Genomic DNA, 56,542 nt, shown 5'->3' with positions numbered 1-56,542 from the left:
CACCCGCGGCCCGCAAGGTCGGCAGGTGGTCCAGCCGCAGCCCGCCGCCCACCAGGATCTGCTGCTCGTACCCCGCCTCGCCCCGCGCCGACGCCGCTGCTTCCGCGAGCAGTGTCGGCATCCCCTCGTCCACTCCCGACGGCGATCCGGCGGTGAGGTAGGTGTCCAGACCCGGCAGGTCGGCCAGCTGCTTGCGCAGCGCGTCGCGGTCGCCCGCCCGGTCGATCGCCCGGTGGAACGTCCACCGGCAGCCGTCCAGCTCCGCGACCAGGCGCTCCACCGTCACCAGGTCAGGTGTCCCGTCCGCGTCGAGGAAGCCGAGGACGAACTCCTCCGCCCCTTCTGTACGCAACCCTCGCGCCACGTCCACCAGCGCGTCCGCCTCGGCCGGGGAACCCGCCGCGAAGCCGTCCGCCAGCCGCAGCATCACGCGCAGCGGGATGTCGACGGCGGCGCGGATTCGCGCGAAGGTCTCACGAGGCGGGGTCAGCCCGTCCGCTGCCATGTCGGTGACCAGCTCAAGACGGTCCGCACCTCCGCCCCGGGCCGCGATCGCGTCGTCCACGCCGAGAGCGATCACTTCCAGGACCGCACGCTTACTCATGGGACTCCATTCGTATGGATGGGCAGTGGCTGGTTGGGCAGTGGCCACGTGCATGGGCAGTGGCCGCTCGGCCACTTACAGGTCTAGTCCAATACCAGCGTACGGGGGCCCTCTCCCGCCGCACCTGGGCACGCCCCACTCCCGGCTCGTAATGAACGGAATACGCGGATCGCTCCTCACACTTGACGTGCGCGAAATACGCGAGATTGCGGACCTGTGAGTCATCTGGGTGTTCTGCGTCGTCTGCGTCATGTACGCAAAATTAGACGATCTCGCCGTCAGAGGTCGGACGTTGTCCACAGCCTCGGGCCTATTGTCGTACGCATGCCCGATCTCGATCTTCGACGCCGCTTCGCGACCGCCCTCCTCGCCCTCCGCGACAGCCCCGGCAGCGGCGGCACCGGCGCCGACCCCGGCAATCTCCCGGACCCGTACCGGTACGCCGACGACCTGCTCGCGCGCTGGGCCGAGCCGCAGCGGCGCTACCACACCGCCGGCCACCTGCTCGCGGTCCTGGATCACATCGACACGCTCGCCGACGACGCGGACGACCCCGACATCGTCCGGCTCGCCGCGTGGTTCCACGACGCCGTCTACCGCCCCGACCGCTCCGAGAACGAGGAACGCTCCGCGCGTCTGGCCGAACGCGCCCTGCCCGAAGCGGGATTGAGCCAGGAAGTGACCTACGAGGCCGCCCGGCTCGTACGCCTCACCACCACGCACGCCCCCGAGCCGGGTGACCGCAACGGCGCCGTCCTGTGCGACGCCGACCTGGCGATCCTCGCGTCGGCCCCCACCGCGTACGCCGAATACGCGGCAGCCGTGCGGGAGGAGTACGCCTTCGTCCCCGAGGACGCGTTCCGCGCGGGGCGTACGGCCGTGCTGGAGCGACTGCTCGCCCTGCCAAGCCTGTTCCACACTCCGTACGGCGAACTGGCATGGGAAGCAAGGGCCAGGCAGAATCTGGCGACCGAACTGCGGGGAATGTGACGGTCGACTCGGGTGTTGGAGCGTGACATGTCAGACTCCGCCGATCGGCACCCGCACGAGCCTGTCCGCACTCCCGCCACCACCCCGGTCACCGCCCCCGGCGCCGCACGCACCGGCATGCCGCTCGCCGTCTACATCCTCGGCCTCTCCGTCTTCGCCCTCGGCACCAGTGAGTTCATGCTCTCCGGGCTCCTTCCGCCCCTCGCCGAAGACATGGACGTATCCATACCCACCGCCGGACTCCTGATATCCGCCTTCGCGATCGGCATGGTGGTCGGCGCCCCGCTGCTCGCCGTGGCCACGCTGCGCCTCCCGCGCCGGGCCACGCTCATCGCCCTGATCTCGGTCTTCGGCCTCGGCCAGGTGGCCGGCGCACTCGCCCCGACGTACGAGGTGCTTTTCGCGTCCCGTGTCGTCAGCGCCCTCGCGTGCGCCGGATTCTGGGCGGTCGGCGCGGGCGTCGCCATCGCCATGGTCCCGCTGAACGCACGCGCCCGCGCCATGGCCGTGATGATCGGCGGGCTCTCCATAGCCAATGTGCTCGGCGTCCCGGCAGGTGCGTTCCTCGGCGAGAGCCTGGGGTGGCGCTCGGCGTTCTGGGCGGTCGGTGCCGCCTCCGCCGTCGCCCTCGCCGGCGTCGTGACGCTCATCCCGCACATCCCCGTCCCCGCCGAGAAACCACAGCTCAAGCGGGAGTTGTCCATCTACAAGGACGGGCAGGTCTGGCTCGCCATCGCGGTGACCGCGCTCGCGGGCGGCTCTGTCTTCTGCGCCTTCTCCTACATGGCCCCGCTGCTCACGGACGTGTCAGGTCTTGCCGACAGCTGGGTGCCGTGGGTCCTCGCGCTCTTCGGCGTCGGCGCGCTCGTCGGTACGGCGATCGGCGGCCGGTACGCGGACGCGCATCTCTTCGGCGTCCTGGTCAGCGGCATCACCGCCACGACCGTCCTGCTCGCCGTCCTGGCACTCACCGCCTCGAACGCGGTCGCCGCCATCGTCCTGACCTTCCTTCTCGGCGTCTCGGCCTTCTATACGGCCCCGGCGCTCAACGCCCGCATGTTCAACATCGCGGCCGCGGCCCCCACGCTCGCGGGCGCCACGGCGACCTCCGCGTTCAACGCGGGCAACACCACGGGACCTTGGCTCGGCGGTCTGGTGATCAGCGCGGGTCTCGGTTTCGCCGCGACCGCGTGGGCGGGCGCGGCCATGGCGGTGGTCGGGATCGCTCTCGCGCTGCTGTCCCTGCGCCACCACCGCAGGAGCGGTGGCGGCCGGCTGGTGGCCGGTTCGGCGCGGACGGATGTCGAGGTGGCCGGCACCGCTCAGGTCTGACCGCCGCACGGCCGGACTTCGCGTAACGGACCCCTGCGCAACGGACCGGGCGCAAGCGAAGTGTCGTTGCGTGACGGTCCGGCCGTCCCGGACCGCTTCCCGCATCACGCGGTCGGGCGGCCCTTGGGCCGCCGCAGCCCCGCCTCCGTGATCCTCCGTACGAGTTCCTTGGACCCGATCTCCAGCGCACCGGCCCGCACCGCGTCCTCGTAGCGGTGCGCGGGCACGTCGTAGTGATCCCGTTCGAAGGCGCGCGGCGGGCAGCCGATCGACTCGGCGAAGGTGTGGAGTTCGGCGAACGAGACGTCGCTGACCAGGTGCGACCACATATGCCCGTGGCCCGGCCAGGTAGGCGGATCGATGTAGACCGTCACACGTCCCCGCCCAGCGAGCCCACCGCGGCCACCACCACTCCCGCCTTCCCGCAGACCCAGTGCGGGTCGGGTCCCAATTCCGGCTCGACGTCGAGGGAGTGCGGCTCGGCTTCCACGCAGACCGGACAGATCGGCCAGCGCCCGTACAGCTCCAGCAGCGCGTCCTGCACGTCCTGCGCGACCAGGCCGCCGACGAAGGCGACCCCTTCGGGCCACTGCTCGACCCACCAGCGCCGGTGCGACACCGACTCCTCTACCAGCGAGACGACCTCCGCGCTGTCGACATCGCGCGCCGCGAGGTCCGCCAGGACCAGCGCGCGCGCCGCGTGCAGCGCCTTCTCCAGGGGATCCAGCGGGGCCACGGCCCCCTGCGTTCCGTTGTTCACACCGTCGTTCGCGCCGTCGTTCGCGCCGTCGTTCGCGCCGTTCGCCTCGTCCATGAGCCCATTGTCCCCCAGGGGGGTTGACGAACGGCCGATCCTGAAAATATCTTTCAAGCGTGACCTCAGAAGTGAAGGAAAGTTTCAGAGCCCCCGCCCCGCCCGCCCCCGCGGCCCTCGCGGCCAAGGTGCGGACGCTCGCGCCGTCCATGACCCGCTCCATGCAGCTGGTCGCGGAAGCGGTCGCGGGCGACCCGGCGGGCTGCGCCGCGCTCACGGTCACCGGTCTCGCCGAGCTCACGGGTACGAGCGAAGCGACCGTCGTACGTACCGCCCGCCTGCTCGGTTATCCCGGCTACCGCGACCTGCGCCTCGCGCTCGCCGGTCTCGCCGCCCAGCAGGAGTCGGGCCGCGCCCCGGCCGTGACCGCCGACATAGCGGTCGACGACCCCATCGCCGATGTCGTCGCCAAGCTGGCCTACGACGAGCAGCAGACGCTCTCCGACACCGCGGCCGCCCTCGACACCATCCAGCTCGGTGCCGTCGTCGCGGCGGCGGCGACCGCCCGCAGGATCGACATCTACGGCGTCGGCGCGTCCTCCCTCGTCGGCATGGACCTCGCCCAGAAGCTGCTGCGCATCGGCCTGATCGCGCACGCCCACACGGACCCCCACCTCGCCGTCACCAACGCCGTGCAGCTCCGCGCCGGCGACATGGCCATCGCGATCACCCACTCGGGATCGACCGGCGACGTCATAGAGCCGCTGCGCGTCGCCTTCGACCGGGGCGCGACGACCGTCGCGATCACCGGCCGCTCCGACGGCCCGGTATGCCAGTACGCCGACCACGTGCTGACCACGTCCACCGCCCGCGAGAGCGAGCTGCGTCCGGCCGCCATGTCCAGCCGCACCAGCCAGCTCCTCGTCGTGGACTGCCTGTTCATAGGAGTCGCGCAGCGTACGTACGAGACGGCCGCGCCGGCCCTCTCCGCGTCGTACGAAGCCCTGGCCCACCGGCACAGCCCCCGCAACTCCCGCTGATCCTCACGACCGCACAACACCACCCCCCTCATCGTCACCGGCACCCGCACGCCGTAGAAGAAAGAGCAACCTCTTCATGACCTCCACCCCCACAGACGCCGCGATGTCCGAGTACGGCGACCTCCGTGCGCAGCTCGACACCCTGACCACCGAGGCGTTCCGCCCGGAGCTGGCCGAGATCGACCAGCTGCCGACGCTTGAAATCGCCCAGATCATGAACGGTGAGGACCGCACTGTCCCCACCGCCGTGGCCGAGCAGCTCCCCCGTATCGCCGCCGCCATCGACGCCGTCGCCGAACGCGCCGCCAAGGGCGGCCGGCTGATCTACGTGGGCGCGGGCACGGCCGGGCGGCTCGGCGTGCTGGACGCCAGTGAGTGCCCGCCCACCTTCAACACGGACCCCGGCGAGGTCGTCGGCCTCATCGCCGGCGGGCCCGGCGCGCTGGTCACGTCCGTGGAAGGCGCGGAGGATTCCAGGGAACTGGCCGCGGCCGACCTCTCCGACCTGAAGCTGACGCCGAACGACACGGTCGTCGGAATCTCCGCCTCCGGCCGCACCCCGTACGCGATCGGCGCGGTCGAGCACGCCCGTAGCCTCGGCGCCCTCACGATCGGCCTCTCCTGCAACGCGGACAGCGCCCTCGCCGCTGCCGCCGAGCACGGCATCGAGGTCGTCGTGGGACCCGAGCTGCTGACGGGCTCGACGCGCCTCAAGGCCGGTACCGCGCAGAAGCTCGTCCTCAACATGATCTCGACGATCACCATGATCCGGCTCGGCAAGACCTACGGAAATCTCATGGTCGATGTCCGCGCCTCCAACGAGAAGCTGCGCGCGCGTTCCCGCCGGATCGTCTCGCTCGCCACCGGCGCGTCCGACGCCGAGATCGAGGCCGCCCTCACCGCCACCGACGGAGAAGTGAAGAACGCCATCCTCATCATCCTCGGCGCGGTGGACGGACCCACCGCCGCGACGCTCCTCGACGACTCACGCGGCCACCTGCGCGCCGCGCTCCAAGCCACTCGTACCACCTGACCTGTTCCTCGCACAGCAAGGCACAACGCACCATGGCATCCACAGGCACTGACAAGAATCGCGCCACAGCCGCCGCGATCCTCCCGCTGGTCGGCGGGGCCGGCAACGTCGCGTCGATCGCGCACTGCATGACCCGGCTCCGGCTGGGGCTGCACGACCGTTCCCTGGTCCAGGAGGAGGCGCTGAAGGCGCTTCCCGCGGTGCTGGGCGTGGTCGAGGACGAGACGTACCAGATCGTTCTCGGTCCGGGTACGGTCGCCCGCGTCACCCCGGAGTTCGAGGCACTGGTGGAGCAGGAGCGGCCCGAGGCCGCCACCGCACCGGCCGCGACCACATCAGGCGCCGCAGCGCCGGGACAGGGTGCGTCGGGCACCAGCGCCGAGGAACTGGCCGCACAGGGTGCGGCGATCCGCGCGGCGCAGAAGGCCAAGAACGCCACCCCGTTCAAGCTCTTCCTGCGCCGGATCGCGAACATCTTCGTCCCGCTGATCCCGGCCCTCATCGGCTGCGGCATCATCGCGGGGCTCAACGGCCTGCTCACCAACCTCCACTGGCTGCCGGCCCTGGTTCCCGCGCTCGCCGCGCTGGCCTCCGGTTTCATGTCGCTGATCGCCGTCTTCGTCGGCTACAACACGGCGAGGGAGTTCGGCGGTACTCCGATCCTGGGTGGCGCGGTCGCCGCGATCATCGTCTTCCCGGGTGTCGCGAACATCGACGCGTTCGGCCAGAAGCTCGCCCCCGGGCAGGGCGGTGTGCTGGGTGCCCTGGGCGCGGCGGTGCTCGCCGTGTATGTCGAGAAGTGGTGCCGCAGGTGGGTGCCCGAGGCCGTGGACGTGCTGGTCACCCCGACCCTGACCGTCCTCGTCTCGGGTCTGGTCACCATCTTCGGCCTGATGTTCGTGGCCGGTGAGGTCTCCACGGCCATCGGTGAATTCGCCAACTGGCTGCTGCGCAACGGCGGTGCGGGCGCGGGCTTCGTTCTCGGCGGACTGTTCCTGCCGCTGGTGATGCTCGGCCTGCACCAGGCGCTGATCCCCATCCACACGACGCTGATCGAACAGCAGGGTTACACGGTCCTCCTCCCGATCCTCGCCATGGCGGGCGCCGGCCAGGTGGGCGCGGCGATGGCGGTCTACTTCCGCCTCCCCCGCAACGCCTCGATCCGCCGGACGATCAAGTCGGCGCTTCCCGCCGGTTTCCTGGGGGTCGGCGAGCCGCTGATCTACGGCGTCTCGCTCCCGCTCGGCCGCCCGTTCATCACGGCCTGCATCGGCGGCGCGTTCGGCGGCGGCTTCGTCGGCCTCCTCAACCAGCTCGGCGCGGAGGTCGGTTCCACCGCGATCGGACCGTCGGGCTGGGCGCTGTTCCCGCTGCTGGACGGCGACAAGGGCCTCGGCGAGATGATCGCGATCTACGCGGGCGGACTGCTGGTCGGGTATGTCGCGGGCTTCGTCGCCACGTACTACTTCGGCTTCACCCGGACGATGCTGACGGACCTGAACGTGGACACCGAGTCGGCGACCGCGACCCCTGCGGCTCCGGCGCCGGCGGCCTCCGGGGCGGGCGGCGCGACGCCGGAGACCACGGCCCGGCCCGCTCCCGCCTCCACGGAAGCCTGACCCTTTCCGCACTGAGTGGTAGGCGCAACCTGCTTTGCGCCACAAAGCACTTGTGAACGGGGGAGAGACCGACGGGCAGGGCGCGTTGAGTGCGAGCGAATCGCTCGCACTCAACAACACCGGACTCCGAGACGTGCAGCGGCGGGTGCAGACCAGCCCGAGTGCTGTCGTTCGCGGTGTGGGGTGGCGCCTGGCTCGTCGGTTTCGGTGCCGCGTATCCGGCGCATGGCCAGGACCGGCTGGTCCCCGCCCGGCTGGGGGCGGCGGACCGGCTGGTCCCCGCCCGGCTGGGGGCGGCCGTACCGTCGCTGCTCCTCGCGTCGGCGTTCATCCGGTCCATCGTCCACGCGGTCAGAAGCGGCCGCGGAATCAGCTGGCCTTCGCACAGCGTCGCCACGATGTACGGCTGGAACTGGACGCTCGGCTTCCGCTGCCCGCCCGCCGCCAACACAGCACTCCTCCGGCACGGTCCGACGTCCGGCCAGGCGGCGCTGCTGCGGTACCGGGCAAGTCCCAGTACACGCTGGGTGTGTGGACCACGCTCTGCTCGGCCTTCGCGGGCGTACCCGGCAACTATCCGGTGCGGTCACTGGCCGGCGGCGGTTTCCTCGCACCGGCGGCCCACCACCGGCTCCGCGCCGGCCGGTCCGCTCGACTCGCCGGATCGGCCGCGTCCAGCGGGCCCACGGGGTCCACCGGATCCACCGCGTGATTCCTGAACTCGACCCTGTCATCCACGCCCAGGCCCGGCTGAGAGTCACCGTCGCTCTTGCCGCTCTGGCCGAAGACGATCTGATCGCCTTGCCCAGGCTCCAGGAACTGCTGGACATGACGGCCGGGAACCTCTCGACGCATCTGCGCACGCTCGAGGGCGCCGGATACGTCGAGATCACCAAGTCGTTCAAGCTCCGGAACCCCGTGACGCGCGTCGCTCTGACGCCCGGGGGCAGGTCCGCGTTGCGGACGTACAGAGCCGCCCCGCTCTCCATGCTCGCGCCCTGACGTTCCGCGCCCGCCTCGGCTCGTCACTGAGTCTCTTCGCCACCGGGGCTGATTATCGCGCCAACTCATCGCTGCCGGTGAGTCTTTGGCGAGTGATCGCCAACCGGCTTTGGTCGTGAATCTTTGAGTGGCGGGACGGACATATTCTCCCGGAGGCACTGCCCACAAGGGAGGAAACACGGGCGAGCACCGCAAACCAGAACCGGATCTTTCCACGGGGAAAGCGCCGCCGGGGCAGGGGGACCATGAAGTCCCCAAGCCACCGCCGTCCACCGGCACGCACAAGAAGCCGAAGTAGGAGCGATCGTGTTCGAGAAGTGGCAGAGGCGGCTGGCCGAGGCCATGGACCAGCAGGGCGCCTGGCCGGAGCGGTCGCCGTGGATCCGGTCTGCCATGGAGGCCGTTCCCCGGCAGCTGTTCGCGCCGGACCGGCTGTGGCGCTGGAACGGCGACGGGTACGCACCGCTGGATCGCGAGGCCGCGGCGGAGCAGTGGGCGGCCGAGATCTACGGGAGGCCGCACGACCCCGCGGTCACCCAAGTGACGGCAGGCAGGCCCACGTCCAGCCTCTCGGCTCCCTCGATCGTCGCGGACATGCTGGACTCCCTCCTGCTGGAGCCCGGCCAGCGCGTGCTGGAACTCGGCACGGGCACGGGGTGGAACGCGGCTCTGCTGGCCCGGCGGGCGGGTCCTGGTCTCGTCCACAGTGTCGAGAACGACCCCGGCCTCGCCGAAGCGGCGGCCGAGCGCCTGGGGAGGGCGGGCGCGGGTGTGACCGTACACACCGGCGACGGCACCGACGGCCGGCCTGGCGAGGGACCGTACGACCGGGTGCAGGCCACGTTCGCGGTCGAGGACATCCCCTGGGCATGGGTGGCCCAGACCCGGCCCGGCGGCCGGATCGGTGCGCCCTGGGGACAGTTGGGGCATGTGGCGCTCACCGTGGCGGAGGACGGGCAATCCGCCACCGGCTGGTTTCAGGGATACGCGGCGTTCATGCCGACGTTCCGGGCGGAACGGCGGCTGACCTGGAGCGAAGTACGCGGAACCCTCCCGCCCGAGGACGAGCACCGGCCGGACTGGGACGTACGGCTCCTCCAGGACGGGGACCTGCTCTTCACCCTCCGTATCGCCCTCCCGGACGTGGACATCGCCATCCAGGGCGGCGAGCAGCCCACAGCCTGGCTGCACGACGGCCGGTCGTCCTGGGCGAAGATCGTCACTCAGGGGTCAGAACCAGCTGTGGCATACCAAGGCGGTCCGCGCCGGCTCCTGGACGAGCTGAGGACACCGGAGGAACGCTGGCGCGCGGACGGCCGCCCCTCGCTGTACGACTTCGGCATGACCGTGGAGCCGGACCGTCAGTTCGTCTGGTACCGCGATCCGGTCAACGGACAGGTCACGAGCGCCGCTTGAGTGAGATTTCTTGAGTTCTTGACGTCGTGACGGGTCGAGTGGGACGAGCAGCCCATGTCCCTGTTTTAAAGGAGGACGTTTGACGGAATCACGATAAACAGCGCCGCCGCCTACTCCTGCTCCGCTGCGCGCAATGGCCGGAATTCATTTGGGCCGCTGTCCCGGTCTGGCTACTGTGGCGCGGTGACGATCCAGATGATCATTCTCAACGGTGGTTCCAGTTCCGGGAAATCCGGGATCGCCCGGTCTTTGCAGACGGTTCTGACCGATCCCTGGCTGACGTTCGGAATCGACACACTGGTCGACGCGATGCCTCCGTCCTTGCGGGCATCGGACGAGGGCATCGAATTCACTTCGGACGGCGCGGTGTTGCTCGGGGCGGATTTCCGCCTGCTGGAAGTGGCCTGGATCCAGGGGCTGGTGACGATGGCCCGTGCGGGTGCCAGGATCGTGGTGGACGAGGTGTTCCTGGGCGGCGCGGAAACGCAGCAGCGGTGGCTGAAAGCACTCGATGACCTGCCGGTGCTGTGGGTCGGCGTCAGGTGTGACAGCGCGGTGGCGGCCGGCCGCGAAATCGCGCGGGGCGATCGGGTCAGGGGCATGGCCGCAAAGCAGTCCGACCTGGTCCACGAGGGCGTGCGGTACGACCTGGAGGTCGACACGACACGGACCGAGTCGATCGACTGCGCGCGGACGATCGCGGCACGGGTCGACGGCGTGCGGCTGCGGTAGCGCGGTCCGGGGCGGGCGGCTGCGGTAGTACGGTCGTCCGCGCGTTGTACGGTCGCGTGCGCGTCACCGTACGGTGACGCGCACCGGTGTTCGCCGCGTCCCGGGAAGACGGTCGCGCGCGGGCGTGCCGCCGTCCGCGCGGCCGAACAGTTGTCCGCGCTGGGGTGTCAGATGACCTTGCAGCGGACCAGGCCGCCCAGTACCAGCGCTCCTGGGATCAGCGGTAGCCAGACCGTGATGATGCGGAAGCCCAGGACCGCCGATGTCGCCATGGCGACCGACGCGCCTGCCGTGACCAGTGCCACCACCAGCGCCGCGTCCACCGATCCCAGGCCGCCCGGGGTCGGGATCGCCGCCGCGGCGATGCTCGCGACCAGGTAGGCGATCGCGATGTGCGCCACCGGCACCGGTACGTCCAGCGCCAGTGCGACCGTGACCAGTGCGGCCGCCTGGAGAGCCGGGAAGGCCAGCGAGCCACCCCAAAGGGCCAGCGCGCGGGCCGGTTTGGCGTGCAGGGAGCGCGCGTCCGTCAGCGCGATGCGCAGAAAGGCCCGTACGGCACGGCGCAACGGGCGTACGGCGACCAGGAGGAGCACCGCCGTGCACACCAGCCCCACCGCCACCCCGACGAGCGGGAGAACGGCTCCGGCCGGGATCAGCCCGTCGAGGCGCAGGGCGTGCGGGAAGGCGGCAAGCAGTACGAGCAGCAACGCGACCCGTCCCACCGACTCCGCCAGCAGATACAGCCCGAGCGCGGCCGACGACCGGGCCAGCGAGAGCCCCCGGCGCCGGAGGAAGCGCAGATTGACCGCACCGGCGCCGAGCCCGACCGGAAGCAGGTGGTTGGCGGCTCCCGCGGCGAACTGTGTGGCGAGCAGCCGTCCGGGCGGAAGCGGTTCGAGGACCGTCTCCTGCCGTGTGAAGGACACGGCGACCCAGCCGAGACCGGTGGCGGCCAGCGCCGCGAGCAGCCAGTAGCGGTTGGCGCCGAGGAGTTCACGGCCGCCGGACTCGATGAGTGTCCAGTGCTGGACGACCCAGAAGCCGACCACGACGATCGGCACGACACACGCGATCTGGCGCAGCGGCAGCCGCCGCAGGAGCGAAGGCCGGAGGGGAGGCAGTCCAGCGGGAGCCTCGAGCAGCCCAACGGGAGCCTCAAGAGGAGGTCCCAGGGGAGCACCCAGAAGAGATCCCAGGGGAGGTTCGAGAGAAGGCTGAAGCGAAGGAGGAGTGGGTTGGGCCATGGCCATCTCGGTCGTCCCTGCTCGTCACGCACGTGAACTTGTGAGCAGTGTCCCCCGGCATTCGGCGGCCTACGCGACATTCCGGCGTCGTACGGCCGACGATCGGAGAACGGTTGGGAAACGCGCGGGAACCGCGAGGGAGGGCCCGCACCAGCCCCCTCACGCCACCCGCACCCCTCGCCACACAGCTCGCCCCGCCACACACGCTCGCCTCGGCACACACGCTTCGCCTCGGCACACACACCCGCCCCACCACAAGCTCCGCCCCACCCGCCCGCCACGGAGACGCCGTCCACCCGCCCGAGCCGTCACACACGCCCGCGCCGCAACCCCACCCACCACAGCGCCACCCACCCCCTCGTCCCCCGCGCCCCACCCCTCCGTCGCGCCGTACAACGCCGAAGGGCGGCACCCCCTGGAAGAAGGGGTGCCGCCCTCGGTCAAGGACCGGGTCCGAGCGTGCCGCCGTGAGGCGTCAGGCTCAGAAGTCCATGTCACCGCCCGGCATGCCGCCGCCCGCGGGGGCCGCGCCGGCCTTCTCGGGCTTGTCGGCGATGACCGCTTCGGTGGTGAGGAACAGCGCCGCGATGGAGGCCGCGTTCTGCAGAGCGGAACGGGTGACCTTCGCGGGGTCGATGATGCCTTCGGCGATCATGTCGACGTACTCGCCGGTCGCGGCGTTGAGGCCGTGACCGATCGTCAGGTTGCGCACCTTCTCGACGACGACGCCGCCCTCAAGGCCACCGTTGACGGCGATCTGCTTGAGCGGAGCCTCCAGCGCGAGCTTGACGATCGCGGCACCAGTGGCCTCGTCGCCGGTCAGCTCGAGCTTCTCGAAGACCGAGGAAGCCTGGAGCAGAGCCACGCCACCACCGGCGACGATGCCCTCCTCGACGGCGGCCTTGGCGTTGCGCACCGCGTCCTCGATGCGGTGCTTGCGCTCCTTGAGCTCGACCTCGGTCGCGGCGCCGGCCTTGATGACGGCCACGCCGCCGGCCAGCTTCGCGAGGCGCTCCTGGAGCTTCTCGCGGTCGTAGTCCGAGTCGCTGTTCTCGATCTCGGCACGGATCTGCTTGACGCGACCGGCGACCTGGTCGCTCTCGCCGGCACCGTCGACGATGGTGGTCTCGTCCTTGGTGATGACGACCTTGCGGGCACGGCCCAGCAGGTCCAGGCCGGCGTTCTCGAGCTTGAGACCGACCTCCTCGGAGATGACCGTTCCACCGGTGAGGATGGCGATGTCGTTGAGCATGGCCTTGCGGCGGTCACCGAAGCCCGGGGCCTTGACGGCGACGGACTTGAAGGTGCCACGGATCTTGTTGACGACCAGGGTCGACAGGGCCTCGCCCTCGACGTCCTCGGCGATGATCAGCAGCGGCTTGCCGGACTGCATGACCTTCTCGAGCAGCGGAAGGAGGTCCTTCACGTTGCCGATCTTCGAGTTCACGATCAGGAGGTACGGGTCGTCGAGCGACGACTCCATGCGCTCCATGTCCGTGGCGAAGTACGCCGAGATGTAGCCCTTGTCGAAGCGCATGCCCTCGGTGAGCTCAAGCTCGAGACCGAAGGTCTGCGACTCCTCGACGGTGATGACGCCTTCCTTGCCGACCTTGTCCATCGCCTCGGCGATGAGCTCGCCGATCTGGGTGTCAGCGGCGGAGATGGAGGCCGTAGAAGCGATCTGCTCCTTGGTCTCCACGTCCTTGGCCTGCTCCAGCAGGGCGCCCGAGACGGCCTCGACGGCCTTCTCGATGCCACGCTTGAGCGCCATCGGGTTGGCGCCGGCGGCCACGTTGCGCAGGCCCTCGCGGACGAGCGCCTGGGCGAGCACGGTCGCGGTGGTCGTTCCGTCACCGGCGACGTCGTCCGTCTTCTTGGCGACTTCCTTGACCAGCTCGGCGCCGATCTTCTCGTAAGGGTCCTCGAGCTCGATCTCCTTGGCGATGGAAACACCATCGTTGGTGATCGTGGGGGCGCCCCACTTCTTCTCGAGGACGACGTTGCGACCCTTGGGGCCAAGGGTGACCTTGACGGCGTCGGCGAGCTGGTTCATCCCGCGCTCGAGACCGCGCCGTGCCTCCTCGTCGAACGCGATGATCTTGGCCATGTGAAGTGGTCCTCCCGGACTGGGGTGGATTCTCCGGACCGCGCCCGCGCCCGCGACGGACGGCCTGAGAACTGGGTGGTTCCTTGCCCCACCAGCTCTGCGGGCCTCGCTGACCCGGTCCATAAGTTGTCACTCTCACCTGCAGAGTGCTAACGCCAATGATTAGCACTCGACCCCCGAGAGTGCAAGCTCCCCCCGCCCCACAGGACGCACGTCTCACGGGACACGCGCCTTACCCGCGCGTCTCTCCGCGCGCCTCCCCCAGCACGCCTGACGTACACCGGCGCACGAAAGCGACCCGTACGAACGCGGCCCACGCCCGTACGAACGCGGCCCGCACACGCGCCCGTACGCACACACCCGCCCGCACACCCGCCCCCGCACGTGCGAGAGGCCCGTACCCCTGTGACCGGGATACGGGCCCCTCGTGCGGTGCGTGGACTTCGATCGTGCGTCGGTGGCCGATCGCGCCGGAATCAGACGGCGAGCTTGACCATGTCCGCCTGCGGACCCTTCTGGCCCTGCGAGATCTCGAACTCCACTCGCTGACCTTCTTCAAGGGTGCGGTACCCGTCCATCTGGATGGCGCTGTAGTGGACGAAAACATCCGCACCACCGTCGACCGCGATGAAGCCGTAGCCCTTCTCCGCGTTGAACCACTTGACGGTGCCCTGAGCCATGCCCAACTCCCCTATTACTGGCCCCTGCCGGAGGCCTTACTTCGCGTCGGAACGCGTCGACCGCGGCTGAATGTATCTGCCCAACTGCCCTCTGCAACAGGTCAATCAGACGAGAATTCCGGGCATGGCCGAACACACGAAACAGTGAATTGCCAATGATCCGGGGCAAGTCGGGCCAGGCAAAGCGCATCTATCACGCAAACGGCACCAGGACTTCGACTCCATGTTGTCGCGTTCTCATATGTGTTGGGCACGCGCGACAGCGGGTCGTTCCCACATCGTAGCGCGCTCAACCACATGGAATTGCCCCCTCCGCTTCTCTTGCGGAGGGGGCAATTCCATGACGCGCTGCGGCAGTCGGACGGTCAGCAGCCGCCCGCGACCGCCGGGATGATCGAGACGCCGGCGCCCGCCGGGGTCACCGTCTCCAGGCCCTGCTCGAAGCGGACGTCGTCGTCGTTCACGTACACGTTCACGAAGCGGCGCAGCTTGCCCGCGTCGTCCAGCACACGGGCGGCGATCCCCGGGTGGTTGCTCTCCAGGGACTGGATGACCTCGGAGAGGGTCGCGCCCTCCGCCGGGACCTCGGCCTGACCACCGGTGTACGTACGGAGGATGGTGGGGATGCGGACCTTGACGCTCATGGTGGGATGCCTTCCTCGGGTCTGGATGTCGTGGGGCCTGCCGGGACGGGCGAGTGCGCGAACCCGGCGTCCCGGAACGGGTCGGTACGCGAGACGGCCGTCCCGGGCCGGGTCAGTGCGCGAGACCGCCGTCCCGCAACGGATCAGTGCGCGAGACCCGCGTCCCGGAACGCGTCCAGGCTCGGGCGGATCGTCGCCGTCGGGCCGGTCGTCGGGGCCACCGCGTCCAGCGTCTTCAGGCCGTCACCGGTGTTGAGCACGACCGTCGTGAGCGTCGGGTCGAGCGCGCCGGACTCGATGAGCTTCTTCGTCACGCCGACCGTCACCCCGCCCGCCGTCTCGGCGAAGATCCCCTCGGTGCGGGCGAGCAGCTTGATCGCGTCCACGATCTGCTCGTCGTTGACGTCCTCGACGGCGCCGCCGGTGCGGCGCGTGATGTCCAGGACGTACGGGCCGTCGGCCGGGTTCCCGATCGCCAGCGACTTGGCGATGGTGTCCGGCTTCTGCGGACGTACGACGTCGTGACCGGCCTTGAAAGCGGCGGAGACCGGCGAGCAGCCCTCGGCCTGGGCCCCGAAGATCTTGTACGGCCTGTCCTCGACCAGACCCAGCTTGATCAGCTCGCGCAGACCCTTGTCGATCTTCGTGAGCTGTGAGCCCGAGGCGATCGGGATGACGATCTGGTCGGGCAGCTGCCAGCCGAGCTGCTCGCAGATCTCGTACGCGAGCGTCTTCGAGCCCTCGCCGTAGTACGGGCGGAGGTTGACGTTGACGAAGCCCCAGCCCTCGCCCAGCGGGTCGCCGATCAGCTCGGAACAGAAGCGGTTGACGTCGTCGTAGTTGCCCTCGATGCCGACCAGTTCACCGCCGTAGACGGCCGCCATGACGACCTTGCCCTGCTCCAGGTCGTGCGGGATGAACACGCACGACCGCAGTCCGGCGCGGGCCGCAGCCGCGCCTACCGCGCCCGCGAGGTTACCGGTGGAGGAGCAGGAGAGCGTGGTGAAGCCGAAGGCGCGGGCCGCCTCGACGGCGATGGCGACGACGCGGTCCTTGAAGGAGTGCGTCGGGTTGCCGGAGTCGTCCTTGATGTGGAGGCCGCCGGTGACGCCCAGTTCACGGGCGAGGTTGTCGGCCTTGACGAGCTTGGTGAAGCCCGGGTTGATGTTGGGCTTCGTGGCGACGTCGGCGGGGACGGGCAGCAGCTCCGCGTAGCGCCAGATGTTGTCGGGTCCCGCCGCGATGCGCTTCTTCAGCGCTTCCGGGTCGCCCGTCGGCAGGTCGTAGGCCACTTCGAGCGGGCCGAAACAGCTCGCGCAGGCGAAGATCGGGCCGAGTTCGAAACGTTCTCCGCATTCGCGGCACGAGAGTGCGGCGGCGGGTCCCAGGTCGACGGTGCCGGCGGAAGCGGCGGATCCGGTCGGGTTCTGGGTGACGTCAGTGTTCTGGACAGTCTGCACAGCCATGAAGGCGAGGCCCTTTCCTCATCTTCCTCACGACGCGTTTCGCCGCAAGACGGAATTGGCACCTTCCCCACCGTGACCTCGCGGTCGGCGGGATGGTTGCCGGGGCTTCAACGGGCCGTTCCCTCTGCCCCTCTGGATGAGCGGTATGGCGCCGGAACCGGGCTCCGGTGCGTTTGTCGGCCGACCACCCCCGGCATGCGCGGGCTACTGGCCTTGTTCAAGACTGTAACCGAAGGACCGGACGGTTGAGACAGTCGTCCGGAACGCGAGATGGATCACTCTCAGGGAGTACCGACCGTGCTGGAAGAGGTGGAACGCTGGCTGACCAGGCGTTCCTGGTCCGTCGGCGACCGTACGCTCGACCGGCTGACGGCCGCCAAGGCCGCGCGTGGCACCACGGTGAGCGTGGTCCTGCCGGCGCTCGACGAGGAGGAGACCGTCGGTGAGATCGTCGCGGTCATCCGCCGGGAGCTGATGGAGAAGGTGCCGCTCGTCGACGAGTTGGTGGTGATCGACTCCGGTTCCGTGGACGGTACGGCGAAGATCGCGGCGGCGGCCGGCGCGCGGGTCGTGCACCGGGACGCGATACTGCCGCGGCTGCCCGCGCTGCCCGGCAAGGGCGAGGTGCTGTGGCGGTCGCTGCTGGTGACAACCGGCGACATCGTCTGTTTCGTGGACGCCGATCTCCGGGAATTCTCGGCGGACTTCGTGTCGGGGATCGTGGGGCCGCTGCTCACGGACCCGGAGGTGCAGCTCGTGAAGGGGATGTACGACCGGCCGCTGAACGGGACCGCGGGACAGGGCGGCCGGGTGACGGAACTGGTGGCGCGGCCGCTGCTGAATCTGCACTGGCCTCTGCTCGCGGGTTTCGTCCAGCCGCTGGGCGGGGAGTACGCGGCGCGCCGGACGCTGCTGGAGCGGCTGCCGTTCCCCGTCGGATACGGCGTGGAGCTGGGGCTGCTGGTCGACGCGCTGCACGCGGTGGGCCTTGACGCGCTGGCGCAGGTGGACGTGGGTGTACGGATCCACCGGCACCAGGACGGGCGGGCGCTCGGACGGATGGCGGCGGCGATCTACCGCACGGCGCAGCTGCGGCTGTCGCGCGGGCATCTGGTGCGGCCGGTGCTGACGCAGTTCGAGCGGGGTGAGGACGGTTTCGTCCCGCGTACCCACGCGGTGGACACGGAGGAGCGGCCGCCGATGCGGGAGATCGGCGAGTACACGGCCGGCCGTGCGGCGTAGCCGATTCTGAACGTGCGGCGCAGCCGGTTCCGACGGGCGGATTTCCTGGGGCGCGCCCTCATGGACCTTCGCCCCTCGCGTCACGGAGACTCGCGTCGCGGACGGGAGCGCGACCGAGGCCCCGGAGCCGCGTACATGCTCGCCGCCGCTCATCACACGAACGCGCATGTGACCGAGCCGTACGCGTCCGTACGTTTGAGCGTTTCCGGTACGGGCTAGATTTCGGCCATGGTCTCCGAGCACGTCGCCCAGGTCCTTGTCGCCTCCAACCGCGGTCCCGTCTCGTACTCCGTGCGCGACGACGGAGCGCTGGACGCCAAGCGCGGCGGCGGCGGGCTGGTGTCCGGGCTGTCCGCCATCGGTCCTGACACGGACGCGGTCTGGGTGTGCGCGGCGCTCGGTGACGGCGACCGCGAGGCCGTACGCCGGACGGGCGGCCGGCTCGACGTGGCGGACACCGGCGGACAGCGCGTCCGGATGCTGGACATCGCGCCGGAGGTGTACGCGGACGCGTACAACGGCGTGGCGAATTCGACGCTGTGGTTCGTCCACCACCTGCTCTACCAGACCCCGCTGGAGCCGGCCTTCGGCCCGGAGTTCCGCGCGCAGTGGGCGTCGTACGAGGCGTACAACCGCGCCTTCGCCGAGGCGCTGGCCGACGAGGCGGCCGAGGGCGCCGCGGTCCTGGTGCAGGACTACCACCTGGCGCTGGTGCCCGGCATGCTGCGCGCGCTCCGCCCCGACCTGCGGATCGGGCACTTCTCGCACACGCCGTGGGCGCCGGTGGACTACTTCCGGCTGCTGCCCGACGACATCGCGCGCCAGCTGCTGCGCGGCATCCTGGGCGCGGACCGGGCGGCGTTCCTGACGCAGCGCTGGGCCGGCGCGTTCACGGCGTGCTGTACGGAGCTGCTGGGCGGTACGGGCAACACCCGGATCGGGGTGCACGGCCTCGGCGCGGACGCGGACTTCCTGCGGGAGCGGGCGCACCGCCCCGACGTCGGCGAGCGGATGACCGCGCTGCGCGAGCAGATCGGCACGGAGGCCGGGGGCGCCGCGCGGAAGACGATCGTGCGGGTCGACCGTACGGAACTGTCCAAGAACATCGTGCGCGGGCTCCTCTCGTACCGTCAGCTGCTGGCCGAAAGGCCCGAGTGGCACGGCCGGGTGGTGCATGTCGCCTTCGCGTATCCCTCCCGGCAGGATCTGCCGGTCTACCGCGACTACACCGCAGAGGTGCAGCGGGTGGCGGACGGCATCAACGAGGAGTTCGGCACGGACGGATGGCTGCCGGTCGTCCTCCATGTGAAGGACGACTTCGCCCGCTCGCTCGCGGCCTACCGGCTGGCGGACGTGGCGCTGGTCAACCCGATCCGCGACGGTATGAACCTGGTGGCCAAGGAGATCCCGGTGGTCTCGGACGACGGGTGCGCGCTGGTGCTCTCACGCGAGGCGGGCGCGTACGAGGAGCTGGGCGAGGACGCGCTGGTGGTGAACCCGTACGACGTGTCCGCGACGGCCGCCGCGCTGCACGAGGCGCTGACGATGCCGGTGCCGGAGCGTGCCGAGCGTTCGAAGCGGCTGGCGGAGGCGGCTACGGCGCTGCCGCCGGCGCGGTGGTTCCTCGACCAGCTGACCGCGCTGCGCGAGCTGCCCGTCTGACGGGGCCGAAGACCGGAGCCCGAACGCCGGGCGCCGTGCGGAGGTGACCTCACCCCCGCACGGCGCCACGCGCGGCATCTCGCGGACGCGGCTCTCAGCCCGCGTCTTTCAGGCCGCCGCCTCGTCCGCCAGCGCCGCCAGAAAGTCCGCGAGCGCCGCCGGGCCTGACAGCAGCAGGTCCGCCTTCCCGGTCACCTCGGGCACGTCCCCGCTGGCGATCAGCAGCGCCGGGTGGCCCGCCGCCCGCAGCTCCTCCACCGCCGCGAAGGCCGCCAGGTCGCCCAGATCGTCGCCCGCGTACACGACCGTCTCGGCCCCGACCTCGCGTACGTACTCCTTCAGCGCCACGCCCTTGTCCACGCCGGGCGGACGCAGTTCGAGGACCATGCGCCCCGGCTCCAGCACCAGTCCGTGCTTCGCCGCCAGGTCGGCCAGGGGTCCGCGCAGGGCTTCGAAGGCGGCCTGCGGGTCGGTGGCGCGGCGGGTGTGGACCGCGACCGCCTGCCCCTTCTCCTCGATCCAGGTGCCCTCCCAGGAACCGAACCGGTCGAGGAATCCGGGAAGTTCCGCACGCGCGGCCGCCACGCCCGGGTGCGGCTCCGGGGTGTTGACCGTGCCGGTGATCGCGTCCCAGCGTTCGGCGCCGTAGTGGCCGAGGACCACCAGGTGGTCGAGGCCCGGTACGCCGGCGAAGCCGCCGTACCGCACGGCGAGCCCGGCCGGGCGGCCGGTGAGGACCGCCACGGACGCGACGTTCGGCGCGAGCGCGGCCAGCGCGGGGACGGCACGCGGGTGGGCGCGGGCCTGTTCGGGGTCGGGGACGATCTCGGCGAGTGTGCCGTCGAAGTCGAGGACGACGACGGCTTTGCCCGGCGCGGCGAGGAACGCGGCCAGACCTTCTGTACCTGCGGAGGTGGTGGGATTCGGCAGGGAGTGCGATGTGCTGCCCATGTGCTGAGCCTATCGTTGGTCTCTGCGGGCCTGCCGGAGTCTGCGCAGTCTGTTCACCGTCACCGGATCGTGCTCCGCCGCGGCGGGATCGTCCAGGAGTGCGTTCAGCAGTTGGTAGTAGCGCGTCGGAGACAGTCCCAGCCGCTCACGGATGGCGCGCTCCTTGGCCCCGGGGCCGGGCCAGCCACCCGCCTCCATGGCCAGGACCGCGCGGTCGCGGTCGGACAGTTCCGAGGTCATCGCTGTTCCGTCAGGGCCGAGGTCATCGCCGTTCCGCCGCTTCCGAGGTCATCGCTGTTCCGTCAGTTCCGAGGTCATCTATTCCGCGCTCTCCGCCGTGGCGGCGTCCCTGGCGATCTCGCTGAGCACGTTCGCCGGACTCGCGCCCGGCTCGACCGCCTTGCCGATCTTCTCCTTGACGCTCCCGCTCACACTCGACCACGACGTCTTGCCGACCGGCGGCAGCTCGGAGTCCGGCAGCGCGGCCCCGAACTTGTGCAGGTCCTTGTACGCGGGGTCGTCCGCCATGACGTCGTTGGCGCTGTAGGTGACCGGCAGCAGGTCGTACTGACCGACGAAGTCCATCACGTTCTTGTCCTCGTAGACGAAGTCGAGGAACTTGCCGATCTGCCGGGCGTGGCCGTTCTGCTTGAAGGCCATGATCCAGTCGGCGACGCCCATCGACGCCTTGGTCGTGCCGTTGATGCCGGGCATCTCCACCATTCCGACCTTGATGCCCGCCTGCTTGGCGTCCTTGAGCAGCGACGGGTGCCCGTTGAGCATGCCCACCTGACCGCTCGTGAACGCCTTGAACGCGACCGCGCGATCGAGCTCGCCCGGCGCGACGGGACCGACAAGCCCCTCGCGCACCAGGTTCTTCTGGAGCCACGTGAAGGTGGCGATGTTCTCCTTGGAGTCGATGACGTACGAGCCGTCCGGGGTGTCGGTGTAGCCGCCACCGCCGCTCAGCATCCACATCATGGCCTCGACCTGCGCCTCCTCGGAGCCCAGCGGGAGCGCGATCGGTGTGGTGACGCCCTGCCGCTTGAGCACGGTGGCGTCGTGCTTGATGTCGTCCCAGGTCTTCGGCGCGTCCAGGTTCGCCCGGTCGAAGAGCTTCTGGTTGTAGAAGAGCAGGCGCGTGGAGGCGACGAACGGCATTCCGTACTGGATGCGGTTGACCTTGCCGGCCTCGGAGAGCTGGGTGAGGAAGTTGGCCTGGGTGGGCACGTTGACCAGTTCGTCCGCGCTGTACAGCTCGCCCTTCTTGGCGTAGTCGGCGTAGGAGCCGACCTGGGCGATGTCGGGGGCGCGGCCGCTCTTGACCATGTCCGCCACATCGCTGTCGACGGTCTTCCACGAACGCACGTCGACCTCGACCTCGATGCCGGGGTTCGCGGTCTCGAACGCGTCGGCCAGCGACGACCAGTACTTCTTCGAGCTGTCGTCCGCGCTGCTGTTGCCGTAGTCGGCCGCGACGAGTCTGAGCGTGACGTCCCCGCCCGAGCCGCCGGAACCACCCGTGCTGCCGCAGCCGGCCAGCGCCATCGCCGTACCCAGCGCGGCTGCCGCCGCCGTCAATCTCAGAAAGCGCTGCCGCACAGCTCTGTCCCCACCCTTGTTCCTCAGTGCCCGCGCTCCGGCGGCCCGCCCTTTTGTGATGATCTTGTGAGGGCACTGCGATTTTCCCCCATCTGGTGGCAAGGGGTCTACATCGGGATGGTTTCGCTTCGGCAACGCCCGCCCCATGCGCCTCCCATGCCCTCCCGGCGTTTGTATGGAGACGTAACAATTCGCCGGAGCGGCGCGGACAGTGGACTAGACCTTTCATGGGTCAACGCGCGAGACTGTCAACCGTGAAACACGTCATCGCCCTCGATGTGGGCGGCACCGGTATGAAAGCCGCCCTGGTCGGGGCGGACGGCACGCTGCTGCACGAAGCCCGGCGGCCCACCGGAAGAGAGCGCGGACCCGACGCCGTCGTCGAGACGATCCTCGCCTTCGCGGCCGAGCTGCGCGCGTACGGCACCGAACGGTTCGGCGAGAGCGCCGTCGCCGCCGGAGTCGCCGTGCCCGGCATCGTGGACGCGGAGCGCGGGATCGCGGTGTACGCGGCCAACCTCGGCTGGCGTGACGTCCCGATGCGCGAGCTGCTCGCCGAGCGGCTGGGCGGCGTACCGGTCGCGCTCGGACACGACGTGCGTACCGGCGGCCTCGCGGAAGGACGGCTCGGCGCGGGCCGGGGCGCGGACCGGTTCCTGTTCCTGGCGCTCGGCACCGGCATCGCGGGAGCCATCGGTATCGACGGCGCGATCGAGGCCGGCGCGCACGGATACGCCGGCGAGATCGGCCATGTCGTGGTGCGCCCCGGCGGCCCCCTCTGCGGCTGCGGACAGCGCGGCTGCCTGGAGACGCTGACCTCCGCTGCGGCCGTGACCCGTGCCTGGGCGGCCGCGAGCGGCGACCCGGAGGCGGACGCCGCCGACTGCGCGAAGGCCGTGGCGGCGGGCGACCCCGAGGCGGTACGGGTATGGGCCGACGCCATGGACGCGCTGGCCGCCGGTCTCGTCACCGCGCTCACGCTGCTCGACCCCCGCACGCTGATCATCGGGGGCGGACTCGCGGAAGCGGGTGACACGCTGTTCACGCCTCTGCGCGCCGCCGTCGAGGAACGGATCACGTTCCAGAGACTGCCCACGATCGTCCCGGCGGCCCTCGGCGACACCGCGGGCTGCCTGGGCGCGGGACTGCTCGCCTGGGACCTGCTCGCGGAACCGGTCCCCGACCGGCTTCCCGGTCAACCGACCGCACGACCGACCGACCCACTCACCACGGAGGTGACCGGCTGATGTCCGTAAGCGCCGCACGCGCCGAAAGCGCGCAGAGCACCGTTCTCGCCGGCGCCCGGGTGGTGCTGCCGACCGGGACGGTCGACAGCGGCCAGGTGGTCGTCGAGGGCGGGAAGATCGTGGGCGGAGCCCCCGCCGGGGCCACCCGCCTGGACCTGCGGGGCCACTGGGTGGTCCCCGGCTTCGTGGACATGCACAACCACGGCGGCGGTGGCGCCTCGTTCACCTCGGGCTCCGTGGACGACGTACTCAAGGGCGTCCGTACGCACCGCGAGCACGGCGCGACCACCGTCGTCGCGTCCCTGGTCACCGGTGAGACAGACTTCCTCGCGCGGCGCGCGGGCGTCCTGTCCGAGCTGGTCGAGCAGGGCGACCTGGCCGGGATCCACTTCGAGGGCCCGTTCATCTCGCCCTGCCGCAAGGGCGCGCACAGCGAGGCGCTGCTGCGCGATCCCGACCCGGCCGAGGTGCGCAAGCTGATCGACGCGGCGCGCGGCACGGCCAGGATGGTCACGCTCGCCACCGAACGGCCCGGCGGCATCGAGTCCGTACGGCTGCTGGCCGAGCGGGGCGTGATCGCCGCGATCGGGCATACGGACGCGACGTACGAGCAGACCGTCGAGGCGATCGACGCGGGCGCGACCGTGGCCACACACCTCTTCAACGCCATGCCGCCGATCGGCCACCGCGATCCCGGGCCGATCACCGCGCTGCTGGAGGACGAGCGGATCACCGTCGAGCTGATCAACGACGGGACGCATCTGCACGCGGCGGCGCTCCAGCTGGCGTTCCATCACGCGGGCGCGGAACGCGTCGCGTTCATCACGGACGCCATGGACGCGGCGGGCTTCGGCGACGGGCTCTACCAGCTCGGGCCGCTGGGCGTCGAGGTCAAGGACGGTGTGGCGCGGCTGGTGGAGGGCGGCGCGATCGCCGGTTCCACCCTCACGCTGGACACGGCCTTCCACCGGGCCGCCACCGTGGACCGGCTGCCGGTCGAGGACATCGTGCGGGCGATCTCCGTCAACCCGGCGAAGCTGCTCGGTCTGTACGACAGGGTCGGCTCGCTGGAACCCGGCAAGGACGCGGACCTGGTGGTCCTGGACGCCGACTTCAGGCTGAAGGGCGTACTGCACAGGGGTGAATGGGTGGTTGAACCCCAACTGGGCTGATTTCCGCGCGAGTCGGCACTCCGACGGAGGAAAGCGGTTGGCCGGGAGACTGGGCCAACCGCTTTCTTTTTGACATGATCACCCGGGTGATCAGCGGCGACGGCGCGTTTCCCGGAGGATGTGACAGGTGATTCTCACGGTCACGCTCAATGCCGCGCTGGACCTCACCTACCGGACCCGGTCGCTGGTCCCGGGCGCCACCCACCGCGTCGGCGCGGTCGTGGAACGCGCGGGCGGCAAGGGCGTCAACGTGGCGCGGGTACTGGCGGCGCTGGGCCACGAGACGGTCGTGACCGGCTTCGCGGGCGGGCGTACGGGTGACACGCTGCGGGAGTTACTGAGCGGCGCCGCGAACGGCCCGCGGGACGCGCTCGTGCCGATCGCCGGGACCACCCGCCGTACCGTCGCCGTGGTGGACGACGCGACGGGCGGGACCACCCAGCTGAACGAAACCGGCCCGGCCGTCTCGCCCGGCGAGTGGGCCGCCTTCCTCGACGCCTACGCCGGACTGCTCGGCCGGGCCGGGGCCGTGGCACTCTGCGGCAGCCTGCCGCCCGGCATCCAGGTCGGGGCCTACGCCGACCTGGTGCGCCGGGCGCGCGCCGCGGGCGTGCCCGTACTCCTCGACACCAGCGGCGAGCCCCTGCGCCGGGGCGTCGCCGCGCGCCCGGACCTGGTCAAGCCGAACGCGGAGGAACTGGCCCATCTCACCGGCGCCCGCGAACCGCTGCGCGCCGCCCTCGACGCACGGCGGCGCGGGGCACACGCCGTCATCGCCTCCCTCGGCCGCGACGGCATCGTCGCGGCCACCCCGGAAGGCACCTGGCAGGCGGCCTCGCCCAAGGCGGCGAAGGGCAACGCGTCGGGCGCGGGCGACTCCGCGGTTGCCGGGCTGCTCTCCGGGCTCGTGGAGGGCCTGCCGTGGCCCGCGCGGCTGGCCAGGGCGGTGGCTCTGGCGACGGCCACGGTCATGGCGCCGACGGCCGGCGAGTTCGACGCCGCCACGTACGAGGAACTACTGCCGCTGATCACGGTGACGGAGCACCCGGGCGCGTGAGCGGGGTGCGCGACCCGGACGGGCGGACGATCCGCACGCGTACGGGCATGCGCACGACCCGCGCGCGTACGGGCGGGGTCGTACGCCGGGCGGGCAATCCGTGCGGCGTGTGATCCCGCCGGATACATGGCCGCCACGCTCCGTGGGCACAGGTTCATCTGGACAGGGGGACGCATGCCACTCGTCAGCACCGGTGAACTCGTCACGGCGGCCATGGCCGCGCGCCGCGGTATCGCCGCGTTCCACGTCATCACGCTGGAGCACGCGGAGGCCATCGCCGCCGGCGCCGAGCGGGCCGGGATCCCCGCGATCCTCCAGATCTCGGAGAACGCCGTGCGCTTCCACGGCGGCAGGCTCGGGGCCGTCACCGCCGCAGCGGCCTCCGTCGCCCGCGCCGCCTCCGTACCGCTCTCGCTCCACCTCGACCATGTCGAGTCGGTGGAGCTGCTGCGGGCCGCGCCCGGCGTGGGGTTCAGCTCGGTGATGTTCGACGCGTCGAAGCTGTCGTACGCCGACAACCTCAAGGCCACCGCGGAAGCCGTGCGGTGGGGCCATGAACGGGGCATCTGGGTCGAGGCCGAACTGGGCGCCGTGGGCGGCAAGGACAGCGACCCGGCCCTCGACGCACACGACCCGGACGTCCGTACCGATCCCTGGGAGGCGGTCGTCTTCGTCGCGGAGACCGGCGTCGACGCGCTCGCGGTCGCGGTGGGCTCCGCGCACGCGATGACCTCGCGCACCGCCACGCTGGACCACGTGCTGATCGGCGCGCTGCGGGACGCCGTGGGCGTCCCGCTGGTGCTGCACGGCTCCTCCCGCGTACCCGACACCGAGATCCGCAGGGCGGTCCGCTCCGGCATGGTCAAGGTGAACGTGGGCACGGCGCTCAACTGGGCCTGCACCAACGCCTTACTCAGACATCTGGCCACCCACCCGGACACCGTCGACCCCCGGAAATACCTCGTCCCGGCTCGCGAGGCGATGGCCGGGACGGTGGCGGGTTTCCTGCGGGCGGTCGACGCCGGATGAGCCGTAGCGGACCACTGGCTACTTGGGCGGCGTGACCTCGAGCCAGTCGAGGACGGCGTCGCACTGGTTGCCCTCCTCGCAGGAGATCTTGATGGTGTTCTTGCCGTGCTGGAGGGTGACCGGTGCCCAGGTCGTCTGCCAGTTCTTCGCCAGGTCGGGGTCGTTGCCGTGGATGAAGTTCTTCAGACCCAGCGGATTGGTGTTCGCCTTGCCGTTGACGGTCAGCGTGGCGTTCGCGTCCTTCGCCGGGATGGCGTAGCGCACCGCGAGCCGGTACGCGCCGGCCTTCTCGATGTCGGCGGTCCAGGTCACCGAGGCGCCGACGGCGTTGAAGCCCGTCACATACGCGCCGTCCGTGCCCTGAGCACCCTCGATGTCCTTGGCGAGGACCGCGGGCGGCCCGAGCTGGAGCGTCGCCGCGTCCTGCTTGGGCAGCTCGATCTCCTTCTCCGGGTCCGGCTTGTCGTCGTCGGACACGGAACCGCCCGTGTCCTCGGACTGGCTCGCGGTCGGGTTGTCGGTCGCCGCGGCGTCGTTGTCCTTGGTGTCGCCGTTACCGCCGATGAGCGCGGCTGTGATACCGATCACAACGACCGCGACCACGGCCACCGCGCCGATGATCAGGCCCTTGGTGTTGGGGCCGCCACCGCGTCCGCCGCCACCACCGCGCTGCGCCGGAGCGCCGGCGGGCGTCTCGGGGGGACCGTACTGCTGAGCGGGACCGGGGTAGCCGTAGCCACCGCCCTGGCCCTGCTGGGGCTGCTGGCCGTACTGCTGCTGACCGTACGGAGCCTGCTGGCCGTACTGCTGCTGGCCGTAGGCGGCCTGCTGCTGGGGGGCCTGCTGCTGTCCGTACTGGCGCTCGCCAACCGCCCTGACCTGGTTGTACGACGTCCTCGGCACTCCGCGCTGCGCGGCAGGACCGGGGTAGCCGTAGCCGCCCTGGCGTCCCTGAGCTGCGGCCGCCGCCTGTCCGTCCTCGTACAGATAGCCGAACGGATCGTCGTCCTCGGGCGTGCTCGCGCCGTTGTTCCCGGCCGTCATCCCTGGGTCACTCCTCACCATCTCGCCCGCGTCGCCGACCGGCCGAGCCTACCTCGAATGGACGCGCGCCCGGACGGGCCCGGGCCAACGGCCCCTTGCCCCGGTACGGTTGTACGCCCATCGGCGTGGGGTACGTCACGATCGTTCCGTTAGACGCGCGCGCGTGGGCGCCCGCGTGCTGTGCGGGATGTGTGCGATCCACGCGATCCGCATGGTCTGTGCGATCTGTGTGATCTGTGCGGTCTGCGCGATCCGCGGGGTTTGCGCGGCCCGTGTGCTCCCTCCGTCAGTTCACGGTCAGCTCACCCTGCGGTGGACCTTGTTCCGCGACCGCTTCTCGACGTACATCCGCTGGTCGGCGGATTGGAGTACTTCCTCGACCGACATTCCGCAGGCCGCCCAGCTGATGCCGAAGCTGGCGCCGACCCGGACCGCCCTGCCGTCGACCCGGATGGGCGGGATGATCGCGTTGCGCAGGCGCACCGCGAGGTCGGCGGCGTCCGCGGAGCCGAGGCCGTCCGCGAGGACGACGAACTCGTCACCGCCGAGGCGCGCGACGGTGTCCCCGTCGCGCACACCCGTGGTGAGCCGGCGCGCGACCTCGATCAGGACGGCGTCGCCGGTGTTGTGGCCGAAACGGTCGTTGATCGACTTGAAACCGTCGAGGTCGCAGAAGAGAACGGCGAGGCCCTTCATGCCGTCGTCCACGTCCCCTTCGGGCGGCGCGACGGTGTGCTGGTGGTCGAACGCGGTCCCGTCGGCGGGCGAGTCGAAGCCGCCGCCGCGGAAGGCGCGGTGGCTCGCCTGCTCTTCGTAGCCGTTGTACCCGTCGTAGCCGTCCTGGGCGTCGTAGCCGGGTTCACGGACGACGGTGCCCTCGTATCCCCCGTACGCCTTGTCCAGGGCCTGGACCGCCGTCTCGCGGATCGCGTTGGGGCGCGAACAGAGGCGGGAGCTGAGCCGCGCGCGCAGCTCCGCACTGTTGGGCAGACCGGTGAGCGAGTCGTGCGAGGCGCGGTGGGCGAGCGCGAGTTCGTGGCGCTTGCGCTCCTCGATGTCCTCGACGTGGGTGAGCAGGAAGCGCGGGCCGTCCGTGGTGTCCGCGACGACGGAGTTGCGCAGCGAGACCCAGACGAAGGTGCCGTCGCGGCGGCCGAGCCGCAGCTCGGCGCGGCCGCCCTCGGCCGAGGTGCGCAGCAGGGTCCCGATGTCCTCGGGGTGGACGAGATCGGCGAACGAATAGCGGCGCATGCCGGAGGCGGGGCGGCCGAGGAGCCTGCACAGCGCGTCGTTGGTCCGCAGCAGCCTGCCGTGCTGATCGCCGCCCATCTCGGCGATGGCCATGCCGCTGGGGGCGTACTCGAACGCCTGGCGGAAGGATTCCTCACTGGCCCGCAGCGCCTGCTGTTCGCGTTCGAGCCGGACGAGGGCGCGCTGCATGTTTGCTCGCAGGCGGGCGTTGCTTATGGCAATCGCCGCCTGGGACGCGTACATCTGGAGGGCTTCCTGCCCCCAGGGTCCGGGACGACGGCCGCCGCGCGGCCGGTCGACCGATATCACGCCGAGCAGTTCGCTGCCCCCACCGGAGGCGTGCATGGGTGCGTACAGCCTGTCCTGGGGGTGCCACTCGTCCTCGAAGCGGGGGTCGGGTCCCTCCGTGTACCACTGCGGTACGTCGTCCTCCAGCAGCACCCAGCCCTCGGTGTGCGGTATGAAGCGCAGCTCGCCCCAGGCCTCCCCCATGGAGAGCCTGCGGTCCCAGGAGGCGCGGGAGCCGACACGGCCGGTGATCAGGGATTCCGCGGCGGCGCTTCCGGCGAACGCGGCGACGACGAGGTCACCGTCCGCCTGGACGACGTTGACACAGGCGAGTTCGTATCCGAGGCCCGAGACCACGCCGTCGGCGACGGTCTGCAGGGTGTCGGCGAGGCTTCTCGCCGTATTCAGTTCGGCGACGGCCTGGTGCAACTGACGCAGGGTCGCAAGACGGACATACGGCTCCGACTCGGTCTCCATCGCTCGCTCTCCCCGAGACCTCGACAGTAACTCCAGGATTCTTATCGGCTCTCGTGTTGCACGGTGACCGCCACTGAATCACAGCGAGCTGCCCCACCGGTACACAGGGTCAACAAATACTCGACTCTGTGACTCAAGTCACATTACGATCACATCGTGTGATGAAGGGCCCGTGGCGTGATGACGCCTGTCGTTCAGAGCCCTTCTCAGCCTTCCGGTACGCAAACCCCAGTGAACGCCCGGTTGTTCCACGGCCTTCAGGGCAGTTCCGCGCGCGGCCTGGTCCCAGGTCTTAGGACCGGTCTGGTCCCCTGGCCCGATGCGGACCGGGGGCGCCGACACTAGCGTCTGATGCGTGCCCCCTACGACCCCTGCTTCCCCCGCTTCCGCCTCCAATGCGTCCTCCGCCTCTCCGGTGGGCGCTTCCGGCACCCCGGCCGTCCCTCATCCTGAGGGGGTGAGCAACGACGAGTTCCGCGCCGCCTTGTCCCGGCTGGCCTCGGGCGTGGTGCTGGTGACAGCCCGCGAAGCGCCCCTGAGCGCGGACGGACCACGCGGCGAGGACGCCGGTATGACCGCGACCGCCTTCATGTCGGTTTCCCTCGACCCGCCGCTGGTGCTGGTGAGCGTCCGCAACGACTCCCGTATGGACGATCTGCTGGACGAGCAGCCGTTGTGGGCCGTCTCGCTCCTCTCCGAGAGCCAGCGGCACATCGCGGGCCGGTTCTCGATGAAGGGCAGGATCAGCGACCGGCTGCTCTTCGAGGACATCCCGTACCGGCGGGGCGAGGTGAGCGGGGCGCCGCTGGTCGGGGGCGCGCTCGCGGTGCTGGAATGCCGTACGGAGCAGCGGGTGGTGGCGGGTGACCACACGCTGGTGATCGGCAGGGTGCTCGCGTCGGAACTGCCGAGCGTGGACGGCCGGCCGCTGGCGCACTTCAAGGGGCGGTACAGGCAGCTGAGCGAGGGCTGAGCGCGCCTCGGCCCAGGGCCGAGGCGCGCTCAGGGCCGGCCTCTTGGGCGCTTCGGGCATCAACCGGCCCGGAAATGGCGGGAGTCCAAGGTGACCGGGATGCGGAGAAGCCCCGACTGGAGCGCCGACGCCCCGCCGGTGACGCTCCACGGCTTCGACGGCGAGTACGGCGCGCGACCGGACGGTCAGCCCCAGTCGCGCCCGGAGCGGCCGCGCTTGGTGTCGCCGCGCTGCTTCTTCTCGCGCAGCCTGCGCTCGTTGATGCCGCGCGGGATCTTCGACTTGCGGCGCGGGCGCGGCGGCGGCGCCGTCGCTTCGGCCAGCAGAGCGGCGAGCCGTACGGACGCGGTCTCGCGGTTGCGCCACTGAGAGCGGTGCTCCGAAGCGCGTACGGTGATCACGCCGCCGACCAGCCGGCTCGCCAGCCGCTCCAGCGCCCGTTCCTTCCACACCGGGGGAAGCGCCTCGGTCTTCGCGAGGTCGAAGCGCAACTCCACCTGCGAATCGCTGGTGTTGACATGCTGGCCGCCGGGCCCGGAGGAGCGCGAGAAACGCCACATCAGCTCGGCCTCCGGCAGGGAGACCGAGCCGCGGATGACATACGGGGACCCGGACATGACTCCATGTTCGCGTGCCGGGGCCGCTCCCGTCACCTTTTTTTTGACGTGACGGGCACCAGCTTTTTTGACGTGACGGGCACCAGCCGCGTTCTTGGCAAAGAAAGTAAAGCCGGGCTGGAACCTCTCGATCCCCTGCCTGCGTTATGCCGGGTGACGGTAACTTCGGGACAGCCCGGAGACCGCACACGACAACGAAAGGGACATCCCATGCCTGTAAGCCTGTCCAAGGGCGGCAACGTCTCGCTCACCAAGGAAGCACCGGGCCTGACCGCCGTCACGGTCGGCCTCGGCTGGGACGTCCGCACCACCACCGGCACCGACTTCGACCTCGACGCCTCGGCGATCGCGGTGACCACGGCCGGAAAGGTCGTCTCGGACAGCCACTTCGTCTTCTTCAACAACAAGTCGACGCCGGACCAGACCATCGTCCACACCGGCGACAACCGCACGGGCGCCGGCGAGGGCGACGACGAGGCGATCAACGTCAACCTGGCGGGTCTGCCCGCCGACGTCGACAAGATCGTCTTCCCGGTCTCCATCTACGACGCCGAGACCCGCAGCCAGAACTTCGGCCAGGTCAGGAACGCGTACATCCGCATCGTCAACCAGGCGGGCGGCACGGAGATCGCGCGCTACGACCTGACCGAGGACGCCGCCACCGAGACCGCCATGGTCTTCGGCGAGCTGTACCGCAACGGCGCGGACTGGAAGTTCCGCGCGGTCGGCCAGGGTTACGCCTCGGGCCTCGTCGGCATCGCGACGGACTTCGGCGTCAACCTCTGAGTCACGCCACGCACGGAAGCCCCCGGCCCCGGCTTGAGTTCCAGCGGGCCGGGGGCTCCCGCACACCCGGCCGCGTACGTGACGCACGCCCGGCCCCGTACGCGCCTCACACGCCGTACGCCCAGGCCCGGTAGACGGCGTACGCCCGGCCGGGCGCAGACGTGCCGGCTCCGGCCCGCGTCCGCACGTGCTCCCGCACGCGCCCGCCGCGTCGGCCGGGCCCGTGTCCGCCGTCCATGGGTAATCTGCGCCGCATGATCGTCGAACCGCTGACGCCCGTGGACGCCGCTCTGCCCGGACCGCTGCTCACCGAGCTTGCCGCGCTCTACGCGTCGAACCGTGAGTTCCAGCAGCTCAGCGGGGACTTCCCGGACCCGGACGACATCCGCCCCGAGCAGGTCGCGGCGTCCCTGGCCGACGAGTTCGCGGACCCGGGCGCGCGGGCGCTGCTCGCCCGTTCGGCGGGCCGGCTCGTCGCCGTCGCCGTCACCATCGACGCCCATCCCGACCCGGACGACCCCGATCCGTGGATCGGACTGCTCATGGTGCACGCCCGCGAGCACCGGTCAGGCTACGGACGGCAGTTGGCGGAAGTGATCGAGGACCGCTTCCGGACGGACGGCCGTACGGGCCTCCGGCTGGCCGCACTGGCGAACAACCCACGCGCGCTCGCCTTCTGGACCGCGCTCGGCTACACCGAGATCGACCGCCGCCGCGACCGCGAGCGCGGCCGCCCGTGCCTCGTCCTGCGCAAGGATCTGACCGCCGCCGGCTGAACGCCGATCGCCTGAACGCCGGTGCGTCCGCCCGTCCTGCCGGCCGCCCGGTGGTTCGGCGCCGCCGCACTGCCAGGCCGCCCATGGCCCGCCGAGGTCACGGCCCGATTCGCGCTCCGCGTATGCCGTGGAGTCGGCGGTCGACGAGGGCGCCGAACCGACCGCGAGCCATCCGGCCGCCGTCGTCACCGGCTCGTACGGGCGACGCGGGACAAGCGGACTGCCGTGTGCGGATGCGGTCCCGTACGCCGCGGTCGCGCGGGGCGCACACCCGAGCGCCGCCGGTCACCGGTATCCGTACCCATTCCCCGCAGGCGCCCACGCCCGGGGGATTTGCGCAGGTCAGCGAGGTATGGCTCGGGGCAGGGTCAGGGCGTGGCACCATCGAGTCCGTGCTCGACATCGGCTACTCCCTCTCCCATCGGTTTCCCGATCCCCCGCAGACCGACTACCGCCGCGCGGACGTCCAGGCGCTGCGGCACGACCTCTTCTCCGGGGACGTCTATCTCGCGGACACCAAGGCGGACCGCGAGGTGTCCACCGCCTGGGGTTGGGTACCGGTGCTGGACTTCGCGTGGGCGCTGTGCGACATCGTCGAGCAGCTCGACCGCGATCCGCGCGGCAGCAGGGCGGCCAAGCCGCAGCACGCGGAGCTGGATTTCACCGAGTCGTCCGACCGCATGCTCTTCGAGCGGCGCTTCGGCTGGGTGGATGTCGAGGCCGACTGGATGCCGGGCGACGAGCCGCCGCTCACCTTCAGCCACCGGCTGCTGCGGCGCGAGGCGCGTGACTTCCTGCACGATCTGATCGGGGACCTCACCGACATGCACGAGGGCCTTGCCGACAACCCGATCATCTGGGACCTCCAGTCCCGCTTCCCCCGAATCTGACCCCGGATCCGACCCCGGATCCGACGCCGAATCCGACCCCGTCTCCGACCACGCGTACGGTGCGCCCGACCCGCGCGCCGGTCACACCCAGCCGGTGTCCTCGTCCGTCTCCGGTCCGCACCGGCGCCGCCGTCCCGCGCGCAACCGCCCCCGTCCGCCCCGCGTTCACGCCACGCGCGCCCCACTCCCGACCCGTGCCCGCACCGCCCGCACCACGCCTGACCTGCAGTGACGCCCTCCGTTTCAGGGCCGCTACACAGCTATCACACAGCCCACCCATCGATTGGCGAATCGGCAGGCGTACGTCCTGGAGAACCGGGCAGACGAAACCTTGCCGGGACACAGCCTGGAACCGGGCGACCGATTCCTTCCCCCCACCAAAGGCTCGTGTCCGTGGAGCACCACGAAGGCCCCGACCCATCCCCCCAGGTCGGGGCCTTCGAAAATCCAGCCCCGGGCCACCGCGCAGCCGCCGGGCGGGCCGCGTCCCCGACCTCACGGGTCAGTACCCCTGGCCGGTGAGGCCGTCCTCCACCCGCACGCCGATCTGCGCCGCGAACGCCGGTGCCAGCTGGAGCAGTTGCGCCGAGCTGATCACCGCGCCCGCCAGCCGGTCCAGCCCCCGCGCGATGTCCAGCTCGGCAACCGTACGCAGATCGACGTCCCGCATCCGCACACTGCTGAGATCCGCACGCCTGAGCACGCAGTCCCGGAACTCGACCCGGACCAACTCCGCTCCCGCGAAGTCCGGTTCGGCCAGCACGCAGCCCTCGAACACCACATCCTTCAGCTTGGCGCTGCGCAGATTCAGGTAGTCGATCTTCCCGCCGCGGATCAGCACCCGCTCCAGCACCGCGCCATGCATCTGCACGCCACCCAGGCGCGCGTCCACCACCTCCACATCACGCAGCGACGCCCCCGACAGATCCGTACCCACGCCCCGCACACCGCTGAGCACGCAGTCGATGAGCCGGGCCCGCGCGAGCGACGTCTCGGTCAGTCCGCACTCCCGCAGGGCACAGTCGATGAACCGGGCCCCCGCGCCCTCCTGGCCCGCCAGGTCCAGTTCCTTGAACTCCAGGCCGTCATAGTCGCCGTCGGGCTCCAGCCCGCCGCCGTACGGACTCAGCGGCGGCAGCCGCACCTCCGGCCGCCGCGGCGGCGACAGTGTCCCTGAAGCGCCGCCGGTCCGACTGTCACTCGTTGAACCCCCGCTTGCACCGTTCTTCGTTGTCTTACCTGCCATACCCCCATGGTGACCCACCGCACTGACATCACACCGGCAGATGAGCCATGACACCGCGACCAAAACCCTTGATCCGACGCCCGCTTGACGTCCGGGGCCATGCAACAGCACCGCCCGGAGCGGCGGCGGGCGAGGCCGCCCCCGAACCCCCGAGAACGCGTTCGTACAGACGTACCCCTATGGAGCAACCCTTCCCCGGCGAAAAAGGCGGAGCCTACCGATTCATGGTGTTCTGAACTGATACCGGAGGCATACGTTCCGATCACGGCGAAGGAATCCCGATGAGCAATCCGGCGATGTCCGGATCCGGCGCAGAGTCCGGAGCCCGGCCCGGCAGCACCGGCCCCCCCGAGACGCAGCCCGACGCGCACCGCTGGTGGGCGCTCGCCGTCATCTCGACGGCGCAGCTCATGGTCGTGCTCGACGCCACCATCGTGAGCATCGCCCTCCCTTCGGCCCAGCGGGACCTCGGACTCACCAACGGTGACCGCCAGTGGGTGATCACCGCCTACACCCTGGCTTTCGGCGGGCTGCTGCTGCTCGGCGGCCGGGTCGCCGACCTCGTCGGCCGCAAACGGACCTTCATCATCGGCCTCATCGGCTTCGCGTGCGCCTCCGCCATCGGCGGCGCCGCCATCAGCCCCGAAATGCTCTTCGCCTCGCGCGCCCTCCAGGGCATCTTCGCCGCGCTCCTCGCCCCCTCCGCGCTCTCCCTGCTCACCACGACGTTCACCTCGGGCCCCGAGCGGGCCAAGGCGTTCGGCATCTTCAGCGCCATCGCGGGCGGCGGCTCCGCCATCGGGCTGCTCCTCGGTGGCCTGCTCACCGAATACCTCGACTGGCGCTGGTGCCTGTATGTGAACGTCCCGATCGCCGCGATCGCCGTCGTCGGCGCGTTCCTGCTGCTCAGCGACCGCGAGGGCACCAAGGGCGCGCATCTCGACATCCCGGGCGTCGTCCTCGGCTGCGGTGGCCTCGTCGCGCTCGTCTACGGGTTCAGCCAGGCCGAGCAGGACGGCTGGACGTCCTCGCTCGTCCTCGCGATGCTGGCCGCCGCCATCGCGCTGCTCACCGCCTTCACCTGGTGGCAGACCCGCTCACGGGCACCGCTGCTGCCGCTGCACATCATCCGCGACCGCAACCGGGGCGGCTGCGTGGCCATCATGTGCCTGACGACGATCAGCCTCTTCGGCGTGTTCCTGTTCATGACGTTCTTCCTGCAGAACATCCTGGGCTACTCGCCGCTCACCACAGGGCTGGCCTTCCTGCCGCTGTCCGCGGGCATCATCATCGGCTCGACGCAGATCTCGGCCCGGCTGCTGCCCCGGGTGAAGCCGAGGCTGCTGCTCGTCCCCGGCGCGGTGCTCGCCGCGGGCGGGATGTACACACTGACCTTCCTGGACGTGCACTCCAACTACGCGGAACACATCCTGCCCGGAACCGTGCTCATCGGCCTGGGCCTCGGCCTCACCTTCATGCCCGCGATCTCCACCGCCACCACCGGGGTCGCCCCGCAGGACTCCGGCGTCACCTCCGCGACCGTCAACACCGCGCAGCAGGTGGGTGGCTCCATCGGTACGTCCCTGCTCAACACCATCGCGATCACCAGCACCAGCACGTATGTGGCAAGCCATCTCGCCGAGGCGCTGCGCAAGGGCGGCGGTCACATCACGAAGGCGCAGCACACCGCCCTGGTCAACCAGGGCACCGTCCACGGCTTCACGATGGCCATCGGCTGGGCGACCATCATCCTGCTGGCGGCGGCGGTCATCGCCGCGACCCTGGTCAACGCCCACTCGCCCCGCAACCGTGAGGCGGCCGCCGCGGCGGCCGCCTGAGCAGCCCGGCCGCCGGGGCGGCTGAGCAGCCCGAGCCGGTTCGCCTACGCGCGCGGTCCGCCGAGCGTGCTCAGCGCCGTGTCCGTCAGCCGGAACACCGTCCACTCGTCCTGAGGCAGCGCACCCAGTGAGCGGTAGAAGGCGATGGACGGCTCGTTCCAGTCCAGCACCGACCACTCCAGCCGCTCGTAGCCGCGCTCCACGCAGATCCGCGCCAGCTCCGACAGCAGCGCCGTGCCGTGACCGCCGCCACGCCGGTCGGGACGTACGTACAGGTCCTCCAGGTAGATGCCGTGCACGCCGCGCCAGGTCGAGAAGTTCAGGAACCACAGCGCGAAGCCGACCGGCTCCCCGTCGTCCGACTCCGCGATGTGCGCGTACGCGGCGGGCCGCTCGCCGAACAGCGCCTCGTGCAGTTGCTCCTCGCTCGCGCGTGCCTCGTGCAGGGCCTTCTCGTATTCCGCCAGCTCACGGATCATCGCGTGGATGACCGGGACGTCGGCGGCGGTAGCGGTACGAATCATGACCGCAGCCTGCCTTGCCGGCGCCTCACTTCGCCAGCGGGGTGCGGTCGGGGTCCCTCAGCTCAGCAGCGTCCGTGCGATGACCGCCTGGTCCCGGGACATTGCCCCGGGCCCTGCCGTATGGCGCCACAGACCGTTCTGGAGTACCCGGCCCAGCGTCCAGGCCCGCGCGCGCTCACGGTCGAGATCCAGCACCTCCGTCATCAGGTCGAAGCGCCACCGCACGTCACCGGCCGTGAACCGGTTGTGGAGCGCGGGCAGCAGCTCGAAGCCCGGGTCGCCCGCAAGGGGCTTCGGGTCGATCGCCAGCCACGATTCACGGCCCGGATCACGGCCCGGACCGCCGCCCGGTTCTCGGACCGCCGACAGGACGTTCTCGTAGTGCAGGTCCCAGTGCAGCAGCCGGTTCCCCGGTTCCGCCGCCACCTCGCGCACGGCCGCCGCGCAGTCCCGCAGCAGTCGCCGCTCGTCTTCGTCCGCGACCGTGCTCAGCACGGCGGGCGCGCGGTCCAGCATCCGTGCCGTCACCTCGCCGAGCCGCCGCAGTCCGGGCGGCGCCTCGACCGCGGTCAGCCGTCCCAGCAGCTCCGCGAGGATCCGTACCGCGTCCCGGATGCCGACCTGCGAGAGGTCCCGCGCGGAGTCGAGGCGCTCCAGCAGCAGCGTCCCCGTCTCCTCCTCGTACGCCAGCAGCCGGACCGCGCCCGCGCCGTCCCACGCGCGCAGCGCCAGCGGTTCGCCCGCCGTCTCCTCGTCGACGTCCTGGAGCTTCAGCACCGCGCGCGTGCCGTCGCGTACGCGCTCCACCGGCAGCACCAGCGCGCACATCCCGTACATCGGAGGACCGGCAGGCCGCAGCTCCCACCGCTCCAGGAAGTCCGCCGCCCGGCCGGGCAGCGCCGCGACGAACGCGCGGCCCTCCGCGCCCCGCAGCCTCACCTGTGTCTCCGCCAGTTCCGCCGGGATGTCCATCACGGTACGGAGCCTAGAACGGCACCCGGGAATCCCGGGCAGACCTGGACACCCGTACGCGCACAGGTGTACGAACACCCTCATGACCAGCGCGAAGACCACCAACGGCGGCATCTCCTTCTGGTACGCACAGGACGGCCTCCCCGCCCCCCGGGAACCTCTCCCCGGCGACACCAACGCCGACGTCTGCATCGTCGGCGGCGGCTACACCGGCCTCTGGACGGCCTACTACCTCAAGAAGGCCGTCCCCTTCCTCAACATCACCGTCCTCGAAGCCGCCTTCTGCGGATACGGCGCCTCCGGGCGCAACGGCGGCTGGCTCTACAACGGCATCGCGGGCCGCGACCGCTACGCCCGCCTGCACGGCCACGACGCCGCCGTACGCCTCCAGCAGGCCATGAACGAGACCGTCGGCGAGGTCGTGCGCGTCGCCGCGGAGGAGAAGATCGACGCGGACATCCACCAGGGCGGAGTCCTCGAAGTCGCGTACACACCGGCCCAGCTCGCCCGCCTGAAGGACTTCCACGCCGCCGAACTGGCCTTCGGCGAAACCGACCGCACCCTCCACGGCGCCGTCGAGACCGCGGAACGGATCCGGGTCCACGGAGCCGTCGGCTCCACCTGGACGCCGCACGGCGCGCGGCTGCACCCCGTCAAACTGGTCAAGGGCCTCGCGGCCGCCGTCGAAGCGCTCGGCGTCACGATCCACGAGTCGACCCGGGTCACCGAGATCAGACCGAAGCACGCCGTCACCCCTTACGGCACGGTCCGCGCGCCCTACATCCTGCGCTGCACGGAGGGCTTCACCGCGAGCATCAAGGGCGCCCGCCGCACCTGGCTCCCCATGAACTCCTCGATGATCGCCACCGAACCGCTGTCCGCCGAGATCTGGGACACCATCGGCTGGGACGGCCGCGAAACCCTCGGCGACACGGCGCACGCCTACATGTACGCCCAGCGCACCGCCGACGACCGCATCGCGCTGGGCGGCCGGGGATTCCCGTACCGCTACGGCTCGAAGACCGACAACGACGGGCGCACGCAGACGGCCACCGTCGAGGCGCTGCGCGAGATCCTGATCCGTTTCTTCCCGTCCACCACCGGCGCCCGTATCGATCACGCCTGGTCGGGCGTGCTGGGCGTGCCGCGCGACTGGTGCGCCACCGTCACCCTGGACCGTTCGACGGGGCTCGGCTGGGCGGGCGGATACGTGGGCTCCGGGGTCGCCACCACCAACCTCGCGGCGCGCACCCTCCGTGACCTGATCCAGCAGGACTCCGGACAGCAGGGCGCCACGGAACTCACCACCCTGCCGTGGGTCAACCACAAGGTCCGCAAATGGGAGCCGGAGCCGCTGCGCTGGCTCGGGGTCCACGGCATGTACGCGGCGTACCGCACCGCGGACCGCCGGGAGGCCGGCGGGCGCAGCGCGGCCACGCACCCCATCGCGTCATTCGCCGACCGCGTGGGCGGACGCTGAGCCAGACCGCGCGGGCGGACGCCGAGCACCGCGCGGGCCCCGATACCGCTCGCGCGGCCGGCCCCGGCATCACCCGCGCGGGCGGACGCCGACACCGAACAAAAGGCTTAAACAGGTACCCATCGGGTATGAAACGGACTCTGGACGCATGTCCGGACAGAGGTATAGGAGGCACGTTCGCACCAGGATTCGCAGCTGGAGGTGAGCGAATGGCCGAGCAGATGGTCAGGAACGGTGCCGGAGCCAAGCGGCTCCGCACGATCATCGAGGCGGGCGGCGAACTGGGGGGCGCGGATCTGCTGGGCTTCGTGCTCGACGACGCGGTGACCGAGGTCGGCGGACTCGGAGGCATGGTGCATCTGCGCGGCCCCGCGCGCAGGGGCATGCGGCTGATGGCATCGCACGGGCTGATACGTCCGGTCGCCGATACGTGGGACGAGCTGGCGGAGGCCGGATCCACCGCCCCCTCCCGCGCGGTGACCGAAGGCGCCACGGTCTGGGCGCCCGTTCCCGGCGGGCCGCCGCACCACAACGGCGGCAGCCCGGCCGGTGGAAGCAACGGGGCGAACGCAAGCAAGGGCACCAGCCGGAGCAACGGCGGCGGAGAGACCGGTGGCGCGGCCGGTGAGCACTCACCGCTCTCGGCCGCGCCCCGGGCGTGGATGGCCGCGCTGCCGGCCGGCAGCGGACTGCTCGCGGTGCCGCTCCTGACCCCGGGCGGGGTCGCGGGCGTGCTGTCCGTACTGACCGTCCCCGGCATGGAACCGACACCGCGGCAGCGGGCCGCCGTCGAGGAGCTGGCCGCCTGGGCCGCGCTGCGCCTGCGGGAGTACTCGGCGCCGCTGCAGCAGCCCGAAGGCAGCCTTCCCTGGGACGAACCGCCGCCCACCACCCCCCTGCGGCAGGCGCTGCAGGCGATCCGGGTGGGGTCCTGGGAGTGGGACCTGAACACGGGCGATCAGATCTGGGACGAGTCGACGCTCGCCATCCTCGGGATGGACCCGGAGGACACCCGGCAGCACTACGACGCCTGGACCTCCCGGGTGCACCCCGACGACCTCCCGTGGATGGTCGTCGAGATGGAGCAGGCGATCCGCAACCTCACGGTGTTCAGCGTCGAGTACCGCGCCATCCGGGCGGACGGGACCACGATCTGGATCAGCGCGCGCGGCAAGGTGCTGCTCGGCGACGACGGCGAGCCCGTCAAGATGGTCGGCACGGTGTGGGACAGCACCGAGAGCCGGTGGGCCCGCGATTCCGTGAGCCGCGCGCTGCGGCACATGAGCGACGCCTTCCTCGCGGTCGACAAGGACTGGCGCCTCCTGTTCGTCAACGTCAAGGCCGAGCAGCTGCTGGGCAGCAATTCACGCACCCTGGTCGGCCGGACCATCTGGGAGGCCTTCGCCGGCGTCGACGTCGATGTCGAGGGACTGGGCGTGGAGGCGCACTACCGCGAGGCGGCCGAGAGCGGCATACCGGTCGAGTTCGACGTGAAGTGGCCCACCGACCTCCGCTGTTACCACGTACGGCTGGTCCCGGTGCCCGACGGACTGACCGTGTACGCCACCGACGTCACGGAAAGCCGCGCGCACGCCGAGGAACTCGACGCCCTGGAGGCCGCGGACGCCGAACGTACCCAGCGCATCACGGATCTGACCGCCGCCCTCGCCGAGGCCCTGACCATCAACGACGTGGTGAACGCCGCGGCCGAGCGCGTGCTGCCGCCGTTCGGCGCGACCGGACTCATCGTCCTGTTCCTGGAGGGCGAGATCATCCGGATCGCCGGTGCCGTCGGCTACCCGCAGTCGTTCCTCGACGGCGTGGACGGCCTGCCGATCGACCAGGTCGGCACGGTCGAGGACGTCTACCTCACCAAGCAGCCCGTCTTCATGGACAACCCCGAGGAGTACGTGACCCGCTATCCGGAGCTGGGCTATGCGCCGTCCGAGTCCGGGAAGAAGGCGTGGGCCTTCCTGCCGCTGATCGTCTCCGGCCGCACCATCGGCTGCTACGTCGTCGCCTTCTCCGAGCCGCGCCACCTGAGCGGTGAGGAACGGGCGCTGCTGACCACGCTCAGCGGCCTCATCGGACAGGCCTCCGAGCGGGCCCGCCTGTTCGACCGCGAGCACACCCGGGCGCAGGCGCTCCAGCGCGGGCTGCTGCCGCCGGCCCTGCCGTCACTGCACACCGTCACCGCCGCCGCGCGCTATCTGCCCGCCAGCGAAGGCATCGAAGTAGGCGGCGACTGGTACGACGTCATCTCCCTGTCCGGCTCGCGGGTGGCGCTGGTCATCGGTGACGTGATGGGCCACGGTCTGTCCGAGGCCGCCACGATGGGGCGACTGCGTACGGCCGTGCACACGCTCGCGGACCTGGAGTTCTCGCCCGCCGAACTGCTCAGCCGGCTCAACGAGTTGGTGAACGATCTCGGGGACGACTTCTTCGCTACCTGCCTGTACGCGGTGTACGACCCCGTCCAGTCCCTCTGCACGTACGCGCGCGCCGGACATCCGCCGCCCGCCGTCGTACACGCCGACGGCGAGGTCGAGTTCCTCGGCGGGACCCCCGATCCGCCGCTGGGCGCCGCTCGTCCGCCGTTCGAGACGTGCGAGGTCAAGCTTCCCGAAGGCAGTCTGCTCGCGCTGTACACGGACGGCCTGGTCGAGTCGGCCGACCGGGACATGGAAGACGGCATGAAGCAGCTGGCGGCCGCGCTGTCCGGCTCGGCGTCGCAGACCGGGCCGGCGTCGGGGGATCGTACGGCGAGGCCGGAGGGCTCCGAAGCCCGTGCGGCCGGACATCGGACGGAGGGGAGCCGCACGGCCGGCGACGAGAGCGCCTCGCTCGAACGGCTGTGTGATGACGTGCTGACCTCGCTGCTGCCGGAGAAGCAGCTCACGGACGACGCCGCGCTGCTCATCGCCCGTACGCATGTGACGGACCCCGCCGACATCGCCACCTGGCCACTCCCGGACGGCCCCATCGCCGCGGGCGAGGCACGCGACCACGTCCGGGACCAGCTGGCCAGCTGGGACCTCGACCTGCTCACCATGACCTCCGAGCTGCTGGTCAGCGAGTTGGTCGGCAACGCCATCCGGTACGGCAAGGGCCCGATCGAACTGCGTCTGCTGCGTGGCGAGGGGCTGATCTGCGAGGTGTCCGACGGCAGCCTGACCACGCCCCGCATCCGCCACGCGTCCGACACGGACGAAGGCGGGCGCGGACTCCAGCTGGTCGACACGCTGGCCCAGCGCTGGGGCACCCGCTACACCGCCACGGGAAAGTGCATCTGGACCGAACAGCAGGTACCTGACCTGTAGTGACGTGATCCCTGCGACGCCGCTCGCACCAACTCACGCGGCTCCGCCGGGCTTTCGCGTTCACCGCACCCGAACATCATGCACAATTGACCTACACACCATTTAGTTGTGTCCAACTAAATGGTGTGCTGTAGTTATGTCCACGAAGAGGGCAGGCGCAAGCGGCCCCGACATTCACGAAGGACGGTTTCCATGGAAGCGCTCTACACCGCTGTCGCCACCGCCAACGGCCGCGAGGGCCGCGCGGCCACCTCCGACGGCCGCCTGGACCTCTCCCTCGCCATGCCGCCCGCGCTGGGCGGCAGCGGCGAGGGCACGAACCCGGAGCAGCTGTTCGCCGCCGGCTACGCCGCGTGCTTCGCCGGCGCGATCGGCCTGGTGGGACAGCGCGAGAAGATCGACACCAAGGATGTCTCCGTCACCGCCGAGATCTCCATCGGCAAGGACGAGACCAGCTTCGCGCTCGCCGCGACGATCCGTGTCGAGCTGCCGGAGGAGCTGTCCGGCGGCACGGGCCAGAAGCTGGTCGAGCAGGCCCACGAGGTCTGCCCGTACTCCAAGGCCACCCGGGGCAACATCCCCGTCACTCTCGTCGTCGAGTAGTCACGGAGTCGAGCGGTCGCGTCGCGGAGTCGAGCGGTCGCGTCGCGGAGTCGAGCGGTCGCGCGGTCCCGGAGTCCGACACACGCGCGCGACGCGCGGAAGGCACCGCGCATCACGCGCGGTGCCTTCCGGCGTATCAGATCCGGGGTCCGGGATCAGGCGGGGAGCAGGTACCAGCCGCCGAGGCCGCTGCACATGGCCGCGTTGTAGGCGTCGGTACGGAAGCCGGGCGGCACGGGCACGCCGGGGCAGATGTACTCGCCGGCGCGGGCCACTACCTCGAACCACGAGCCGATGCCGTTGCATCCCTGGTCCATGTGGCCGGTGAGCACGTAACCGGTGGGGATCGGCGAGCCCGCGCAGACGTACTGGCCGTCGACGGGCAGCTGCATGAACCAGGTGTCGATGTTGGCGTTACAGCCGTTGGGGGTGTGCATGGTGAGCACGTAGCCGGCCGGGATCGGCGAGGTGGCGCAGATCCACATCCCGTCCTGCGCGGGCTGCATGAACCAGGAGCCGGCGCCGTTGCACCCGTTGGCGTCGCGGAGGGAGATCACCCAGCCGTCCGGTATGGCCGTGCCGGGGCAGACCCACCCGGGGACCGCGTCGGCGGCGGAGACCGGCGCCGCCTGGGACACCTGGGGGAGCTGCGACGCCGTGGACGCCTGGGGCGCCGTGGGCACCTGGGGAGCGGCGGTGGCCGCGCCGGTCGCCGCGCCGGTGAGGGCGACCACCAGCAGCGCGACCACGCTCGCCGCGGCGGCGAGGCGGCTGCGGACCGCCACCACCGATGAGCGGCCGAGACCGAGCAGATGGCGATACTTCGTCTTCACTTCACACCAGTCCAATCAACGGATCCACGATGTCCCGCACGACGGCCGTGCGGTGCCGGGCTGTGGAGCTGAAGTGACCTTAATGGGAAGGGAATTGACGGAACAGATAGATCATCGACCTGGCCCGAATAGTTATGAGGGCAGTCAGCCGTCCCGCCTGCCGCCGGACCCCTCACGGTGTGCGCCTGACGCACTCATTTGACGTACCGGTACGGCGGCCAGAAGGTGGATACAGCGCAGGTCTCACGGGCCTTCCGACGACAGGAGCCGTACACATGGCAGGGCAGAACGACATCAGCCGGGTGGCCGTCGTCACGGGAGGCTCCCGCGGCATCGGCCGCCGGACCGTCGAGCGGCTGGCGGAGGAGGGCGTGGCGGTCGTGGTGGGCTACGCGTCCAGCGACGAGGAGGCCGCGGCGGCCGTCGCCGGAGTGACAGGCAGCGGCGGCCAGGCGATCGCGGTACGGGGCGACGTCGCGGACGAGAAGGCGATGGCCGAGCTGTTCGACCGGGCCGAGCAGACCTTCGGCGGCGTCGACATCGTGGTGCACGCGGCCGGGCGCATGGCGCTGTCCCCGCTGGCGGAACTGGACCTCGACGTCCTGGACGCCATCCACCGCACGAACATCCGCGGCACGTTCGTCGTCAACCAGCAGGCCGCCCGCCGGCTGCGCCCCGGCGGCGCCATCGTGAACTTCTCCACCTCGGTCGTCGGCACCTCCTTCCCCAACTACTCGGCCTACGTGGCCAGCAAGGGCGCGGTCGAGGCGATGACACTCGTCCTGGCCAGGGAACTGCGCGGCCGGGACGTGACCGTCAACGCGGTCGCCCCGGGCCCGACGGCCACCGACCTGTTCCTCGACGGCAAGACCGAGGAGGAGGTCACCAGGCTGGCCAACGCCGTCCCGCTGGAACGCCTGGGCGCCCCGACCGACATCGCCGAACTCGTCGCGTTCCTCACGAGCCCTGCGGGTCACTGGGTCAACGGCCAGAACATCCGCGTCAACGGTGGCCTCGTCTGAGCGGTCCGCGAACGGCGCCCGCGCACCGGCAGGCGCCCGCCCTCAGGTCGCGTTCGCCAGGTTCTTCTCGAACGCCGCGAGGTAGTTCGGCAGATGGTGGTCCTTGACCGCGTCCGTCTCCGGGGCGAACAGGTCCGCGCTCAGCCCCTTGACCCGGTCCGCCAGCCGCGCCATCAGCGGCACGGTCTCGTGGAGCTTGCCGTCGGCGTCGAAGTAGCGGAGCGCGTCGACGTGTGTGTAGACCGGCTCCGGCGGGAGGTGCGGGACGATGTCGTTGTTGTTGACGAAGCGGTAACAGCGCTTCTTGAAGGCCTTGTTGTGCAGGCCGGCGAGCAACCGCTCGCAGGTGCGCGGCTGTCCGAAGGTGTAGACGCCGTCCGGCAGCAACTGCGGCTCCTCGAAGTACATGCGGGCGCCGGCCAGCATCGCGAGAGCGCCGCCGAGGCTGTGGCCGGTGAACCAGATGCTCTGGCCGTTGGTACGCAGCTCCTGGACGGTCTCGCGCATCTGCGGGAAGACGGACTGGAGGGCCTGGTGGAAGCCGTAGTGGACGAAGCCCTTGTTCCCCGGTCCTGGAACGGGCGGGGTGTTGACGTCGGTCAGCCAGTCGTAGATCTTCAGCACCTCGGTGCCCCGGAATCCCGCGACGATCATGCGGTCGCTCGCCATGACGTACGCCTGGGTGTCCTCGATCGGGAACGGCATCCGGTGCGCCGACTCGAAGTGCCGCACCTCGCCGAAGCCCCACGCCGAGGCCTCCGCCTCGATTCCGCTCCGGTCCAGCGAGGCCAGCCCGGCGGCGCGCGCCATCCAATAGGCGTGCGGGAGCGAGTAGTCGGTCGTCGAGTGGTCCAGGGCGGGGATGGCCATCGGTGTCCTCCGGGAAGCGCGGCGGGTCGCCCAGCAACGTAGCTCCGCGCACGAACGAAGCGGGGCTGATCACGCCCGGGACCACTCGTACGGACCAGTCGCCGTCGGCGGCGAGAGCCCCGGCACCGACACGACGTTCCGCCTGCCCGCTCCGTCACACGAGTTGGCGCATTCCGCGACCGTCGGCGCTGGTGGCTGGCTATCTTCAACTTCTGTCACACAGGTCCCACGGGCCAAGCGGACGCAGAGGCCGCACAGGCCGCATCGAGCACAACGGGCAAGGGATTGGCGGGACATGACCACGGAAGAGAACGGCATGGTGCTCTACTGGCGCCCCGGCTGCACGTACTGCATGAAGCTCCGGTTCCGGCTGATGTTCACGCGCCTGCGCTACACCAAGGTCAACATCTGGCGAAACCGCGACGCGGCCGCGTTCGTCCGCTCCGTCGCGAACGGCAACGAGACCGTGCCGACGGTCACCGTCGGCCCGAAGACCATGGTGAACCCGTCGAAGCGGCAGATCGTGGAAGCGGTCGCGACATACGCCCCGCACCTGCTCCAGGCGCCGGAACCGCGGACCGGCGGCCGGAAGGAAGAGAAGGAATAGGAAGAACCGACGGCGCGCCTCCTCGCGTGTCACGAGGAGGCGCGCCGGGACGGTGTCCGGATCAGACGGACCGGATCAGACGGACCGGATCAGGCAGACCCGGTCCGGACGTCCGGATCAGATGAACGCGCGGATATCGGCGTTCAGACGCTTCGAGAGCCGCACGGTAATGAACTCGTTGTTGTCCGCCTTGCCCGGCGTACGACCCGACGAGAACGGGAAGTTGTTGTCGTTCATGACGGCCAGCGTCTGGTCGTCGAGCAGTACGACGTCCTCGATCGTGACGAACGGGAACCGGAAGGTCTTGCCGAAGCCGCCGACGCCCTTGGGGTTCGCGATGTCCAGGAGGTCGACCACGAGGGTCTTGTCCATGACTCCATCGTGGTCGCGGTCCCGGTTGTCGGCGAGGTAGATGCGCTTGAACGCGGCCGCGTCACCCATCTCGTTGTCCCGCTCGATGACCAGGAAGCGGTGGCTGTCCACGGCGATGGCGTCACCGATGGCGTTGCCGGTCGACTCCAGGCGGTAGGTCCAGTGCTTGCCGGAGTACGCGCCCTTCCACGTGTCGAAGTCGTTCATCCGCAGGTCACCTGGCTTGTCACCGGTCACCGTGCCCTCAAGGAGGGGGTAGAGGTGACGGCCGTCGACCGAGCGGACCATGCCCTCGAACCCCTTGCTGCTGCCGAGGTTCGGCTGAGCACCGTTCAGGTACGGGTTCTCGGGCGCCTTGACGCCCTTGAGCGAGATGGGGGCCTGGAGGAGCTTGCCCGTCGAGGAGAAGTGCAGCAGGAACGGACCGAACTCGTCGCCCATCCAGTACGTACCGTCGTAGGACCGCACGATGGACTCGACGTCGAAGTCGGCTCCCGTCAGCACCCGGTCGGCCCGCGTGAGGGCGAACGGGATGTGGCGCTTCGGGTCGCTCAGGTTGAACCCGCCCAGGACCTTGACCTTGCCGGTCCGGGTGTCCGGCTTGATGTGGTGGACGCGGAGCAGGAAGTCGGCGCTGTTGCCCTGGTTCCCGTAGCCGTTGTCGGACAGCACGTCGTACGTTCCGTCGTGCCGGTTGATGATGCCGCTGAATCCCTGGACCGGCTGGTGCGCGAACGGTGTCTTGATGCCGTTCGTGTCCTCGTCCGGTCTGATGGCCTTGCCGGACGCCTCGCTGCCGGGCACGAACGTCTCGGCCTGGAGCGAGGAGAAACCGGTCAGGGTGGCCCGGCCGTACTCCGCGTGGTCGCGGGCGGCCGAGGCGGGCGAGGCGAGACCGAGGGTCATGGCCGCCGCGCTGAACATGATCAAAAGCTTCTTCATGGACCGGGACGGTAGAGATGCCGAATTAAGGACACGCCAACAGAAGACGGACCGCACACGACCGGCACATAGCCCATCCGGCACCGGACAAAGGTGACTTGCCACTCCCGGCGCCGTCCCGCGCGTGCGTGGCGTACTGGCCCGGCACCTCACCGCGCCAGCTGCTGAGGTGTCAGGCGCCGCGCTGGACCGGACCGATGAGGGTCCCGGCGGCCACCGTGAGCGCGCCCTCGGCGAAGGAGGTGCCCGGGATCAGCCCCTCGGGGGCCCGGAGCGTGAATGAGGCCCCGTCAGCGGGCTTGCCGGTTCCGTCGTTCGGGACCTGGACGTCGAAGTGCACCGGGTGGCCGTGGCCGAAGGTCACCACGGTCTTCTGGTCGCCGTAACGGCCGGCGGCGATCCCGCTGTCCGAGCCGTGGTTCGAGAACCGCACGTCGGCGGGCGAACCGGCCAGCTCGCACGACTCGTACCCGCGCGGCGCGGTCAGGGTGACGCGGTAGTGCCGGTGCCCGGCACTGTTGGCCGGCTCGGCGGCGATCTTCGCGAGATGGTTGGCCGGCCGGCAGGCGGACGGAGCAACGCCCCGGTCCGCCGCCGGAGACACCTGCGACGCCTGCGCGGCCCCCGCACCGGCAACGCCCGCCAGCACAGCGGCGACGGCCATGGTGGCCGCGAGGGGGACGGCGAGAGTGGCGGCGGTCTTCCGGTCGGTACGCATCATGAACGCTCCTTGCCTTGCTCAACGGCCCCACGGGTGTTGCCCACCGCCAGAGCCACGGTCAAGACCATTACTGCCCATATGTACCCGCGAGAAGTGTCCCAGGACTGCTACAGCAAGGAACTCAGGTCAGCGGGCGTCACAGCCACCGGCGTCAGAGCTGGTCATAGATGGCGGCCAGATGACACAGCACGTCGGTGGCGGTGTCGAGGGCGGCGGTGTCGTGGTCGCCGAGGACGGTACGCAGGGCCAGGACGAGCGAGGCCTGGCGTTCGCGGTGGCGCCGCATACCGGTGTCGGTGAGGGTGACGACGGCGGTGCGCTTGTCGCTGGGCGGGCGTTCCCGGGTGACGCAGCAGGCGGTGACGAGGCCGTTGACGAGCTGCGTGGTGGCGGCACTGGTGGTCTCGGTGGCACCGGCGAGCTGGGCGATGGTGAGGGGGCCCCGGTCGGCGAGGGCGCGCATGGCGCGCGCGTGGGCGAGGGAGAGCGCCCCCGGGGTGCGGGTGGCGCGTCCACGCAGCCGGGAGTCGGCGGCGCTGAGGCTGTAGGCGGCGCGGGCGAGGCGGTCCAGGGCCTGGTCCCTGGGGACGTCGGCCGGGGTGGACTGGGCGGGTTCGGTCTGGGCGGGTTCGGTCATGAGGGCTGGCCTCCGGTTCCAGGCGGCGACGGACGGTTGACATTCAGCTTAACTTAAGCACTTAATGATTAAGTACTTACTATTGTGCTGGACGGCGCAGCGATGAAGCTCTCGGAGAGGACATCCGCCATGACCACACGATCCACCGGCCAGACCTGGGCCCTCGACATCGCACTCGCCCAGGGCGGCTTCGACGCCCTGCACCCCGGCGCCAAGGGCACCCTGGAGCAGCTCGGCCACGACCACACCGACTTCGACAAGGTCTTCGAGCTGGTCCGCAGCGGAGCGATGATGCCCAAGGCGTGGGCGACCGTGGCCGGGCAGGCCGAGGAGCGGGCCGCCCACCACGAGCGGGGCGGCTTCGCCCAGACCGCCGCCGACCTGTACGTACGGGCCGCGGTGATGTGGGGCCGCGCCCAGTACTCCGTCTTCGACGCGGCCGACCCCCGCAAGCTCGCCTTCCGCGAGCGCGCCGACCACTGCGTCGAGCGGCTGGGCGCCCTGCGCGAGGGCCGGGTCCGCCGGGTGGTCCTGGACTTCGAAGGGCAGCACATCTACGCCCTGCTGCACCTGCCGCCGGGCGAGGTCCGACACGCGCCCGCCGTGATCCTCGGCCCGGGGATGGACATGATCAAGGAGGACTACATCTACGCGGCCGAGCGCTACTACACCTCACGCGGGATGGTCGCCCTGTCGATCGAGGGCCCCGGACAGGGCGAGTCCCGCGCCAACGGCCTCACCGTGGACCTCACCAACTACGAGCGGGCCCTCAGCCGCTTCATCGACCACCTGGCTTCCCTGCCGGAGGTCGATCCGGACCGGATCGGCATGTTCGGCATCAGCATGAGCGGCTACTGGGGCTCGCGCGCCGCCGCCACCGACCACCGCCTCGCGGCCCTGGCCGCCTTCGAGGCCCCCACCGGTGACTTCACCACGATCTTCGAACGGGCCCAGCCGACCTTCAAGAACAACTACATGTTCATGTCCGGCTACAGCGATGAGGCCGCCTTCGACCGGGAGCTGGTCGACCGGATGCCGCTGGGCGACCTGGTGGCCGACATCACCTGCCCGGTCCTGTACGGCATCGGCGAGTTCGACGAGCTGACACAGCTCGAACAGGCCCTGGCGAACTACGAGCGGGTCACCGCACCCAAGGAAATGCGCGTCTACGAGAACGAGTTCCACCCTCTGGGCGGCGTCGCGGCCGAGATCTTCCGCTTCGGCGCCGAGTGGGTCGAGCGCGCCCTGGCCGGCGAACTCGCCGAGCCGGGCCGCGACGTCCGCCACTACGTGCACAGCGACGGCCGCACCACCGACGGCACCGCCAACCCGGCCTGGTGGCTCGGCACCGTCCCCGCCCAAATCACCGACGCCCGGATCACCGACGCCCACCGCGGCTGATACCGCGACCGGCTCGACCGGCTGTGACGCGCGAGTTCTTCGGCATCGCAGCCGGTCGTCACGGTTCGACCGGAAGCGCGACGCGTCGGGTCTCCGCACCTGTCCGGTCGCCCAGCTCGGATGACCCGCTCGCGGCAACGGACAGCAGGGAGGTGATGAGCTTGGCCGTCTCCGCCTCGGTCACCATGCCCATCCGGGCCGCCGCCACCTTCCCCCTCCGGTCGATGACGATCGTGAACGGGAGGGACTGCGCGTTCAGCAGCCCGCGCGGGAGTCCCAGCACCTGCCGTCCGGACGAATCGCGCAGGGACGGATAGGTGAGGCGGAACTCCTTCTGGAACGCGAGGGCGTCGGCCCGGCTGTGGTCGTTGTCGATGCCCAGTACGTCGACACCACGGCCGTCCCGCTTCTCCTGGATCTTCTTCAGCTCGGGAGCCTCCGCCCGGCAGGGGCCGCACCACGAGGCCCACGCGTTGAGCAGTACGACGTTGCCCCGGTGGTCGGACAGCCGGATCCCGTCCCCCCTCCAGGGAGGTCCCGGTGAGGTCGGGTGCGGCTGGGCGCTCGCCTTCCGCGTAGACCCTGCTGAACGCGTCCCCCGGGGTGGTGTCGCTGACCGGTTCCGGAGCGGCGCAGCCCGTGAGCAGCGCGCAGGTGATGGCCGCGAGCACGCGTGGCACGGACCGGCTCCACCGCATGAGAAACATTCCTCCGGTCGAGTGGGGGTCGGGTGATGTCTGTCGCGTGTCGACCGGACCACGCCGGGCGCGAGAACCACCGAAAACGCGGGGTCGCCCCCGGGATCAGGAAAGGCCCCCTCCTGCCGCGACTCTTCCCGGACAGGGGCGACCGTGCGGAACGTCGCGTCGTTTCCAGCAGGCTCTCCGTCGCCTCGTCCCGGCTCAGCACGGTGGTGACGGCGACCTGGGGGTACTGGCGCGACACTCGGGCCGCCGATTCGTCGAGAACCTCCTTGGCGGTGTCGAGAACCTGATGGGTCTCGTCGAAGGCCAGGTACCTCGCCTCATCAACACCAATCGCGTGCACGATGACCAGGGGCCGACTCCGTGCCGCGGCCCGAGTGCTGCGGGTGCCGACGCCCAGTCCGCGGGACAGGGCCAGGCTGCGGTGTTCAGTGGCGGTGGCCGTCTTCAGAGGCGGCGGTGTCAGGGTCGTGGCCGGCATGATGCCCGCCGTGATCGTGGCCGGCGCCGGGTGAGCCGCCCATCATCCGCAGCATGCCGGCGCCGCCGGTGCGGAAGAACCGCCACAGGAGGGCGGCGGCCAGGAGAAGGAAGGCGATGTTGAGGACAGTGGTGTAGTTCCAGGTGACTCCCCCCATGGGGATCTTGGCGTCGGCCTGATCGGGGACGAGGCCGAGACCGCCGAAGACGATTTCAACGGCGTATCCGGCGATGACCATGGCGGTGTAGAACGTGCCGAGGAGGAACAGGGCCATACGGATGCCGTAGTACTTCCGGTAAATGTTGAGGATCGGCAGGATCAGCAGGTCCGCGAAGACGAAGGCGACGACCCCGCCGAAGCTGATGCCGCCCTTCCACAGCACGACGGCCAGCGGCACGTTGCCGATGGAGCAGACGAACGAGGCGATGGCAACCAGCGGTCCGATCACCGGTCCCCACACTTTGGATGCCAGCGGGTGTCCGTCGAAGAAGAACGTGCGCCAGAACGAATCCGGCACCCAGGCCGCGATGGCGCCGGCGATGAACAGGCCGATCACCAGGTCGCGCACGATCGCAGCCCACTCCATGACGAAGACGTGGGCGGTGGAGGTGAACCCCTGCCGGGACAGCAGTCGGCGGGCGAAGGAGCCCTCACCGTCCACGGACATGTCCATCGCGGCGTGACCCTCCATCGAGCCGGCCACGCCCCGCTCCGTCTGCTCGCGGGCCTTGCGCAGGAGCTGGTCGCGCAGGAAGAGACGGAACAGCACCGCCAACACGGCGATCATGATGGGGCCGCCGACGAACTCGGCGAGGGTGAACTGCCAGCCCGTCAGCAGTGCCAGGATGACGCCGAGTTCCACGACGAGGTTGGTGGAGGCGATCTCGAAGGCCATCGCCGCGGTGAAATTCGCACCTTTCCGGAACAGGGACCGCGCCAGCGCCACGGCGGCGTAGGAGCAGGAGGACGACGCGGCGCCCAAGCCGGCCGCGACGGCCAGGGTGCGGAGCCGGTCGTCACCGAGCAGCGAGACAATGGTGGACTTGCGGACCACCGCTTGGACGACGGCGGAGAGGGCGAAGCCCAGGATCAGCGCCCAGGTGATCTCCCAGGTCATCGAGCCAGTGATCGACAGCGCGTGCAGGATCGCGTGCATTCCTGAACCTTCCGGCAACAGTGGGACTGAAGCCCGACGACCTGCCGCACCCGATAGTGCCGGTCGGCGGGCTCGGGGCGCGGTGCGCTCTGACGGAGCTCGAACCAGTCGAAGGAGGCGCTGCGGGTCGCGCTGACCACGCCTGGCCTTCCGGCGTGGCAGCCCGTCCCCGCCCCAGCGATCGGCCGGCCCGTCGCCGTGCCAGCGGATCCGGACATGGTGCGAGCGCATGCCCTGGTTTGGCGGACGGCGCCGACATGGGCTCCGAGATGTGCGCATAGGGCAGGACCAGAGTGCCGGGCATCATCCCCCAGCACATCAAGAACTCCGCGCGTCCATGCGACTCCCCTATGGCGCACGCGTTCAGGACCGCCACAGCCGCAGGCGAGAGACCCCACGCGGTGGCCCCTTCGACCTTGCAGGGATGGAACACCAGTCGAGCGGCCATCTACTGACTCCGAGCAATGCCTCTGACCACGGCCGCTGCACGTTTGGCCACGGAATGGCCACGGGTGGGCATCCGACCGCGCTTCTGGGCTGACGCACCGACGGAAGAAAGGTCCCGGAAAGCACAAAACCCCAGGTCACGGCGAGTGAGTCCTGGGGTTTTCCGGAGCCCCCTGTCGGATTCGAACCGACGACCTGCGCATTACAAGTGCGCTGCTCTGGCCATCTGAGCTAAGGAGGCGTTCTCGGCGCGGTCGGTGCCGCGCGAAGGCGTCCACACTCTACACAGCGCCCGGCCGCGCGGGCCAGAAATTTTGTTCCCGTCCGACTGCTGACAGAACCGAAAACGCCAGGTAGCGTCACCTCTAGTTCACCCAGGTGGACTAGACCCATCGCCCGCCGTCCGGCGGGGGAACCATTCCTTTACTCGGATCGTCCGGCACGTTCCTGCCGGTGAGGGGACACGCACCACCATGGCTACAGTCTCGTTCGACAAGGCGACCCGTATTTACCCGGGTGGCACCAAGCCCGCCGTTGACCAGCTCGAGCTGGATGTCGCGGACGGCGAGTTCCTCGTTCTGGTCGGTCCTTCCGGCTGTGGCAAGTCGACCTCCCTGCGCATGCTCGCGGGTCTTGAGGACGTCAACGGCGGTGCGATCCGCATCGGTGACCGCGACGTGACGCACCTGCCGCCGAAGGACCGGGACATCGCCATGGTGTTCCAGAACTACGCGCTCTACCCGCACATGACCGTCGCCGACAACATGGGCTTCGCGCTCAAGATCGCCGGCGTGAACAAGGTGGACATCCGCAAGAAGGTCGAAGAGGCCGCGAAGATCCTCGACCTCTCGGAGTACCTGGACCGCAAGCCGAAGGCGCTCTCCGGTGGTCAGCGCCAGCGTGTCGCGATGGGCCGCGCCATTGTGCGTGAGCCGCAGGTCTTCCTCATGGACGAGCCGCTGTCGAACCTTGACGCCAAGCTCCGCGTCTCGACCCGTACGCAGATCGCGTCGCTGCAGCGCCGCCTCGGCATCACCACGGTGTACGTGACCCACGACCAGGTCGAGGCCATGACCATGGGTGACCGCGTCGCGGTCCTCAAGGACGGTCTGCTCCAGCAGGTGGACTCGCCGCGCAACATGTACGACCGCCCGGCGAACCTCTTCGTCGCCGGCTTCATCGGCTCCCCGGCCATGAACCTGGTCGAGGTGCCGATCACCGACGGTGGCGTGAAGTTCGGCAACAGCGTCGTCCCGGTCTCGCGTGAGGCGCTGTCCGCCGCTTCCGAGCGGGGCGACAAGACCGTCACGGTCGGTGTCCGTCCCGAGCACTTCGACCTCGCCGCCGAGGCCGACAGCTCCAAGACGCTCTCGAAGGACGCGCCCGCCGGTCTGGCCGTCACCGTGAACGTCGTCGAGGAGCTGGGCGCCGACGGCTTCGTCTACGGCACCGCCCAGGTCGGCGAGGAGACCAAGGAGCTCGTCGTCCGCGTCAACGGCCGCGCCGTGCCGGACAAGGGTACGAAGCTGCACGTCGTCCCGCGCCCGGACGAGCTGCACGTCTTCTCGTCCTCGACGGGTGAGCGTCTCACCGACTGATCATCCACTGATCACCGGTTGATCCGACACCGGCCGGACCCGCTCCGGCTGACGCGCCCGCCCTGTTCGGCGGCGTGAATTCGTCCGCACGGCCCCGCACTCCGGTGCGGGGCTGTTTGCGTGGGATGCCAAATACCCCGGCACAGAGGCCATTTCGGACAGGGCGCGTCAACACCCGATTCGAAAGGCAGCATCGAACCGTCACCCGGGTGAGTGACTAAATGTCGCCAGTTCATCACCGCCCGCTACGCTCGCCTGCGTGACCCACACTGCCCGCCGTATCGGCCGAACTCTCGCTCTCGTACTGCCCGTCGTTCTGGTGCTCTCCGGGACCCTGGCGGTCGCCCGTGTTCCGTGGTCGTCCAGCACCGAGTCGCAAGTCCTGACCGCTGCCTCGGACACCGTCTCGGTACGGGCCAAGTCCCGTACCCCGCAGGACGTTCTGCGCGACCAGCTCCTGCTGGAACAGCAGAAGAAGGACCCCGGAATCGCCCTGACCCACCTCCAGCGCGAGATCGAGGCGCGCCCGTCGCTCGGCAAGCACTGCATGTCGATCGCGCGGTCCCTCGGCCGTGCCGCCGTCGCCCAGTACGGTCCCACCCGCGCGCAGTCGTTCTCGCGTCCTGTCTGTGACACGTCGTTCGCGGCCGGCGTGTCCCAGGAGAGCGCGGGAGTCTGACCGCAAGCACCCTGCCCTGCCCGCATATCGTTCGCGGCATGCATACGTTTCCGACGCAGGCCGTGATCCTGGCGGGCGGCCAGGGGTCGCGGCTACGCCCGTACACCGACGACCGCCCGAAGCCGATGGTCGAGATCCCCGGCACGGGGACCCCGATCATCGGCCATCAGCTTTCCTGGCTCGCCGCCGAAGGCGTGAAGGACGTCGTCGTCTCGTGCGGCCATCTCGCCGACGTCCTCAAGAAGTGGCTGGAATCCGCGGCCCTTCCGCTCCGTGTCATCACGGTGGTGGAGGAAGAGCCCCTGGGGCGCGGTGGCGGCCTCAAGTACGCCGCCTCGCATCTCCCCGACCCCACACAG

52 protein-coding genes, 1 tRNA gene and 1 riboswitch (2 of these 54 running past the window's edge) are annotated in these 56,542 nt (G+C 70.3%); of the genes, 28 read left to right on the top strand and 25 right to left on the bottom strand.

From position 1 onward, the window contains the following. Window positions 1-604 carry the 5' portion of a copper homeostasis protein CutC gene (locus ACIP6N_RS14110; protein WP_401815498.1) on the bottom strand. The gene continues 101 nt to the left of window position 1, outside the view, so the window shows 604 of its 705 coding nt (coding positions 1-604); its start codon is at window positions 602-604; the stop codon falls past the left edge of the window. A 324-nt stretch (window positions 605-928) separates the two neighbouring features. Here ACIP6N_RS14110 and ACIP6N_RS14105 point away from each other — a divergent pair, with 324 nt between their 5' ends. Both ACIP6N_RS14105 and ACIP6N_RS14100 read left to right on the top strand, forming a co-directional pair. Further along, the gene (locus ACIP6N_RS14105; RefSeq protein WP_401815497.1) at window positions 929-1,594 is read left to right on the top strand and encodes a hypothetical protein; all 666 of its coding nucleotides are present in this window, start codon (window positions 929-931) and stop codon (window positions 1,592-1,594) included. A 117-nt stretch (window positions 1,595-1,711) separates the two neighbouring features. Then, the gene (locus ACIP6N_RS14100) at window positions 1,712-2,926 is read left to right on the top strand and encodes a Cmx/CmrA family chloramphenicol efflux MFS transporter (protein WP_401816186.1); all 1,215 of its coding nucleotides are present in this window, start codon (window positions 1,712-1,714) and stop codon (window positions 2,924-2,926) included. Between the two features lie 104 nt (window positions 2,927-3,030). On the opposite strand, the gene ACIP6N_RS14095 is transcribed toward ACIP6N_RS14100, so the two are convergent. Next, a complete protein-coding gene (locus ACIP6N_RS14095; RefSeq protein WP_401815495.1) occupies window positions 3,031-3,300 on the bottom strand; it encodes a DUF4031 domain-containing protein in 270 nt (89 codons plus the stop codon). Beyond that, window positions 3,297-3,662, bottom strand: a complete 366-nt coding sequence (locus ACIP6N_RS14090; RefSeq protein WP_401816183.1) for a hypothetical protein — start codon at window positions 3,660-3,662, stop codon at window positions 3,297-3,299. The genes ACIP6N_RS14095 and ACIP6N_RS14090 overlap by 4 nt, the downstream gene beginning before the upstream one ends. Before the next feature lie 137 nt (window positions 3,663-3,799). On the opposite strand from ACIP6N_RS14090, the gene ACIP6N_RS14085 reads away from it, so the two are divergent. From ACIP6N_RS14085 to cpt, 6 genes are all read left to right on the top strand, one after another. Next, window positions 3,800-4,720, top strand: coding sequence for a MurR/RpiR family transcriptional regulator (locus tag ACIP6N_RS14085; RefSeq protein ID WP_401815494.1), 921 nt, complete (start codon window positions 3,800-3,802; stop codon window positions 4,718-4,720). A gap of 76 nt (window positions 4,721-4,796) precedes the next feature. Beyond that, window positions 4,797-5,753 (top strand): N-acetylmuramic acid 6-phosphate etherase, encoded by a 957-nt coding sequence (murQ, locus tag ACIP6N_RS14080; protein ID WP_401815492.1) that lies wholly within the window; start codon window positions 4,797-4,799, stop codon window positions 5,751-5,753. 32 nt (window positions 5,754-5,785) lie between these two features. Further along, window positions 5,786-7,372 carry a PTS transporter subunit EIIC gene (locus ACIP6N_RS14075; RefSeq protein ID WP_401815491.1) on the top strand — a complete coding sequence of 529 codons (1,587 nt, stop codon included), beginning with the start codon at window positions 5,786-5,788 and terminating at the stop codon, window positions 7,370-7,372. Between the two features lie 708 nt (window positions 7,373-8,080). Then, entirely contained in the window at window positions 8,081-8,374 is a 294-nt protein-coding gene (locus tag ACIP6N_RS14070) for a transcriptional regulator (RefSeq protein ID WP_401815489.1), read from the top strand. A 306-nt stretch (window positions 8,375-8,680) separates the two neighbouring features. After that, complete coding sequence (locus ACIP6N_RS14065; RefSeq protein ID WP_401815487.1) at window positions 8,681-9,790, top strand: methyltransferase domain-containing protein; 1,110 nt, start codon at window positions 8,681-8,683, stop codon at window positions 9,788-9,790. Window positions 9,791-9,985: 195 nt separating this feature from the next. After that, window positions 9,986-10,522 (top strand): chloramphenicol phosphotransferase CPT, encoded by a 537-nt coding sequence (cpt, locus tag ACIP6N_RS14060; RefSeq protein WP_401816180.1) that lies wholly within the window; start codon window positions 9,986-9,988, stop codon window positions 10,520-10,522. 167 nt (window positions 10,523-10,689) lie between these two features. Here cpt and ACIP6N_RS14055 read toward each other — a convergent pair whose 3' ends face one another. The 5 genes from ACIP6N_RS14055 to thrC form a co-directional block, all read right to left on the bottom strand. Continuing rightward, window positions 10,690-11,622: a YbhN family protein gene (locus ACIP6N_RS14055; protein ID WP_401816178.1), complete on the bottom strand. Its 933-nt coding sequence runs from the start codon at window positions 11,620-11,622 to the stop codon at window positions 10,690-10,692. A gap of 628 nt (window positions 11,623-12,250) precedes the next feature. Then, window positions 12,251-13,876: a chaperonin GroEL gene (groL, locus tag ACIP6N_RS14050; RefSeq protein WP_401815485.1), complete on the bottom strand. Its 1,626-nt coding sequence runs from the start codon at window positions 13,874-13,876 to the stop codon at window positions 12,251-12,253. 476 nt (window positions 13,877-14,352) lie between these two features. Continuing rightward, window positions 14,353-14,556: a cold-shock protein gene (locus ACIP6N_RS14045; protein WP_005315736.1), complete on the bottom strand. Its 204-nt coding sequence runs from the start codon at window positions 14,554-14,556 to the stop codon at window positions 14,353-14,355. Window positions 14,557-14,921: 365 nt separating this feature from the next. Beyond that, complete coding sequence (locus ACIP6N_RS14040) at window positions 14,922-15,200, bottom strand: MoaD/ThiS family protein (protein WP_401815484.1); 279 nt, start codon at window positions 15,198-15,200, stop codon at window positions 14,922-14,924. Window positions 15,201-15,343: 143 nt separating this feature from the next. Further along, window positions 15,344-16,666, bottom strand: coding sequence for a threonine synthase (gene thrC, locus ACIP6N_RS14035; protein WP_401815482.1), 1,323 nt, complete (start codon window positions 16,664-16,666; stop codon window positions 15,344-15,346). A gap of 15 nt (window positions 16,667-16,681) precedes the next feature. Then, window positions 16,682-16,809: riboswitch (SAM riboswitch) on the bottom strand. 154 nt (window positions 16,810-16,963) lie between these two features. Here thrC and ACIP6N_RS14030 point away from each other — a divergent pair. After that, window positions 16,964-17,908, top strand: a complete 945-nt coding sequence (locus tag ACIP6N_RS14030) for a glucosyl-3-phosphoglycerate synthase (protein ID WP_401816176.1) — start codon at window positions 16,964-16,966, stop codon at window positions 17,906-17,908. 228 nt (window positions 17,909-18,136) lie between these two features. Then, window positions 18,137-19,570 carry a trehalose-6-phosphate synthase gene (locus ACIP6N_RS14025; protein ID WP_401815481.1) on the top strand — a complete coding sequence of 478 codons (1,434 nt, stop codon included), beginning with the start codon at window positions 18,137-18,139 and terminating at the stop codon, window positions 19,568-19,570. Between the two features lie 108 nt (window positions 19,571-19,678). On the opposite strand, the gene otsB is transcribed toward ACIP6N_RS14025, so the two are convergent. The 3 genes from otsB to ACIP6N_RS14010 all read right to left on the bottom strand — a co-directional run bounded on the left by otsB (window position 19,679) and on the right by ACIP6N_RS14010 (window position 22,069). After that, window positions 19,679-20,521, bottom strand: coding sequence for a trehalose-phosphatase (gene otsB / locus ACIP6N_RS14020; protein ID WP_401815479.1), 843 nt, complete (start codon window positions 20,519-20,521; stop codon window positions 19,679-19,681). 9 nt (window positions 20,522-20,530) lie between these two features. Then, on the bottom strand, window positions 20,531-20,761 hold the full coding sequence (locus ACIP6N_RS14015; protein ID WP_401815478.1) for a DUF3263 domain-containing protein: 231 nt from the start codon (window positions 20,759-20,761) through the stop codon (window positions 20,531-20,533). A 78-nt stretch (window positions 20,762-20,839) separates the two neighbouring features. Next, window positions 20,840-22,069: an extracellular solute-binding protein gene (locus tag ACIP6N_RS14010; protein WP_401816174.1), complete on the bottom strand. Its 1,230-nt coding sequence runs from the start codon at window positions 22,067-22,069 to the stop codon at window positions 20,840-20,842. A gap of 308 nt (window positions 22,070-22,377) precedes the next feature. Between ACIP6N_RS14010 and ACIP6N_RS14005 the strand changes: the two genes are divergently transcribed. From ACIP6N_RS14005 to ACIP6N_RS13990, 4 genes are all read left to right on the top strand, one after another. Next, window positions 22,378-23,370 (top strand): ROK family protein, encoded by a 993-nt coding sequence (locus tag ACIP6N_RS14005; protein ID WP_401815477.1) that lies wholly within the window; start codon window positions 22,378-22,380, stop codon window positions 23,368-23,370. Beyond that, on the top strand, window positions 23,370-24,542 hold the full coding sequence (gene nagA, locus ACIP6N_RS14000; protein WP_401815475.1) for an N-acetylglucosamine-6-phosphate deacetylase: 1,173 nt from the start codon (window positions 23,370-23,372) through the stop codon (window positions 24,540-24,542). The genes ACIP6N_RS14005 and nagA overlap by 1 nt, the downstream gene beginning before the upstream one ends. Before the next feature lie 127 nt (window positions 24,543-24,669). Next, entirely contained in the window at window positions 24,670-25,599 is a 930-nt protein-coding gene (locus tag ACIP6N_RS13995; RefSeq protein ID WP_401815474.1) for a 1-phosphofructokinase family hexose kinase, read from the top strand. A 174-nt stretch (window positions 25,600-25,773) separates the two neighbouring features. Continuing rightward, window positions 25,774-26,628, top strand: coding sequence for a ketose-bisphosphate aldolase (locus tag ACIP6N_RS13990; RefSeq protein ID WP_401815473.1), 855 nt, complete (start codon window positions 25,774-25,776; stop codon window positions 26,626-26,628). 18 nt (window positions 26,629-26,646) lie between these two features. Here the strand turns inward: ACIP6N_RS13990 and ACIP6N_RS13985 are convergent, their stop codons facing one another. After that, window positions 26,647-27,672: a CBM35 domain-containing protein gene (locus ACIP6N_RS13985; protein WP_401815472.1), complete on the bottom strand. Its 1,026-nt coding sequence runs from the start codon at window positions 27,670-27,672 to the stop codon at window positions 26,647-26,649. Between the two features lie 297 nt (window positions 27,673-27,969). Continuing rightward, window positions 27,970-29,688, bottom strand: a complete 1,719-nt coding sequence (gene cdgB / locus ACIP6N_RS13980) for a diguanylate cyclase CdgB (protein ID WP_401815470.1) — start codon at window positions 29,686-29,688, stop codon at window positions 27,970-27,972. Between the two features lie 415 nt (window positions 29,689-30,103). On the opposite strand from cdgB, the gene ACIP6N_RS13975 reads away from it, so the two are divergent. Next, window positions 30,104-30,661 (top strand): flavin reductase family protein, encoded by a 558-nt coding sequence (locus tag ACIP6N_RS13975; RefSeq protein WP_401816172.1) that lies wholly within the window; start codon window positions 30,104-30,106, stop codon window positions 30,659-30,661. A gap of 185 nt (window positions 30,662-30,846) precedes the next feature. On the opposite strand, the gene arfB is transcribed toward ACIP6N_RS13975, so the two are convergent. Further along, complete coding sequence (arfB, locus tag ACIP6N_RS13970; protein WP_401815468.1) at window positions 30,847-31,278, bottom strand: alternative ribosome rescue aminoacyl-tRNA hydrolase ArfB; 432 nt, start codon at window positions 31,276-31,278, stop codon at window positions 30,847-30,849. 210 nt (window positions 31,279-31,488) lie between these two features. Between arfB and ACIP6N_RS13965 the strand changes: the two genes are divergently transcribed. The 3 genes from ACIP6N_RS13965 (at window position 31,489) to ACIP6N_RS13955 (ending at window position 33,730) form a co-directional block, all read left to right on the top strand. After that, window positions 31,489-32,064, top strand: coding sequence for a TerD family protein (locus ACIP6N_RS13965; protein ID WP_401815466.1), 576 nt, complete (start codon window positions 31,489-31,491; stop codon window positions 32,062-32,064). 254 nt (window positions 32,065-32,318) lie between these two features. Further along, entirely contained in the window at window positions 32,319-32,840 is a 522-nt protein-coding gene (locus ACIP6N_RS13960) for a GNAT family N-acetyltransferase (RefSeq protein WP_401815465.1), read from the top strand. Window positions 32,841-33,232: 392 nt separating this feature from the next. Beyond that, window positions 33,233-33,730, top strand: coding sequence for a hypothetical protein (locus ACIP6N_RS13955; protein ID WP_401815463.1), 498 nt, complete (start codon window positions 33,233-33,235; stop codon window positions 33,728-33,730). A 502-nt stretch (window positions 33,731-34,232) separates the two neighbouring features. On the opposite strand, the gene ACIP6N_RS13950 is transcribed toward ACIP6N_RS13955, so the two are convergent. Further along, window positions 34,233-34,898, bottom strand: coding sequence for a pentapeptide repeat-containing protein (locus ACIP6N_RS13950; RefSeq protein WP_401816170.1), 666 nt, complete (start codon window positions 34,896-34,898; stop codon window positions 34,233-34,235). A 359-nt stretch (window positions 34,899-35,257) separates the two neighbouring features. On the opposite strand from ACIP6N_RS13950, the gene ACIP6N_RS13945 reads away from it, so the two are divergent. Next, window positions 35,258-36,814, top strand: coding sequence for an MFS transporter (locus ACIP6N_RS13945; protein ID WP_401815461.1), 1,557 nt, complete (start codon window positions 35,258-35,260; stop codon window positions 36,812-36,814). Between the two features lie 44 nt (window positions 36,815-36,858). On the opposite strand, the gene ACIP6N_RS13940 is transcribed toward ACIP6N_RS13945, so the two are convergent. Continuing rightward, complete coding sequence (locus tag ACIP6N_RS13940) at window positions 36,859-37,338, bottom strand: GNAT family N-acetyltransferase (RefSeq protein ID WP_401815459.1); 480 nt, start codon at window positions 37,336-37,338, stop codon at window positions 36,859-36,861. Window positions 37,339-37,395: 57 nt separating this feature from the next. Further along, window positions 37,396-38,310 (bottom strand): aminoglycoside phosphotransferase family protein, encoded by a 915-nt coding sequence (locus ACIP6N_RS13935; protein ID WP_401816168.1) that lies wholly within the window; start codon window positions 38,308-38,310, stop codon window positions 37,396-37,398. A gap of 82 nt (window positions 38,311-38,392) precedes the next feature. Between ACIP6N_RS13935 and ACIP6N_RS13930 the strand changes: the two genes are divergently transcribed. The 3 genes from ACIP6N_RS13930 to ACIP6N_RS13920 all read left to right on the top strand — a co-directional run bounded on the left by ACIP6N_RS13930 (window position 38,393) and on the right by ACIP6N_RS13920 (window position 43,713). Then, entirely contained in the window at window positions 38,393-39,790 is a 1,398-nt protein-coding gene (locus ACIP6N_RS13930) for an NAD(P)/FAD-dependent oxidoreductase (protein WP_401815457.1), read from the top strand. 209 nt (window positions 39,791-39,999) lie between these two features. Beyond that, window positions 40,000-43,110, top strand: coding sequence for a SpoIIE family protein phosphatase (locus ACIP6N_RS13925; protein ID WP_401815455.1), 3,111 nt, complete (start codon window positions 40,000-40,002; stop codon window positions 43,108-43,110). A gap of 192 nt (window positions 43,111-43,302) precedes the next feature. Beyond that, entirely contained in the window at window positions 43,303-43,713 is a 411-nt protein-coding gene (locus ACIP6N_RS13920; RefSeq protein WP_401815454.1) for an organic hydroperoxide resistance protein, read from the top strand. A gap of 155 nt (window positions 43,714-43,868) precedes the next feature. On the opposite strand, the gene ACIP6N_RS13915 is transcribed toward ACIP6N_RS13920, so the two are convergent. After that, window positions 43,869-44,546, bottom strand: coding sequence for a hypothetical protein (locus ACIP6N_RS13915; RefSeq protein WP_401815453.1), 678 nt, complete (start codon window positions 44,544-44,546; stop codon window positions 43,869-43,871). Between the two features lie 275 nt (window positions 44,547-44,821). On the opposite strand from ACIP6N_RS13915, the gene ACIP6N_RS13910 reads away from it, so the two are divergent. Beyond that, on the top strand, window positions 44,822-45,568 hold the full coding sequence (locus ACIP6N_RS13910) for an SDR family oxidoreductase (RefSeq protein ID WP_401815451.1): 747 nt from the start codon (window positions 44,822-44,824) through the stop codon (window positions 45,566-45,568). A 42-nt stretch (window positions 45,569-45,610) separates the two neighbouring features. On the opposite strand, the gene ACIP6N_RS13905 is transcribed toward ACIP6N_RS13910, so the two are convergent. After that, window positions 45,611-46,438 (bottom strand): lipase family protein, encoded by an 828-nt coding sequence (locus ACIP6N_RS13905; RefSeq protein ID WP_401815449.1) that lies wholly within the window; start codon window positions 46,436-46,438, stop codon window positions 45,611-45,613. 295 nt (window positions 46,439-46,733) lie between these two features. Between ACIP6N_RS13905 and ACIP6N_RS13900 the strand changes: the two genes are divergently transcribed. Then, entirely contained in the window at window positions 46,734-47,045 is a 312-nt protein-coding gene (locus ACIP6N_RS13900) for a glutaredoxin domain-containing protein (RefSeq protein ID WP_401815448.1), read from the top strand. Window positions 47,046-47,162: 117 nt separating this feature from the next. Here the strand turns inward: ACIP6N_RS13900 and ACIP6N_RS13895 are convergent, their stop codons facing one another. The 3 genes from ACIP6N_RS13895 to ACIP6N_RS13885 all read right to left on the bottom strand — a co-directional run bounded on the left by ACIP6N_RS13895 (window position 47,163) and on the right by ACIP6N_RS13885 (window position 49,717). Then, on the bottom strand, window positions 47,163-48,359 hold the full coding sequence (locus ACIP6N_RS13895; protein ID WP_401815446.1) for an esterase-like activity of phytase family protein: 1,197 nt from the start codon (window positions 48,357-48,359) through the stop codon (window positions 47,163-47,165). Between the two features lie 172 nt (window positions 48,360-48,531). After that, window positions 48,532-49,080: a DUF4232 domain-containing protein gene (locus ACIP6N_RS13890; protein WP_401815445.1), complete on the bottom strand. Its 549-nt coding sequence runs from the start codon at window positions 49,078-49,080 to the stop codon at window positions 48,532-48,534. A gap of 151 nt (window positions 49,081-49,231) precedes the next feature. Beyond that, window positions 49,232-49,717, bottom strand: a complete 486-nt coding sequence (locus ACIP6N_RS13885; protein WP_401815444.1) for a MarR family winged helix-turn-helix transcriptional regulator — start codon at window positions 49,715-49,717, stop codon at window positions 49,232-49,234. Between the two features lie 129 nt (window positions 49,718-49,846). Here ACIP6N_RS13885 and ACIP6N_RS13880 point away from each other — a divergent pair, with 129 nt between their 5' ends. Next, entirely contained in the window at window positions 49,847-51,118 is a 1,272-nt protein-coding gene (locus ACIP6N_RS13880; protein WP_401815443.1) for an alpha/beta hydrolase, read from the top strand. 58 nt (window positions 51,119-51,176) lie between these two features. On the opposite strand, the gene ACIP6N_RS13875 is transcribed toward ACIP6N_RS13880, so the two are convergent. The 3 genes from ACIP6N_RS13875 to ACIP6N_RS13865 all read right to left on the bottom strand — a co-directional run bounded on the left by ACIP6N_RS13875 (window position 51,177) and on the right by ACIP6N_RS13865 (window position 54,147). Beyond that, on the bottom strand, window positions 51,177-51,878 hold the full coding sequence (locus ACIP6N_RS13875; protein ID WP_401815442.1) for a TlpA family protein disulfide reductase: 702 nt from the start codon (window positions 51,876-51,878) through the stop codon (window positions 51,177-51,179). Between the two features lie 372 nt (window positions 51,879-52,250). After that, on the bottom strand, window positions 52,251-53,459 hold the full coding sequence (locus ACIP6N_RS13870; RefSeq protein WP_401815441.1) for a permease: 1,209 nt from the start codon (window positions 53,457-53,459) through the stop codon (window positions 52,251-52,253). A 614-nt stretch (window positions 53,460-54,073) separates the two neighbouring features. Next, window positions 54,074-54,147 (bottom strand) — tRNA-Thr (locus ACIP6N_RS13865). A 232-nt stretch (window positions 54,148-54,379) separates the two neighbouring features. Between ACIP6N_RS13865 and ACIP6N_RS13860 the strand changes: the two genes are divergently transcribed. From ACIP6N_RS13860 to ACIP6N_RS13850, 3 genes are all read left to right on the top strand, one after another. Further along, a complete protein-coding gene (locus ACIP6N_RS13860; RefSeq protein ID WP_401815439.1) occupies window positions 54,380-55,504 on the top strand; it encodes an ABC transporter ATP-binding protein in 1,125 nt (374 codons plus the stop codon). A gap of 259 nt (window positions 55,505-55,763) precedes the next feature. Continuing rightward, window positions 55,764-56,183 (top strand): hypothetical protein, encoded by a 420-nt coding sequence (locus ACIP6N_RS13855; protein WP_401815438.1) that lies wholly within the window; start codon window positions 55,764-55,766, stop codon window positions 56,181-56,183. Window positions 56,184-56,221: 38 nt separating this feature from the next. Next, window positions 56,222-56,542 carry the start of an NDP-sugar synthase gene (locus ACIP6N_RS13850; RefSeq protein WP_401815436.1) on the top strand. Its footprint extends 492 nt past the window's final position, so the window shows 321 of its 813 coding nt (coding positions 1-321); it begins with the start codon at window positions 56,222-56,224; its stop codon lies off the right edge, out of view.

Origin of the sequence: Streptomyces sp. NPDC088725 (assembly GCF_044751305.1) — a bacterium.
Classification (GTDB): domain Bacteria; phylum Actinomycetota; class Actinomycetes; order Streptomycetales; family Streptomycetaceae; genus Streptomyces.
Note: the sequence above shows the minus strand (reverse complement) of the source record. Positions and strands in the feature narration are given on the sequence as shown.

What these genes read in the sequence shown, in the direction of transcription:
- ACIP6N_RS14025 (WP_401815481.1), top strand. Translation starts at nt 18,137, where the DNA reads ATGGTCTCCGAGCACGTCGCCCAGGTCCTTGTCGCCTCCAACCGCGGT.
- ACIP6N_RS13945 (WP_401815461.1), top strand. Translation starts at nt 35,258, where the DNA reads ATGAGCAATCCGGCGATGTCCGGATCCGGCGCAGAGTCCGGAGCCCGG.
- ACIP6N_RS13935 (WP_401816168.1), bottom strand. Translation starts at nt 38,310, where the DNA reads ATGGACATCCCGGCGGAACTGGCGGAGACACAGGTGAGGCTGCGGGGC.
- murQ (WP_401815492.1), top strand. Translation starts at nt 4,797, where the DNA reads ATGACCTCCACCCCCACAGACGCCGCGATGTCCGAGTACGGCGACCTC.
- ACIP6N_RS13940 (WP_401815459.1), bottom strand. Translation starts at nt 37,338, where the DNA reads ATGATTCGTACCGCTACCGCCGCCGACGTCCCGGTCATCCACGCGATG.
- ACIP6N_RS13905 (WP_401815449.1), bottom strand. Translation starts at nt 46,438, where the DNA reads ATGGCCATCCCCGCCCTGGACCACTCGACGACCGACTACTCGCTCCCG.
- ACIP6N_RS13925 (WP_401815455.1), top strand. Translation starts at nt 40,000, where the DNA reads ATGGCCGAGCAGATGGTCAGGAACGGTGCCGGAGCCAAGCGGCTCCGC.
- nagA (WP_401815475.1), top strand. Translation starts at nt 23,370, where the DNA reads ATGTCCGTAAGCGCCGCACGCGCCGAAAGCGCGCAGAGCACCGTTCTC.
- ACIP6N_RS13910 (WP_401815451.1), top strand. Translation starts at nt 44,822, where the DNA reads ATGGCAGGGCAGAACGACATCAGCCGGGTGGCCGTCGTCACGGGAGGC.
- ACIP6N_RS13965 (WP_401815466.1), top strand. Translation starts at nt 31,489, where the DNA reads ATGCCTGTAAGCCTGTCCAAGGGCGGCAACGTCTCGCTCACCAAGGAA.
- ACIP6N_RS13860 (WP_401815439.1), top strand. Translation starts at nt 54,380, where the DNA reads ATGGCTACAGTCTCGTTCGACAAGGCGACCCGTATTTACCCGGGTGGC.
- ACIP6N_RS13870 (WP_401815441.1), bottom strand. Translation starts at nt 53,459, where the DNA reads ATGCACGCGATCCTGCACGCGCTGTCGATCACTGGCTCGATGACCTGG.
- ACIP6N_RS14015 (WP_401815478.1), bottom strand. Translation starts at nt 20,761, where the DNA reads ATGACCTCGGAACTGTCCGACCGCGACCGCGCGGTCCTGGCCATGGAG.
- ACIP6N_RS13895 (WP_401815446.1), bottom strand. Translation starts at nt 48,359, where the DNA reads ATGAAGAAGCTTTTGATCATGTTCAGCGCGGCGGCCATGACCCTCGGT.
- ACIP6N_RS13930 (WP_401815457.1), top strand. Translation starts at nt 38,393, where the DNA reads ATGACCAGCGCGAAGACCACCAACGGCGGCATCTCCTTCTGGTACGCA.
- ACIP6N_RS14100 (WP_401816186.1), top strand. Translation starts at nt 1,712, where the DNA reads ATGCCGCTCGCCGTCTACATCCTCGGCCTCTCCGTCTTCGCCCTCGGC.
- cdgB (WP_401815470.1), bottom strand. Translation starts at nt 29,688, where the DNA reads ATGGAGACCGAGTCGGAGCCGTATGTCCGTCTTGCGACCCTGCGTCAG.
- arfB (WP_401815468.1), bottom strand. Translation starts at nt 31,278, where the DNA reads ATGTCCGGGTCCCCGTATGTCATCCGCGGCTCGGTCTCCCTGCCGGAG.
- ACIP6N_RS13885 (WP_401815444.1), bottom strand. Translation starts at nt 49,717, where the DNA reads ATGACCGAACCCGCCCAGACCGAACCCGCCCAGTCCACCCCGGCCGAC.
- ACIP6N_RS13880 (WP_401815443.1), top strand. Translation starts at nt 49,847, where the DNA reads ATGACCACACGATCCACCGGCCAGACCTGGGCCCTCGACATCGCACTC.
- ACIP6N_RS14045 (WP_005315736.1), bottom strand. Translation starts at nt 14,556, where the DNA reads ATGGCTCAGGGCACCGTCAAGTGGTTCAACGCGGAGAAGGGCTACGGC.
- cpt (WP_401816180.1), top strand. Translation starts at nt 9,986, where the DNA reads ATGATCATTCTCAACGGTGGTTCCAGTTCCGGGAAATCCGGGATCGCC.
- ACIP6N_RS13985 (WP_401815472.1), bottom strand. Translation starts at nt 27,672, where the DNA reads ATGACGGCCGGGAACAACGGCGCGAGCACGCCCGAGGACGACGATCCG.
- ACIP6N_RS14105 (WP_401815497.1), top strand. Translation starts at nt 929, where the DNA reads ATGCCCGATCTCGATCTTCGACGCCGCTTCGCGACCGCCCTCCTCGCC.
- otsB (WP_401815479.1), bottom strand. Translation starts at nt 20,521, where the DNA reads ATGGGCAGCACATCGCACTCCCTGCCGAATCCCACCACCTCCGCAGGT.
- groL (WP_401815485.1), bottom strand. Translation starts at nt 13,876, where the DNA reads ATGGCCAAGATCATCGCGTTCGACGAGGAGGCACGGCGCGGTCTCGAG.
- ACIP6N_RS13960 (WP_401815465.1), top strand. Translation starts at nt 32,319, where the DNA reads ATGATCGTCGAACCGCTGACGCCCGTGGACGCCGCTCTGCCCGGACCG.
- thrC (WP_401815482.1), bottom strand. Translation starts at nt 16,666, where the DNA reads ATGGCTGTGCAGACTGTCCAGAACACTGACGTCACCCAGAACCCGACC.
- ACIP6N_RS13990 (WP_401815473.1), top strand. Translation starts at nt 25,774, where the DNA reads ATGCCACTCGTCAGCACCGGTGAACTCGTCACGGCGGCCATGGCCGCG.
- ACIP6N_RS14010 (WP_401816174.1), bottom strand. Translation starts at nt 22,069, where the DNA reads ATGGCGCTGGCCGGCTGCGGCAGCACGGGTGGTTCCGGCGGCTCGGGC.
- ACIP6N_RS13890 (WP_401815445.1), bottom strand. Translation starts at nt 49,080, where the DNA reads ATGATGCGTACCGACCGGAAGACCGCCGCCACTCTCGCCGTCCCCCTC.
- ACIP6N_RS13920 (WP_401815454.1), top strand. Translation starts at nt 43,303, where the DNA reads ATGGAAGCGCTCTACACCGCTGTCGCCACCGCCAACGGCCGCGAGGGC.
- ACIP6N_RS14040 (WP_401815484.1), bottom strand. Translation starts at nt 15,200, where the DNA reads ATGAGCGTCAAGGTCCGCATCCCCACCATCCTCCGTACGTACACCGGT.
- ACIP6N_RS13900 (WP_401815448.1), top strand. Translation starts at nt 46,734, where the DNA reads ATGACCACGGAAGAGAACGGCATGGTGCTCTACTGGCGCCCCGGCTGC.
- ACIP6N_RS14075 (WP_401815491.1), top strand. Translation starts at nt 5,786, where the DNA reads ATGGCATCCACAGGCACTGACAAGAATCGCGCCACAGCCGCCGCGATC.